This window comes from Streptomyces panacea (genome assembly GCF_040560175.1).
In the GTDB taxonomy this organism is placed as follows: Bacteria; Actinomycetota; Actinomycetes; order Streptomycetales; family Streptomycetaceae; genus Streptomyces; species Streptomyces panacea.
Genome location: NZ_JARJHW010000033.1, coordinates 1 through 52226, shown reverse-complemented (window position 1 = coordinate 52226; position 52226 = coordinate 1). Strand labels below are relative to the sequence as shown.

The 52226-nt window shown below is 69.8% G+C and carries 47 protein-coding genes; 12 read left to right on the top strand and 35 right to left on the bottom strand.

Annotated features, from left to right (window positions below):
* Positions 1 to 1249, bottom strand: a 1249-nt coding sequence (locus P3L51_RS11315) for a geranylgeranyl reductase family protein (protein WP_354604994.1), incomplete at its 3' end; no start/stop codon positions are given.
* A 145-nt stretch (positions 1250 to 1394) separates the two neighbouring features.
* Here P3L51_RS11315 and P3L51_RS11310 point away from each other — a divergent pair.
* A complete protein-coding gene (locus tag P3L51_RS11310) occupies positions 1395 to 1910 on the top strand; it encodes a GNAT family N-acetyltransferase (protein ID WP_354605002.1) in 516 nt (171 codons plus the stop codon).
* 6 nt (positions 1911 to 1916) lie between these two features.
* Here the strand turns inward: P3L51_RS11310 and P3L51_RS11305 are convergent, their stop codons facing one another.
* The 5 genes from P3L51_RS11305 to P3L51_RS11285 all read right to left on the bottom strand — a co-directional run bounded on the left by P3L51_RS11305 (position 1917) and on the right by P3L51_RS11285 (position 7387).
* Positions 1917 to 2618 (bottom strand): demethylmenaquinone methyltransferase, encoded by a 702-nt coding sequence (locus P3L51_RS11305; protein WP_354604993.1) that lies wholly within the window; start codon positions 2616 to 2618, stop codon positions 1917 to 1919.
* A 127-nt stretch (positions 2619 to 2745) separates the two neighbouring features.
* The gene (locus P3L51_RS11300) at positions 2746 to 3423 is read right to left on the bottom strand and encodes an amidohydrolase family protein (RefSeq protein ID WP_354605001.1); all 678 of its coding nucleotides are present in this window, start codon (positions 3421 to 3423) and stop codon (positions 2746 to 2748) included.
* Positions 3424 to 3433: 10 nt separating this feature from the next.
* Positions 3434 to 4633, bottom strand: a complete 1200-nt coding sequence (gene mqnC / locus P3L51_RS11295; protein ID WP_354604992.1) for a cyclic dehypoxanthinyl futalosine synthase — start codon at positions 4631 to 4633, stop codon at positions 3434 to 3436.
* 106 nt (positions 4634 to 4739) lie between these two features.
* Positions 4740 to 6452: a serine/threonine-protein kinase gene (locus tag P3L51_RS11290; RefSeq protein ID WP_354604991.1), complete on the bottom strand. Its 1713-nt coding sequence runs from the start codon at positions 6450 to 6452 to the stop codon at positions 4740 to 4742.
* A 41-nt stretch (positions 6453 to 6493) separates the two neighbouring features.
* Complete coding sequence (locus tag P3L51_RS11285) at positions 6494 to 7387, bottom strand: menaquinone biosynthetic enzyme MqnA/MqnD family protein (protein ID WP_435594427.1); 894 nt, start codon at positions 7385 to 7387, stop codon at positions 6494 to 6496.
* Positions 7388 to 7706: 319 nt separating this feature from the next.
* Here P3L51_RS11285 and P3L51_RS11280 point away from each other — a divergent pair, with 319 nt between their 5' ends.
* Positions 7707 to 7910 (top strand): cold-shock protein, encoded by a 204-nt coding sequence (locus tag P3L51_RS11280; protein ID WP_003967102.1) that lies wholly within the window; start codon positions 7707 to 7709, stop codon positions 7908 to 7910.
* 405 nt (positions 7911 to 8315) lie between these two features.
* Here the strand turns inward: P3L51_RS11280 and P3L51_RS11275 are convergent, their stop codons facing one another.
* Positions 8316 to 10292 carry an AMP-dependent synthetase/ligase gene (locus tag P3L51_RS11275; protein ID WP_435594429.1) on the bottom strand — a complete coding sequence of 659 codons (1977 nt, stop codon included), beginning with the start codon at positions 10290 to 10292 and terminating at the stop codon, positions 8316 to 8318.
* Positions 10293 to 10464: 172 nt separating this feature from the next.
* Positions 10465 to 11112 carry a TetR/AcrR family transcriptional regulator gene (locus tag P3L51_RS11270; RefSeq protein ID WP_354604998.1) on the bottom strand — a complete coding sequence of 216 codons (648 nt, stop codon included), beginning with the start codon at positions 11110 to 11112 and terminating at the stop codon, positions 10465 to 10467.
* Between the two features lie 196 nt (positions 11113 to 11308).
* Here P3L51_RS11270 and P3L51_RS11265 point away from each other — a divergent pair, with 196 nt between their 5' ends.
* Positions 11309 to 11479: a hypothetical protein gene (locus P3L51_RS11265; protein WP_354604990.1), complete on the top strand. Its 171-nt coding sequence runs from the start codon at positions 11309 to 11311 to the stop codon at positions 11477 to 11479.
* A 19-nt stretch (positions 11480 to 11498) separates the two neighbouring features.
* On the opposite strand, the gene P3L51_RS11260 is transcribed toward P3L51_RS11265, so the two are convergent.
* From P3L51_RS11260 to P3L51_RS11235, 6 genes are all read right to left on the bottom strand, one after another.
* On the bottom strand, positions 11499 to 12872 hold the full coding sequence (locus tag P3L51_RS11260; protein WP_354604989.1) for a dicarboxylate/amino acid:cation symporter: 1374 nt from the start codon (positions 12870 to 12872) through the stop codon (positions 11499 to 11501).
* Between the two features lie 410 nt (positions 12873 to 13282).
* Complete coding sequence (locus P3L51_RS11255) at positions 13283 to 13579, bottom strand: DUF4229 domain-containing protein (protein ID WP_354604988.1); 297 nt, start codon at positions 13577 to 13579, stop codon at positions 13283 to 13285.
* Positions 13580 to 13707: 128 nt separating this feature from the next.
* A complete protein-coding gene (locus P3L51_RS11250) occupies positions 13708 to 14253 on the bottom strand; it encodes a GNAT family N-acetyltransferase (protein WP_354604987.1) in 546 nt (181 codons plus the stop codon).
* A gap of 105 nt (positions 14254 to 14358) precedes the next feature.
* On the bottom strand, positions 14359 to 15522 hold the full coding sequence (gene mqnE / locus P3L51_RS11245; protein WP_354604997.1) for an aminofutalosine synthase MqnE: 1164 nt from the start codon (positions 15520 to 15522) through the stop codon (positions 14359 to 14361).
* 85 nt (positions 15523 to 15607) lie between these two features.
* Complete coding sequence (locus P3L51_RS11240) at positions 15608 to 16063, bottom strand: Lrp/AsnC family transcriptional regulator (protein WP_023539462.1); 456 nt, start codon at positions 16061 to 16063, stop codon at positions 15608 to 15610.
* A gap of 92 nt (positions 16064 to 16155) precedes the next feature.
* Entirely contained in the window at positions 16156 to 16878 is a 723-nt protein-coding gene (locus tag P3L51_RS11235; protein WP_435594426.1) for a UbiX family flavin prenyltransferase, read from the bottom strand.
* 93 nt (positions 16879 to 16971) lie between these two features.
* Here P3L51_RS11235 and P3L51_RS11230 point away from each other — a divergent pair, with 93 nt between their 5' ends.
* Entirely contained in the window at positions 16972 to 17577 is a 606-nt protein-coding gene (locus tag P3L51_RS11230) for a rhomboid family intramembrane serine protease (RefSeq protein WP_354604986.1), read from the top strand.
* 24 nt (positions 17578 to 17601) lie between these two features.
* Here P3L51_RS11230 and mqnP read toward each other — a convergent pair whose 3' ends face one another.
* Together mqnP and P3L51_RS11220 are read right to left on the bottom strand one after the other, a co-directional pair.
* Positions 17602 to 18441, bottom strand: a complete 840-nt coding sequence (gene mqnP, locus P3L51_RS11225; RefSeq protein ID WP_435594428.1) for a menaquinone biosynthesis prenyltransferase MqnP — start codon at positions 18439 to 18441, stop codon at positions 17602 to 17604.
* Positions 18442 to 18563: 122 nt separating this feature from the next.
* Positions 18564 to 20021 carry a menaquinone biosynthesis decarboxylase gene (locus tag P3L51_RS11220; RefSeq protein ID WP_354604984.1) on the bottom strand — a complete coding sequence of 486 codons (1458 nt, stop codon included), beginning with the start codon at positions 20019 to 20021 and terminating at the stop codon, positions 18564 to 18566.
* A gap of 87 nt (positions 20022 to 20108) precedes the next feature.
* Here P3L51_RS11220 and P3L51_RS11215 point away from each other — a divergent pair, with 87 nt between their 5' ends.
* Complete coding sequence (locus P3L51_RS11215) at positions 20109 to 20558, top strand: PLD nuclease N-terminal domain-containing protein (RefSeq protein WP_354604983.1); 450 nt, start codon at positions 20109 to 20111, stop codon at positions 20556 to 20558.
* 81 nt (positions 20559 to 20639) lie between these two features.
* Here the strand turns inward: P3L51_RS11215 and ccsB are convergent, their stop codons facing one another.
* The 7 genes from ccsB to hemL form a co-directional block, all read right to left on the bottom strand.
* The gene (ccsB, locus tag P3L51_RS11210) at positions 20640 to 21731 is read right to left on the bottom strand and encodes a c-type cytochrome biogenesis protein CcsB (protein ID WP_354604982.1); all 1092 of its coding nucleotides are present in this window, start codon (positions 21729 to 21731) and stop codon (positions 20640 to 20642) included.
* Entirely contained in the window at positions 21728 to 23530 is a 1803-nt protein-coding gene (gene resB / locus P3L51_RS11205; protein WP_354604981.1) for a cytochrome c biogenesis protein ResB, read from the bottom strand. The genes ccsB and resB overlap by 4 nt, the downstream gene beginning before the upstream one ends.
* 4 nt (positions 23531 to 23534) lie before the next feature.
* The gene (locus P3L51_RS11200) at positions 23535 to 24272 is read right to left on the bottom strand and encodes a cytochrome c biogenesis CcdA family protein (RefSeq protein WP_354604980.1); all 738 of its coding nucleotides are present in this window, start codon (positions 24270 to 24272) and stop codon (positions 23535 to 23537) included.
* Between the two features lie 31 nt (positions 24273 to 24303).
* Entirely contained in the window at positions 24304 to 24933 is a 630-nt protein-coding gene (locus tag P3L51_RS11195) for a TlpA family protein disulfide reductase (RefSeq protein ID WP_435594425.1), read from the bottom strand.
* A gap of 108 nt (positions 24934 to 25041) precedes the next feature.
* Complete coding sequence (locus tag P3L51_RS11190) at positions 25042 to 26295, bottom strand: polysaccharide deacetylase family protein (protein WP_354604995.1); 1254 nt, start codon at positions 26293 to 26295, stop codon at positions 25042 to 25044.
* A gap of 159 nt (positions 26296 to 26454) precedes the next feature.
* Positions 26455 to 27132, bottom strand: coding sequence for a histidine phosphatase family protein (locus P3L51_RS11185; RefSeq protein WP_354604978.1), 678 nt, complete (start codon positions 27130 to 27132; stop codon positions 26455 to 26457).
* Positions 27129 to 28451, bottom strand: a complete 1323-nt coding sequence (hemL, locus tag P3L51_RS11180; protein WP_354604977.1) for a glutamate-1-semialdehyde 2,1-aminomutase — start codon at positions 28449 to 28451, stop codon at positions 27129 to 27131. Before hemL ends, P3L51_RS11185 begins: the two co-directional genes overlap by 4 nt.
* A 271-nt stretch (positions 28452 to 28722) precedes the next feature.
* Here hemL and P3L51_RS11175 point away from each other — a divergent pair, with 271 nt between their 5' ends.
* On the top strand, positions 28723 to 29313 hold the full coding sequence (locus P3L51_RS11175) for a hypothetical protein (RefSeq protein ID WP_354604976.1): 591 nt from the start codon (positions 28723 to 28725) through the stop codon (positions 29311 to 29313).
* Between the two features lie 213 nt (positions 29314 to 29526).
* Here the strand turns inward: P3L51_RS11175 and P3L51_RS11170 are convergent, their stop codons facing one another.
* Positions 29527 to 29898, bottom strand: coding sequence for a hypothetical protein (locus tag P3L51_RS11170; protein ID WP_354604975.1), 372 nt, complete (start codon positions 29896 to 29898; stop codon positions 29527 to 29529).
* A 322-nt stretch (positions 29899 to 30220) separates the two neighbouring features.
* Here P3L51_RS11170 and P3L51_RS11165 point away from each other — a divergent pair, with 322 nt between their 5' ends.
* Positions 30221 to 33814: a Z1 domain-containing protein gene (locus tag P3L51_RS11165; protein WP_354604974.1), complete on the top strand. Its 3594-nt coding sequence runs from the start codon at positions 30221 to 30223 to the stop codon at positions 33812 to 33814.
* A gap of 104 nt (positions 33815 to 33918) precedes the next feature.
* Here P3L51_RS11165 and P3L51_RS11160 read toward each other — a convergent pair whose 3' ends face one another.
* Positions 33919 to 34110: a hypothetical protein gene (locus P3L51_RS11160; protein ID WP_354604973.1), complete on the bottom strand. Its 192-nt coding sequence runs from the start codon at positions 34108 to 34110 to the stop codon at positions 33919 to 33921.
* Here P3L51_RS11160 and P3L51_RS11155 point away from each other — a divergent pair.
* Positions 34100 to 34465, top strand: coding sequence for a sensor histidine kinase (locus tag P3L51_RS11155; protein ID WP_354604972.1), 366 nt, complete (start codon positions 34100 to 34102; stop codon positions 34463 to 34465). The two genes, P3L51_RS11160 and P3L51_RS11155, sit on opposite strands and share 11 nt — an antisense overlap.
* A 100-nt stretch (positions 34466 to 34565) precedes the next feature.
* Here the strand turns inward: P3L51_RS11155 and P3L51_RS11150 are convergent, their stop codons facing one another.
* The 6 genes from P3L51_RS11150 to P3L51_RS11125 form a co-directional block, all read right to left on the bottom strand.
* Entirely contained in the window at positions 34566 to 35240 is a 675-nt protein-coding gene (locus P3L51_RS11150; RefSeq protein WP_354604971.1) for a potassium-transporting ATPase subunit C, read from the bottom strand.
* Between the two features lie 5 nt (positions 35241 to 35245).
* On the bottom strand, positions 35246 to 37516 hold the full coding sequence (gene kdpB / locus P3L51_RS11145) for a potassium-transporting ATPase subunit KdpB (RefSeq protein WP_354604970.1): 2271 nt from the start codon (positions 37514 to 37516) through the stop codon (positions 35246 to 35248).
* Complete coding sequence (gene kdpA / locus P3L51_RS11140; protein ID WP_354604969.1) at positions 37513 to 39177, bottom strand: potassium-transporting ATPase subunit KdpA; 1665 nt, start codon at positions 39175 to 39177, stop codon at positions 37513 to 37515. The genes kdpB and kdpA overlap by 4 nt, the downstream gene beginning before the upstream one ends.
* Positions 39178 to 39183: 6 nt before the next feature.
* Positions 39184 to 39273, bottom strand: coding sequence for a K(+)-transporting ATPase subunit F (kdpF, locus tag P3L51_RS11135; RefSeq protein WP_354604968.1), 90 nt, complete (start codon positions 39271 to 39273; stop codon positions 39184 to 39186).
* 284 nt (positions 39274 to 39557) lie between these two features.
* A complete protein-coding gene (locus tag P3L51_RS11130; protein WP_354604967.1) occupies positions 39558 to 40385 on the bottom strand; it encodes a CbtA family protein in 828 nt (275 codons plus the stop codon).
* A 36-nt stretch (positions 40386 to 40421) separates the two neighbouring features.
* A complete protein-coding gene (locus tag P3L51_RS11125; RefSeq protein ID WP_078075664.1) occupies positions 40422 to 40658 on the bottom strand; it encodes a CbtB domain-containing protein in 237 nt (78 codons plus the stop codon).
* 306 nt (positions 40659 to 40964) lie between these two features.
* Here P3L51_RS11125 and P3L51_RS11120 point away from each other — a divergent pair, with 306 nt between their 5' ends.
* Positions 40965 to 41570: a histidine phosphatase family protein gene (locus P3L51_RS11120; RefSeq protein ID WP_354604966.1), complete on the top strand. Its 606-nt coding sequence runs from the start codon at positions 40965 to 40967 to the stop codon at positions 41568 to 41570.
* Positions 41571 to 41585: 15 nt separating this feature from the next.
* On the opposite strand, the gene P3L51_RS11115 is transcribed toward P3L51_RS11120, so the two are convergent.
* From P3L51_RS11115 to P3L51_RS11100, 4 genes are all read right to left on the bottom strand, one after another.
* Positions 41586 to 42605, bottom strand: a complete 1020-nt coding sequence (locus P3L51_RS11115) for a hemolysin family protein (RefSeq protein ID WP_354604965.1) — start codon at positions 42603 to 42605, stop codon at positions 41586 to 41588.
* Positions 42602 to 44059: a hemolysin family protein gene (locus P3L51_RS11110; RefSeq protein WP_354604964.1), complete on the bottom strand. Its 1458-nt coding sequence runs from the start codon at positions 44057 to 44059 to the stop codon at positions 42602 to 42604. The genes P3L51_RS11115 and P3L51_RS11110 overlap by 4 nt, the downstream gene beginning before the upstream one ends.
* 196 nt (positions 44060 to 44255) lie before the next feature.
* Positions 44256 to 44651 carry a DnaJ family domain-containing protein gene (locus P3L51_RS11105; protein ID WP_354604963.1) on the bottom strand — a complete coding sequence of 132 codons (396 nt, stop codon included), beginning with the start codon at positions 44649 to 44651 and terminating at the stop codon, positions 44256 to 44258.
* A 98-nt stretch (positions 44652 to 44749) separates the two neighbouring features.
* Entirely contained in the window at positions 44750 to 45841 is a 1092-nt protein-coding gene (locus P3L51_RS11100) for a PucR family transcriptional regulator (protein WP_354604962.1), read from the bottom strand.
* A 273-nt stretch (positions 45842 to 46114) separates the two neighbouring features.
* On the opposite strand from P3L51_RS11100, the gene P3L51_RS11095 reads away from it, so the two are divergent.
* The 3 genes from P3L51_RS11095 to P3L51_RS11085 form a co-directional block, all read left to right on the top strand.
* On the top strand, positions 46115 to 46759 hold the full coding sequence (locus P3L51_RS11095) for a hypothetical protein (protein WP_354604961.1): 645 nt from the start codon (positions 46115 to 46117) through the stop codon (positions 46757 to 46759).
* Positions 46760 to 46900: 141 nt separating this feature from the next.
* Complete coding sequence (locus tag P3L51_RS11090) at positions 46901 to 48913, top strand: SPFH domain-containing protein (RefSeq protein WP_354604960.1); 2013 nt, start codon at positions 46901 to 46903, stop codon at positions 48911 to 48913.
* A 95-nt stretch (positions 48914 to 49008) separates the two neighbouring features.
* A partial coding sequence (locus P3L51_RS11085) for a DNA repair ATPase (protein ID WP_354604959.1) occupies positions 49009 to 52226 on the top strand: 3218 nt, incomplete at its 3' end.

Genomic DNA, 52226 nt, shown 5'->3' with positions numbered 1-52226 from the left:
TGATGCGGTCCATCGCGTCGCCGCCCGACGGGTCGGTCAGATTCGCCAGCATCTTCAGCGTGAACTTCATCAGCAGCGGGTGCGTGAGCCCCCGCTGGGTCGCGATCTTCATGACCTTCGGGTTGCCGATCAGCTTCACGAAGGCGCGGCCCATCGTGTAGTAGCCGCCGTAGGTGTCCTTCAGGACCCGCGGATAGCGCTGGAGGGCCATCTCGCGCTGTCCGGGAGTCTGCCGGGACAGCGCCTGCACGATGACGTCCGCCGCGATCTGGCCGGACTCCATGGCGTACGCGATGCCCTCGCCGTTGAACGGGTTCACCAGCCCGCCCGCGTCACCGACCAGCAGCAGGCCCTTGGTGTAGTGCGGCTGCCGGTTGAAGGCCATCGGCAGCGCGGCGCCGCGGATCGGCATCGTCATGTTGTCGGGCGTGTAGCCCCAGTCCTCCGGCATCGACGCGCACCACGCCTTGAGGACCTCGCGCCAGTCCAGCTCCTTGAAGGCGGACGACGAATTGAGGATGCCCAGGCCGACGTTGGAGGTGCCGTCGCCCATGCCGAAGATCCAGCCGTAGCCGGGCAGCAGCCGGTCCTGCGGACCGCGCCGGTCCCACAGCTCCAGCCACGACTCCAGATAGTCGTCGTCGTGCCGGGGCGAGGTGAAGTACGTACGGACGGCGACGCCCATCGGCCGGTCCTCGCGCCGGTGCAGCCCCATCGCGAGCGACAGCCGCGTGGAGTTGCCGTCGGCGGCGACGACGAGCGGGGCGTGGAAGGTGACGGGCGTCTTCTCCTCGCCCATCTTGGCGTTGACGCCGGTGATACGGCCGGTGCGCGGGTCGATGATCGGCGCGCCGACGTTGCAGCGCTCGTGCAGCCGCGCCCCGGCCTTCTGCGCCTGCCGGGCCAGTTGCTCGTCGAAGTCGTCGCGCTTGCGGACGAGTCCGTAGTCCGGGTAGCTGGCGAGATCCGGCCAGTCGAGCTGGAGCCGTACGCCACCGCCGATGATCCGCAGGCCCTTGTTACGGAGCCAGCCGGCCTCTTCGGAGATGTCGATGCCCATGCTCACCAACTGCTTGGTGGCACGCGGGGTGAGACCGTCGCCGCACACCTTCTCGCGCGGGAACGCGGTCTTCTCCAGCAGCAGGACATCCAGGCCCGACTTGGCGAGGTGGTACGCCGTGGTGGAGCCGGCCGGGCCCGCCCCGACGACGATCACATCTGCGGTGTGTTCGGAGAGGGGCTCGGTCACAGCGGGATCTCCCGAAGACTCGTGGGACTCGGCTGGCGGGCCCCATCATGGCGTACCGACGGCTGTGGACATGTTCGGCACTGGACAGGTGCAGTCTATGGGTGCCTGTTGATCGACAAGTTGAAGGGCTGCCCCCGTGAACGACATCACCCGACCGGTCCCCGTCGTGCGGCTCCGCGTCCCCACCGAGGAGGACTCGCGCGAGTGGCACCGGGTCTTCGACGATCCCGATGTCATGGAGTTCCACGGCGGCCCGGCGCCGCTCACCGAGTACGAGGAGTTCGCCGCCCGTCAGCGCGCGCACGCCGCCGAACGCGGCTTCTGCCTCTGGACGATGCTCGACGACAACGACGAGGTCATCGGCTTCACCGGGGCGCAGCCGTGGCCGCACACCTCGTTCGGCCCGGTCGGCGAGATCGAGATCGGCTGGCGCCTCGGCCGCGTGTACTGGGGCAAGGGGTATGTGACGGCCGCCGCGCACGCGACGCTGGAACGGGTGCGGGCGGCGGGCGTCCCCACCGTCGTGGCGATGGTCGACGCCCGCAACGACCGCTCGGTCGCGGTCGCCCGGCGTCTGGGCATGGAGCTGGAGGAGACGTTCGTGACGCCGGTGGGGAAGCGGAAGGCGTACCGCTTCCGGCTCCGGCTCGACCGGCCCTGACCCCGCTCAGACCTCGGCCGGCTTGACCCCGCGGTGCAGTGCCACGACCCCGCCGGTCAGATTCCGCCACGCGACCTTCGACCAGCCGGCCTTCTGGAGCAGACCGGCGAGGCCCGGCTGGTCGGGCCAGGCGCGGATGGACTCGGCGAGGTACACGTACGCGTCCGGGTTCGAGGACACCGAGCGCGCCACCGGGGGCAGCGCGCGCATCAGGTACTCCGTGTAGACGGTCCTGAAGGGCTCCCACGTCGGCTGGGAGAACTCGCAGATCACGACCTGTCCGCCGGGCTTGGTCACCCGGTACAGCTCGCGGAGCGCGCTGTCCGTGTCCTGGACGTTGCGCAGACCGAAGGAGATGGTGACGGAGTCGAAGACGTCGTCCCGGAACGGGAGCTTCGTCGCGTCACCGGCGGTCAGCGGCAGCCAGGGGTGGCGCTTCTTGCCCTCGCGGAGCATGCCGAGCGAGAAGTCGCACGGCACGACGTAGGCGCCGGTGGCGGCGAAGGGCATCGAGGAGGTGGCGGTGCCCGCGGCGAGGTCGAGGATCTTCTGCGCGGGGCGGGCGTTCACCGCCCTGGCGACCTCCTTGCGCCAGAGCCGTGCCTGGCCGAGGGAGAGCACGTCGTTGGTGAGGTCGTAGTTCGCCGCCACGTCGTCGAACATCGAGGCGACTTCGTGCGGCTGCTTGTCCAGGGAGGCCCGGGTCACTGGCGTTCCGCCTGACTTGTCTCGGTTGTCTCTGCGCCGTTCACCGCGGCAGACCGCGGTACACCGGCCATTCTCGCAGGCGGGCCACGGCGCCGCGCGGCTGCCTCACGCGGGTCGGCGCGCGGGCTCAGGCACGCCGGTGGACGAGCCGCCCGTCGAGGACCGTGGCCACGCAACTGGCCGCGCCCGCACGCGCGAGCGCGCCGTACGGATCGCCGTACGGATCGCCGTACGGATCCGCGCCGGCCGGCACGTCGAAGACGGCGAAGTCGGCGGGACGGCCCTCGAAGCCCAGCGGCGGCAGCGCGAACGCCTCCTCGACCGGCCGGTCCGCGAACACGTCCAGCGTCGGCGGCCCCGGCGGTTCGCCGGCCCGCCGCTCGATCCCCAGCCCCGAGCGCGCGACGGCGTCCGCCACCGTGGCCCGCCGCAACGTGCCCGCGACCGCGACCGTCCCGTGCGCCAGCATCCGCCGTACCCCGCGCCGCGCGCTCGCGCCCCAGCGGGACTCGGTCATCTCCAGCGCGGCGAGCGCGGCGCCGGTGAGCGGTTCGGTGCCCAGTTCGTCGGCCTCGCGCGGGTCGGGGTGGTAGGCCCGCTCCAGCAGTTCGGGACCGTACGGATTGCACAGCCCCGGTGTGAGGATGCCCGGCCACCGTCTGACCCGGGCGGCGGGATGGACGGCTGCCAGCTCCTCGTACGGGCCGACGGCCTCGATCGCGTCGCCCGCGACCAGGACGGCGCCGCCGGGCACGGGCGCGCGCCCGGCGCCGGGCAGCAGCAGGTCCGCCCGGTGAATCGTCAGTGCCACCCGGTCAGTTGGCGTCGAGCAGCTTGAGTTCCGGGTGCGCCGTACCGCCCTCGATGGCGGTGGAGGAGATGTGCGAGACGACGCGCTCGTCGACCGGGTCGTCCGCCGGGTCGTCGTGCACGACGATGTGCTCGTACGTCGTGGTGCGCTGCGCAGGCACCCGCCCCGACTTGCGGATCAGGTCGATGATCTCCAGCCGGTTCGAGCGGTGCTTGGCGCCGGCCGACGAGACGACGTTCTCCTCCAGCATGATCGAGCCGAGGTCGTCCGCGCCGTAGTGCAGGGAGAGTTGGCCGACCTCCTTGCCCGTGGTCAGCCAGGAGCCCTGGATATGGGCGACGTTGTCGAGGAAGAGCCGGGCGATGGCGATCAGCCGCAGATACTCGAAGAGCGTGGCCTGCGTCTGGCCCTTCAGCTTGTTGTTCTCCGGCTGGTAGGTGTACGGGATGAACGCCCGGAAGCCGCCCGTCCGGTCCTGTACGTCGCGGATCATCCGCAGGTGCTCGATGCGCTCCGCGTTCGTCTCGCCGGTACCCATGAGCATCGTGGACGTCGACTCGACACCGAGGCCGTGCGCGGTCTCCATGATCTCCAGCCACCGCTCGCCGGACTCCTTGAGCGGTGCGATCGCCTTACGCGGGCGGGCCGGCAGCAGTTCGGCGCCGGCGCCCGCGAACGAGTCGAGGCCCGCCGCGTGGATCCGGCGGATCGCCTCCTCCACGGAGACGTCCGAGATCCGGGCCATGTGCTCGACCTCGGACGCGCCGAGGGAGTGGATGACCAGCTGCGGGAACGCGGCCTTGATGGCACCGAAGTGCTTCTCGTAGTACTCCACGCCGAAGTCGGGGTGGTGGCCGCCCTGGAACATGATCTGGGTGCCGCCGAGTTCGACGGTCTCCGCGCAGCGGCGCAGGATGTCGTCGAGGTCGCGGGTCCAGCCCTTGTCGGTGTCCTTGGGGGCCGCGTAGAAGGCGCAGAACTTGCACGCCGTCACGCAGACGTTCGTGTAGTTGATGTTCCGCTCGATGATGTACGTCGCGATGTGCTCCGTGCCGGCGTACCGGCGGCGGCGCGCGCGGTCGGCGGCGGAGCCGAGCGCGTGGAGGGGGGCCGATCGGTAGAGGTCGAGCGCCTCTTCGGGGGTGATCCGGCCACCCTCGGCAGCGCGGTCGAGGACAGACTGCTGGTCGGCCTTCTCGGTCACCGGGGCGTCACCTTTCGGCGGTGTATCAGTGGATCTACGGACCGATCCAGCGTACGCCAGGGGGCAGGACCGACCGGCTGCCGGGCTCGCGGGGGCCTGGTGGCCGCTACCGCTTCCTCAGCGTCCCCGTCGGGTTGCCCGCCGCCTCCTCGCGTGAGGCGAAGCTCAGATCACCGTTGTCGGTGAGGGTGAACGTCAGCGCGGCGGCCGCCGTGGTCGTGCACATCCCCGCCTTGCCGGGCCGGTCGGGATCGGTCGACTCCTCGATCCGGATCTCCTTCGCGGTGGCCGACACGAGCGTGCCCACGCCGTAGCAGTTGGCCTCCACGCCCAGGAGCGAGAGGAAGCTGGTCGAGCGGAGCACCTTCTCGCCCTTCTCGCCTTCGGTGATCTCGACCGTGTAGTCGCCGTGCGGCAGCCCGTTCCGGTCGGTCGTCGGGCCCTTCCAGGTGCCGACGAACTCCTTGGGCACGGCCGGAAGTGCGCCGGCCGCGCCGTCGTGCGTGGCCGACGCACTCGGCCTGTCCGCCGCCGAATCACCGCGGTCGGAGGAGGCGTCGTTGGAGAACTGGTCGAGGAGCAGCGTCCCGCCGAGCGTGATGGCGGCCAGCGCTCCCGCCACGGCGAGGACGACGGTGCAGCTGATCTTGCGCCGGCGGGGCCCGGCCCGGCCGGCGGTGACCGAGAGGGACATGCGGGGGTCATGGGTGTCGTGGATGTCGTGGATGTTCCGGGCGTCCTGGATGTCCTGGGGGTGTCCGTCGGCCGTACGGGGCCGCGCGAGCGCGTCCGGCTGCGTCGGGGGCCCGAACTCGCCGAGCGGGGGCGCCGGCCCGAACGACCCGGCCGTCGGCGGCGGCGTGTCCGGCTGCGGCGGTGTGGGCCAGTGCACCGGCCGGCCGGGGGCGCTCCGTACGGGCCGCGCCGTCTCCAGGTCCAGGAGTTGTACGGCGGCCCGGCTGACCTCCCGTACCAGCGGGTCAGGCAGCCAGCCCGCGTCGACCAGCGGGGCCGCGCCGCCGGGCGCGAGCCGCGCGGCGACCTGCGCGGGCGCGGGCCGCGCGGCCGGGTCCTTGGCGAGACAGTGGGCGACCAGGTCCTTCAAGTCGCCGTCCAGCGCGCCCAGTTCGGGCTCCTCGTGGACGACCTTGTAGAGCAGCGCGGCGGACGAGTCGCCGGGGAACGGGCTGACTCCGGCGGTGGCGTACGCGAGCACCGCGCCCAGCGAGAAGACGTCGGCGGCGCCCGTGACGCCCTTGCCGAGTATCTGCTCGGGCGACATGTAGCCGGGTGAGCCGACGGAGACGCCGGTGGAGGTGAGCGAGGCGGTGCCGTCGGTGGCGCGCGCGATCCCGAAGTCGATGAGCCGGGGCCCGTCGAGGGCCAGCAGGACGTTCGACGGCTTGACGTCGCGGTGGACGAGGCCCAGTTCATGGACCGCGCCCAGCGCCTCGGCGAGCCCGGCTCCCAGCGCCCGTACCGTCCGCTCGGGCAGTGGGCCGTACGTGGCGACCGCCTGGGTCAGCGAGGGGCCCGCCACATAGCCGGTGGCGACCCAGGGCGTGGCCGCCTCCGGGTCGGCGTCGAGCACGGGCGCCGTCCAGGCGCCGCCCACCCGGCGGGCCGCCGCCACCTCGCGGCGGAAGCGGGCCCGGAATTCCTCGTCCTGCGCGAGGTGCGGATGGATGACCTTGACGGCGACCGTACGGCCGCCCTCCGACCTGGCCAGATAGACCCGGCCCATGCCGCCGGCGCCGAGTCTGCCCAGCAGCCGGTACGCGCCGATGGTGCGAGGCCCGTCCGCGTCGAGCGGCTGCATACCCGTCCCCTCCCCGTTCCGCGTGTGTCGCCCCTACCTTCTCAGGACGGGAGCAACTCGACGTGGGGGTCGGCGGGATAGCCGGTCGTGGGTCCGGTGCGCCGGGCGAACTCCCGTACGCCCGCGAGCTGGTCGGGCCCGAATCGGAAGTCGAGCGTCGTGAAGTAGCGCTCCAGCAGCTCCGCGTCGAAGGTCTCCCAGCGCGCCGCCTGCTCGGCGACCTTCGTGACCTCCTCCAGCGACACGTCGCGGGAGGCGAGGAACGCCTGGTGCACCATGCGCACGGTCTCCGGCTCGCGCGCCAGGTAGTCCTTGCGCGCCGCCCACACCGCGAAGACGAACGGGAGCCCCGTCCACTCCTTCCACATCTGCCCGAGGTCGTGGACCTGGAGGCCGAGGCGCGGCGCGTCGTGCAGCGAGGCGCGCAGGGCGGCGTCGCCGATCAGTACGGCCGCGTCCGCCTCCTGCATCATCAGGCCGAGGTCGGGCGGGCACGTGTAGTAGTCGGGCGTGACCTCGTACTTCTCGGCGAGCAGGAGCTGCGCGAGCCGTACGGCGGTCCGCGAGGTCGAGCCGAGGGCCACCCGCGCCCCGTCGAGTTCGTCGAGCGGCACCTGAGAAACGATCAGACAGGACATGACGGGCCCGTCGCAGCCGACCGCGAGATCGGGGAATGCGACGAGGTTCTCGGCATTGCGGAGGAATTCGACCACGGTGACGGGACCGATATCGAGATCTCCGCGCACGAGGCGCTCGCTGAGCTTCTCCGGGGTGTCCTTCGTCAGCTCAAGATCGAAGAGGGCTCCTGTTCTGCCGAGGCCCCAGTAAAGGGGGAGGCAGTTCAGGAACTGGATGTGACCGACGCGCGGCCGGACGCGGGGGTGATCGCTTCCGCCGGTCGCGGTGTCTGCTGTGCTTTCAGGGGAGCTGTCCACACCGCGAGGCTAGACCCGTGGGGCGGGTGAGGCCGTCATGGGGGCCGGACGGGGGGCCTCTGGCGGGTCTCCGTCGCACGTCAGGGACCCCGCCACGTCAGCCGGCCGGAGGCCTCTTCAAACGTCCGGGTGAGGTGATCTTTGGGTGATCTTTCCCTCTACCGCTGCCCGTGAGACGCGTGCTAGGCTCGCCGCAAGTTGCAGTTTGGTTTCCCTTGCAGTACAGAGCCTGCGGAGCATGTGACCCGCAGGCTTTTGTAGTTTTCAGACTTGTTTGCAGGTTCTGGAGCAGGGCAACCCTTTGGCCCAAGGAGGGCTTATGGCTACCGGAACCGTCAAGTGGTTCAACGCTGAAAAGGGCTTCGGCTTCATCGCCCAGGACGGCGGCGGCCCGGATGTCTTCGTCCATTACTCCGCGATCAACGCGTCCGGGTTCCGCTCCCTCGAGGAGAACCAGGTCGTGAACTTCGACGTCACCCAGGGCCCGAAGGGCCCGCAGGCGGAGAACGTAACCCCGGCCTAGTTGCCCGGGTCGGAAGATCGCGCACGGAAATAAGCAGTATCAAGGAGCCCTGCTCCCCGCATGTCCGGTGCGGGAAGCAGGGCTCCTGCCTTGCCCGGCGCGTGAGAGCTGACGGTGCCGGCGGAACGGGCCAGGGCGGTCGGGGCCAAAGTCGCGCTGGTCAGGGCGAGTTGGGCGAGACCTTCGCGATCCGAACGACAGGCCCTGGGTCGTGTCTTCGAAGTAGCGCCGTCCGCCCGCAGGGCGGGGCCCGCGGCGGCTGGTGCGGTGCATCGCAAGGCGGAGGATCGGTCTCGTACCGGGCGTACTCGGCCGACTCCGACAACGCGGCCAGGTGCCGCCCGCCGCGGCAGCGGCTGATGTCACTGCGGCGTCGCGGGCCAGGCAAGACTTTGAAGACACGGCCTAGCCGTACAACTCCTCGATCTCCGCCGCGAAGTCCTCCACGACCGCCGTCCGCCGCACCTTGAGCGACGCCGTCAGCTGCCCGCTCGCCTCCGTGAAGGAGACGGGCAGCACACGGAAGCGGCGGATCGACTCGGCCCTGGAGACCAGCCGGTTGGCCTCGTCGACCGCCCGTTGCAGCGCGGCGAGCAGGTCCTCGTCCGCGACCAGCTCGTCCCGTGTCAGATGCTCCTTCTTCCTCATCTGGCCCCAGTGCGCGAGCCCGTCCGGCTCCAGGGTGATCAGGGCCGTGACGTACGGGCGGTTGTCGCCGAGCACCAGGCACTGGCCGATCAGCGGGTGGGCGCGCAGCCAGTCCTCCAGTGGGGCCGGGGCGACGTTCTTGCCGGCCGAGGTGATGATGACGTCCTTCTTGCGGCCGGTGATGGTGAGATACCCGTCGCCGTCCAGCGCGCCCAGGTCCCCGGTCGCGAACCAGCCCTCGTCCAGGGCCGGTACGGGCTCGCCGCGCTCCATGTCCCAGTAGCCGGCGAAGACCTGCCCGCCGCGCAGCAGCACCTCGCCGTCGTCGGCGATCCGTACCGAGGTGCCGGGCAGCGGCCAGCCGACCGTGCCCAGGCGGGGTTTGAGCGGGGGTGTCACCGTGGCGGCGGCCGTGGTCTCCGTCAGGCCGTACCCCTCGAAGATCGTGATCCCCGCGCCCGCGTAGAAGGCGGCGAGGGGGCGCCCCAGCGGGGAGCCGCCGCAGATGGCCTGTACGACCTTGCCACCGAGTGCGGCGCGTATTCGCCGGTAGACCAGCGGGTCGTAGAGCGCGCGGGCGGCCTTCAGCGGCAGCCCGGGGCCGGGGCCCGTACCGGCGGTGGCGGCCTCGACGGCCAGCCCGTACCGCCGGGCGATCTTCGCGGCGCGGTCGAAGGAAGCGGCGCGGCCCATCTTCTCGGCGGTGGCGCGGCCGGTGTTGAAGACCTTCTCCAGGACGTACGGGACCGCCAGCAGGAATGTCGGCCGGAAACCCGCGAGATCGGCGATGAGGTCGTCGGTGCGCAGCGACGGCGCGTGCCCGAGCCGTACCCGCGCGCGCAGACAGCCCACCGCGACCATGCGTCCGAAGACATGGGAGAGCGGCAGGAAGAGCAGCGTGGAGGCGGGCTCCTTGCTGACCGATTTGAAGACGGGGTGGAGCAGTTCGATGCAGTTGTCCACCTCCGCGAAGAAGTTGGCGTGCGTGAGGACGCAGCCCTTCGGGCTTCCCGTGGTGCCGGAGGTGTAGACGAGGGTGGCGAGGGACGCGGGCGAGAGCGCGGCGCGCCGCGCGTCCAAGTCCGCGTCGGGGATGTCCGCGCCCGCCGCGCGCAGCGCGTCGACGGCGCCGGTGTCGAACGTCCAGAGGTGGGCGAGGTCCGGCAGTTGCCTGCGCTCGTGGCTGATCAGCCGGGCCTGTTCCTTGCTCTCGACCGCGCAGGCGACGGCGCCGGAGTCCTGGAGGATCCAGCGGGTCTGGAAGGCGGAGGAGGTGGGGTAGACGGGGACGGTGACCAGGCCGGCGGCCCAGGCGGCGAAGTCCAGGAGCGTCCACTCGTAGGTCGTACGGGCCATGATCGCGAGCCGGTCACCGGGTCGCAGCCCTTCGGCGATCAGCCCCTTGGCGACGGCCCGGACCTCGTCGGCGAAGGCGGCGGCGGTGACGTCCCGCCAGCGCCCGTCCGCCTGCTTACGGCTGAGGACGGCCTCGTCCGGGGCGTCCCGCGCGTTGTCGAAGGGAATGTCGGCGAGGGACCCGTCCGGGGCGGGCGGCACGAGGGGCGGCACGGAGACCTGCCGTACGACTCCGTCCATCCACAGCTTCTCGGGCTCGACCTGTGCGAGGTCCGGCGGCGCGGACACCACCGGCGGCGCGGGCACGACCGGCGGCGCGGGCACGACCGGTGGACCCGGTGCGGATGGCGGCGCGGGTGCGGATGGCGGCGCGGGCACCTGCCGCGGCTGGGACCCCACGCCATCGTCGGGGACGTCTGCGGACACGCGCTGTTCCCTCATCTCTGCGCGGAGCGTGGGGCTCCGGTCCGGGCAGAGTTAATCCGGAGCGGGTCGCGAAATCAAGGCGGCGACGCCGTCACCACGTCCCCCGCCCCACCGCTGCCGCCAACTACCGCCGCGTGGCTGACGAGTTGCCCGTCGGCCACCGCTCGCCGTCCATGAGGCTTCCGAGCCCCGTCCAGGCGAAGTTCATCAGCGTCGACGCGGCCTCCTTCGCCGAGACGTCCGGGGTCTCGTTCGCCCAGTCGGCCAGCGCCTCGGCGGCGCCGACGAGTGCCTGGGCGACCCCGACGACGTCCCGGTCCCCCAGGTCCGCCAGATCGGGCGTGGCGGGCTTCGCGCGGGCCGCGTCCCGGAGCAGGGCCGTCACGAAGGAGATCAACTCCCCCCGCATGGTGATCACTTCGGCGGCGAAGGTCTCCCCGTGCGTTCGGGCCTGCCGGTGCAGCACCGACCAGGCGTCGGGGTGCTCCGCGGTGTGCGCGAAGAACGCGGTCAGCCCGGCCCACAGTTGCTCGTCCGGCGCGAGCCCCGGCTCCACGACACCGGCGCGTACGGCCGCGAGGAGCGCTTCGGCCTCGCGGCGGATGCACGCGGTGAACAGGTCCTCCTTGGAGTTGAGATACAGATACACCAACGGCTTGGAGACCCCGGCCAGTTCGGCGATCTCGTCCATCGAGGCCGCGCGGTAGCCCCGCCGCCCGAAGGTCGCCACCGCGGCGTCCATCATCTGCCGCTCACGTACCTCGCGCGGCATCCGTTTGATCTTCCCCGCGCCTGCGGAACCCACCTGGTCTTCCTCCCACCCCACCTGCCCCCGAACCCGCGTAAGCCTACGGTCAGAGCCCGCGCTCGATCGAGTCGAGCAGGCGCTTCCCAGCCTTCCCGGCCTTCCCGGCCTCCACGGGAAGCAGGCCGCGCGGCGGCCCGTCGAGCAGCGGCACGGACAGCCCGTGGACGGCCGGCCGGACGACGTACTCGGCACCGGGACGCCGTTCGGGCGGCAGGTCGCCCGACTCGACCGGCCCGTCGGGAGCGGCACCCCGCCGCCGGTGGTCGCGGCACTGCGCACACGACGCGGCGGCGCCCCCGGCCGAAAGGCCGGGGACGCCGCCGGGACGTGACTCGTGATCCGTTACCGCGTCACGCGGCGACCGGGACAGCGGTCTCGCGGTCGCTGGGCTCGGGCTCCGGCTCGTCGATCGGGGACGCCGACGCGGAGTTGTACTTGTCGAGGTCCAGGATCTTCTCCCGTGACGCGACGATGACCGGGACCAGGGCCTGGCCCGCGACGTTCGTCGCCGTACGGATCATGTCCAGGATCGGGTCGATCGCGATCAGCAGACCCACGCCCTCGAGGGGCAGACCCAGCGTGGAGAGGGTCAGGGTCAGCATGACCGTCGCACCGGTGAGACCGGCCGTGGCCGCCGAACCGACGACCGAGACGAAGGCGATCAACAGGTAGTCCTGGATGCCGAGTTGAACGTCGAAGATCTCCGCGATGAAGATCGCCGCCAGCGCCGGGTAGATAGCGGCGCAGCCGTCCATCTTGGTGGTGGCGCCGAACGGGACGGCGAAGCTCGTGTACTCCTTCGGCACGCCCAGGCGCTCGGTCACCCGCTGGGTGACGGGCATCGTGCCGACCGAGGAGCGGGAGACGAAGGCCAGCTGGATCGCGGGCCAGGCGCCCTTGAAGAACTGGATCGGGCTGACCTTGGCGACCGTCACCAGCAGCAGCGGGTAGACGCCGAAGAGGACCAGGGCGCAGCCGATGTAGACGTCGGCGGTGAAGGTCGCGTAGTCGCCGATCAGGTCCCAGCCGTAGTCCGCGATGGCGTAGCCGATGAGGCCGACGGTGCCGATCGGGGCGAGACGGATGACCCACCACAGGGCCTTCTGGAGCAGTTCGAGCACGGACTCGCTGAGCGCCAGGATCGGCGCGGCACGGTCACCGAGCTTGAGCGCGGCGACGCCCGCGATGGCGGCCAGGAAGACGATCTGCAGGACGTTCAGCTCGGTGAACGGGGTGATCACGTCCGTCGGCACGATGCCGGTCAGGAAGTCGATCCAGGAACCCGAACCCTCGGGCTTCTCCCCGTCCTTCGGGGTGAGGCCGGTGCCGGAGCCCGGGTTGGTGATCAGACCGATCACGATGCCGATGACGACGGCGATCAGCGACGTGATCAGGAACCAGAGCAGGGTGCGCGAGGCCAGCCTGGCGGCGTTGTTGACCTTGCGGAGGTTGGTGATCGACACCAGGATCGCGAAGAAGACCAGCGGGGCGACGGCCAGCTTCAGCAGCTGGACGAAGATGCTGCCGATCTTGTCGAGCGTGGTGTAGAGCCAGTCGATGTCCTGGCTGCGGGCGAGCCAGCCGAGCAGGACGCCGAGTACGAGACCGGCGACGATCTGGGCCCAGAACGGGACCTTGGGTATGGAGAGACCTGGGCCTGAACCGGCCGGCTTGTCGGCCTGGTCGGCCTTGCCGGTGGTGGCGGGCTCGGAATTCGCGGACACGGACACACTCCAGTTGGGCATACGGAGATACGGGGACGAGGGGGGTGGAACTGGGGGGTGCGGCGCCCGTGCGTCAGAAGTGGCGCCGCCGCATGAAGCGGGCTCGGATCAGCGAGAGCCGCAACAGACCGCGGACATGCAGCGGCAGAGATCGACATGCAGGCGCGCCACGAGCGCGAGGCTCACGGCGTGATGGCGCACTGCTGTCTTCATGCCCGATACATTAACACCGGGACTTTGGGGAACTCAAAGGTCTGCTTTGAGGTATCGAGGGGCGGGCGAACCGCCAACTGCCCCTGGCAGCACCGGCGCCCCAGCGCGTGAGCGGCTGGGGCGTGACGGACAGGCATGCGTGCGGTCGTACGGGTGTGACGAAACTTACGCGGTGCTTATACGGGACAGGACCCGTCCTACTGGGTCGCACCGTCCTCCTGCGTACGGTTCGCCTCCAGCTTGGCCTTCGCGGAGTCGACCCTGCCGACGAGCTGGGCGGACATCTCGTCGCGCTGCTTGCGCAGCAGGATGAAGCTGAGCGGCGCGGAGACGACGAGCGCGAGCAGCAGCACCCAGATGAAGTTGGAGTCGCCCAGGCCCTTGGGCAGCGCGCCGAACTGGACCAGGGCGGCGACGACGACGAAGCTGCCGACGAAGATGCCCAGGCGCATCGCGGTGTAGCGAATCGTGGCGCTCGTTCTGGCGGCGGTCACAGCGGCCCTCTCTCCTCGTGGCGATGTACGCGTCCGGCCGGATGACGACGCGGGCGTCGGACGTACGGGTCCGGCGTACACGACCAGTGAAGCACGCCGTCCGCCGTCCCATATAAGGGGGTTACCGCTCAAGGGATCCGGTGCAGCGGCAGCAGCATCGTGATGTCGTCGCGGTCGTCGCCGGGCGCCACCCGTATCGCGTCCGGCACCCGGCCGACCTCCTTGTAGCCGCACGACGCGTAGAAGTGGTCCACCCCCGTGCCGCCCCGGCAGGTGAGCCGTATCGCCTCGATGCCGTCCAGGCCGCGGGCGGCGTCGGCCGCCGCGTACATCAGCTCCCGGCCGTACCCCTTGCCCTGGTGCCGCGGGTGGACCATCACCGTGTACAGCCAGAGCCAGTGCCGCATCAGCCGGTGGGTGTTGAACGTGAGGAAGGCCGTGGCGGCCACCGCACCCTCCTCGTCGTGTCCGACGAGCAGCCGGGTCCGCCCCTCGGTCATCGACGCGAGGTGTCTGACCAGTTCGGCGCGGACGTCGTCCGGATCCACCGGAGGTACGAAGCCGACGGCGCCGCCCGCGTCGGAGACGTCCGTCCAGAGCGTGACGATCCCGTCGCGCAGGGCCGGGCCGACGGGCGGGTCCAGGGTGAACACAAGCGGCGACGTAAGTGGCATTCGTCAACACTAACTATTACCCGCCCAGGTACTCAACCCCGTTCCAGAACGCGAGAAGCCCCAGCTCAGCGAGCTGGGGCCGCTCAACGGGAACGTACTGGGAGATCAGAGCCGCATCGGCTGCGGCGTCTCACGCCGGTCCGCGTCGGGGCCCGGGTACTCCCGGATGATCTCGTAGCGCGTGTTCCGCTCGACGGGCCGGAAACCGGCGTCGCGGATCAGGTCGAGCAGATCCTCACGGCCGAGCTTGTTCGGCGTGCCGTAGTTGTCCGCGTCATGCGTGATCTTGTACTCGACGACCGAGCCGTCCATGTCGTCCGCGCCGTGCTGGAGCGCCAGTTGGGCGGTCTGCACACCGTGCATCACCCAGAAGACCTTCACGTGCGGGACGTTGTCGAACAGCAGCCGGGAGACGGCGAAGGTCTTCAGCGCCTCGGCGCCGGTGGCCATCGTCGTACGCGCCTGGAGGCGGTTACGGACCTTGCCGTCCTGCATGTCCACGAAGTCGTGCTGATAGCGCAGCGGGATGAAGACCTGGAACCCGCCGGTCTCGTCCTGGAGTTCACGCAGCCGCAGCACATGGTCGACCCGGTGCCTGGGCTCCTCGATATGGCCGTACAGCATCGTGCACGGGGTCTTGAGACCCTTCTCGTGCGCGAGGCGGTGGATGCGCGACCAGTCCTCCCAGTGCGTGCGGTGGTCGACGATGTGCTGCCTGACCTCCCAGTCGAAGATCTCGGCGCCACCGCCCGTCAGCGATTCGAGCCCGGCGTCGATCAGCTCGTCGAGGATCTCACTGGCCGTCAGCCCGGAGATCGTCTCGAAGTGGTGGATCTCGGTGGCCGTGAACGCCTTGAGCGAGACCTCCGGCAGCGCCTCCTTGAGCGCCTTCAGCGAGCGCGGGTAGTAGCGCCAAGGGAGCGTCGGGTGGAGCCCGTTGACGATGTGCAGCTCGGTGAGGCTCTCGCCGCGCATCGCCGTGGCGAGCCGGACGGCCTCCTCGATGCGCATCGTGTACGCGTCCTTCTCGCCCGGCTTGCGCTGGAACGAGCAGTAGGCGCACGACGCGGTGCAGACGTTCGTCATGTTGAGGTGCCGGTTGACGTTGAAGTGGACGACGTCACCGTTCTTACGCGTCCGCACCTCGTGCGCGAGCCCGCCCAGCCAGGCCAGGTCGTCCGACTCGTAGAGGGCGATGCCGTCCTCACGGGTCAGCCGCTCGCCGGCCCTGACCTTCTCCTCCAGCTCGCGCTTGAGCCCCACATCCATGACAGATGCAGTCATGCGGCGCCTCCCACTGTGTGTGCCATTTGTCCGCCGAACGCCCGGTTATCAGGCTCCACCAACCGTACGCCTACGTTTCGTCGGGAAGTTCGCCGACCCGGTTCTCCCACTTCGTGGAGAGCACGATGGTCGTACGGGTCCGGGAGACGCCCTTCGTACTGCCGAGGCGGCGGATCGTCTTCTCCAGACCGTCGACATCACCGGCGCGGACCTTGAGCATGTACGAGTCGTCGCCGGCGATGAACCAGCAGTCCTCGATCTCGCTCAGACCGCGCAATCGGTGCGCGACGTCCTCGTGGTCGGCGGCGTCGGAGAGCGAGATGCCGATCAGCGCGGTGACACCGAGGCCGAGCGAGGCCGAGTCGACGGTGGCGCGGTAGCCGATGATGACGCCTGCCGCCTCCAGCCGGTTGATGCGGTCGGTGACGCTGGGCCCGGAGAGCCCGACGAGCCGGCCGAGTTCGGCGTACGAAGCTCTGCCGTTCTCTCTGAGGGCCTGGATGAGCTGCCTATCCACGGCGTCCATATGCCTGAAGCCTTCCATTGTTCAGCAATCTCGCAAGTTGATGTATGCAATCTAAGGCAGTGCGGCCATGCGGCGGTGCATATGCGGACTCGCTAGGAGGCGCCCGGCCCCGTACGGGAGCCCCCCAGCTCCCCCTCCCAGCGGCGGTACAACCGGTGCGGCACCCCGGCCGCGTCCAGCACCCGGCCGGCGACGAAGTCCACCAGGTCCTGGATGTGCGTCGCCCCCGCGTAGAAGCCCGGGGACGCGGGCAGCACGACGGCGCCCGCCTCGTCCAGCGTCACCAGATGCTTGAGGGTCCCACCGCCCAACGGGGTCTCCCGGACGGCGACCACCAGCGTGCGGCGCTCCTTGAGCGTGACGCTCGCCGCGCGTTGCAGCAGGTCCTTCGACAGCCCGAGCGCGACACCCGCCACACACGCCGTGGAGGCGGGGACGATCAGCATCCCCTTGACCGGGTACGACCCCGAGGACGGCCCGGCCGCCAGATCACCGGCGGCCCAGTGCCGTACGTCCGACACGTCGGGGGCGAAGGTGTCCGGCTTTCCGTCGGCGCCCCTGGCCAGCCACGCGCGCAGATCCTCTCGCCAGTGCGCGTCCCGGAAGGAGATCCCCGTCTCGTCGAGCAGCGTGAGGCGGGACGCGCGGCTGACGATCAGATCGACGCTCTCGCCGGCGTCGAGCAGCCCGCGCAGCACGGCCGCCGCGTACGGGGTCCCCGACGCGCCGGAGATTCCGACGACCCACGGCCGCCTGGGCCCGGCCGTGGGCCGCTCGACATGCCGCTGGTCCTCGTGGTCCGATCCGGGTTTCACGCGTCCGACCCTATCCGGCGCCCGGAAGCAGGAACCGGGGACGGTGCCTCGCGCGTTCCAGGGGTGGGAGCGCGACGACCCTTGGGGGGCGACATGCCGGATTCATCCATCGACAGGAACGCTGTGGGCCGTATCAAGGCGGCGGCGGCGCTGATGCTGGGCTGGCTGGCGCTGCTCTGGGTCCTGGAGGCCGTGGACTCCTCGACGGGCGCGCTCGACACGTACGGACTGAGCCCGCGTGACCTGGGCGAGCTGCGCGATGTCATCCCGATGGCCTTCCTGCACCACGGTTTCGACCATCTCGCGGCCAACTCCGTGCCGTTGCTCGTGCTCGGCTTCCTCGCGGCGCTCAGCGGCATAGGCCGCTTCCTGCGCGTGGTCCTCACGATCATGGTGGTCGGCGGCCTGGGCGTCTGGCTCACGGCGGCGGACAACTCCGTCACGGCGGGGGCGTCCGGTGTGGTCTTCGGGCTGCTCGGCTATCTGCTGGTGCGCGGCTTCGTCAATCGCAGCATGGTGGACATCGTGGTGGGCGTGCTGGTCCTGGTGATGTACGGATCGGCGCTGTGGGGCGTCCTGCCGACGAATCCGACGGTGAGCTGGCAGGGCCATCTCTTCGGGCTGATAGGCGGCGTGGTGGCGGCGTTCATGTTCCGCCGCCCCCAGCGCCAGGTCCCGGCGGGCGCGCTCAGGTACTGACCGCGCCCGCCCACCTCCCGCACGTCAGGGGGTCAGTCCCCGTACGAGCAGGTCGAGCAGCGCGCAGATGAACAGCGCCATCCCGATGAAGCCGTTGACGGTGAAGAAGGCGCGGTTGAGACGGGACAGATCGTTCGGCTTCACGACCTGGTGCTCGTAGAGGAACGCGGCGGCGACAATCAGCAGACCCACCCAGAAGAACAGTCCGGCGTCGGTGACCAGCGCGTACCAGACCAGCAGGGCCGTGGTCACGGCGTGCGCGACGCGCGCGCCGTACAGCGCGGCCGGGATGCCGAAGCGCGCCGGTACGGACTTCACGCCGTGCGCGCGGTCCGCCTCGACGTCCTGGCTGCCGAAGATCAGGTCGAAGCCGCCGATCCAGATGCCGACCGCCAGACCGAGGATGACGGCGTCCCACGACCACTCGCCGGTGACGGCGATCCAGGCACCGACCGGGCCCATGGCCTGGGCGAGGCCGAGGATGGCGTGCGGGAAGTTCGTGAAGCGCTTCCCGTACGGATAGACGACCATCGGGACCACGGCGACGGGAGCGAGCACCAGACAGAGCGGGTTCAGCAGGGCGGCGGCGCCCAGGAACACCACGAGGGCGACGAGCGCGCCCGTCCACGCGGAGCGCACCGACACCGCGCCGGTCACCAACTCGCGGTTCGCCGTACGGGGGTTACGGGCGTCGATCTCCCGGTCGATGATCCGGTTGCAGGCCATCGCGAAGGTCCGCAGGCCCACCATGGCGATCGTGACCAGCAGCAGCCGGCCCCAGTGGATGTTCTTGTCGAGCTGGAACATGGCCGTCAGCGCGGCGATGTACGCGAACGGCAGCGCGAAGACCGAGTGCTCGATCATCACGAGCCGCAGGAACGCCCGCGTCCTGCTGCCCGACGGCGCGGGCCCCGACCCCTGGGGCCGCTGCCGCCGTCCTTGCCGTCCCTGTCCGACGAGTCCGTCGGCTCCCTCCGCGGCACTGGTCACAGGCCGTACTCCCTCCAGCGCTTCGTCACCCGGTCCGCGGTCTCCGGGTCGGACTCGACCATCTCCGGCCAGCCACCGTCCCGCGTGTACCCCTCCTCGGGGAGTTTGCGCGTCGCGTCGATACCGGCCTTGCCACCCCAGAACTGCTGGTACGAGGAGTGGTCGAGGTGGTCGACCGGTCCCTCCACGACCGTCAGGTCCCGCGCGTAGTCGGTGTTGCCCAGCGCCCGCCAGGACACCTCGTGCAGATTGTGGACGTCGCAGTCGGCGTCCACGACGACGATCAGCTTGGTGAGCGACATCATGTGGGCGCCCCAGATGGCGTGCATCACCTTCTGCGCGTGCTTCGGGTACTTCTTGTCGATCGAGACGATCGCGCAGTTGTGGAAGCCGCCCGACTCCGGCAGGTGGTAGTCCACGATGTCGGGCACGATGATCTTGAGCAGCGGCAGGAAGAACCGTTCCGTCGCACGCCCCAGCGGCCCGTCCTCCGTCGGCGGACGGCCGACCACGATCGACTGGAGCAGCGGACGCTTGCGCATCGTCACGCAGTCGATGGTCAGCGCGGGGAACGGCTCCTGCGGCGTGTAGAAGCCGGTGTGGTCGCCGAACGGCCCCTCCGGCAGCATCTCGCCCGGCTCCAGCCAGCCCTCGATGACGACCTCGGCGTTGGCCGGCACCTGGAGCGGCACCGTACGGCAGTCGACCATCTCGATCCGCTTGCCCTGCACGAAGCCGGCGAAGAGGTACTCGTCGATGTCGCCGGGCAGTGGGGCGGTGGAGGCGTACGTCACTGCGGGCGGACAGCCGAAGGCGATCGCGACGGGCAGCCGTTCACCGCGCTTGGCGGCGACCTGGTAGTGGTTGGCGCTGTCCTTGTGGATCTGCCAGTGCATGCCGATGGTGCGCCTGTCGTGGCGCTGGAGCCGGTAGAGCCCGAGGTTACGGACGCCAGTCTCGGGGTGCTTGGTGTGTGTCAGACCGAGGTTGAAGAAGGATCCGCCGTCCTCGGGCCAGGTGAAGAGCGCGGGCAGCTTGTCCAGATCCACGTCGTCACCGGTGAGGACGACCTCCTGCACGGGCGCGCTGCCGGGCTTCACCTTCTTCGGCGGCACGTGCGTCATCGTGCCGAGCTTCCCGAAGGCCTCGCGCACCCCCACGAAGCCCTGCGGCAGTTCGGGTTTGAGCAGCCCGCCGATCTTGTCGCTGATGTCCGTGTACGAGGTGAGGCCGAGCGCCTTGAGGAGCCGGCGGTCCGTCCCGTACACGTTCATCGCCAGGGGCATGTCGGACCCCTTGACGTTCTCGAAGAGAAGCGCGGGGCCGCCGGCCTTGTTCACCCGGTCGACGATCTCACCGACTTCCAGATACGGATCGACCTCGGCCTTGATGCGCTTGAGGTCGCCGTCGCGCTCCAGCGCCCGGAGCAGAGAGCGAAGATCGTCGTAAGCCATGCGATCCAGTATCTGCTACTCGCTACCCTGGACCTGTAACCGGGGCCACCGCCCCGTACTCGATCTCCACGCACAGGGGGACCGCCCATGCTTCGGGTGCTGATGATTCTGGTGCCGCTGGCTCTCAGCATCTATGCCTTCATCGACTGCATCACCACCGACGAGAAGGACATCCGCCATATCCCCAAGCCCATCTGGGCCATCCTGGTGCTGCTCTTCCCGCTGGTCGGCTCGATCGCGTGGCTGATCGCGGGCAAGAAGCCCACGGCCGGCATCGGCTCGGCGGGTGGCCGCCGGGGCGGCTGGGTCGCGCCGGACGACAACCCCGACTTCCTCAAGTCCCTTGAGAAGGACGGCAAGAAGGACGGCGGGAAGGACGGGGCGAAGGACGGCGGGAAGAAGGAAGAGACGCCGGCCGCGGACGCCGACGCGCTGGCCGAACTGGAGCGGCGCGAGGCCGATCTGCGTCGCCGGGAGGCCGAGATCGAGCGCCGCGAGAAGGGCGGCAGCGCCGACGACGTCCCGCCGACGGCCTGAGCCCGTACGACGGCACAGCGGCGCGCCCCCGGCCCGATGGGCCGGGGGCGCGCCGCTGTTCGTGGATCGTCCCGCTGTGCGTCACACGCCCGCGTACGAGTGCTTTCCGGTGACGAAGATGTTGACGCCGTAGTAGTTGAACAGCCAGCAGCCGAACGCGACCAGCGCCAGCGTCGCCGCCTTGCGGCCCTTCCAGCCCGCCGTGGCGCGCGCGTGCAGATAAGTGGCGTAGGCGACCCAGGTGATGAAGGACCAGACCTCCTTGGGATCCCAGCCCCAGTAGCGGCCCCAGGCGTCGCCGGCCCAGATCGCGCCCGCGATGATCGTGAAGGTCCAGAGCGGGAAGACGGCGGCGTTCACGCGGTACGAGAACTTGTCGAGCGTCGCGGCGGCGGGCAGCCGCTCCATGACGGAGGACCACGCGCGGCCGACGGTGACGCCGCGGGCGACCTTGGACTCGTACACGTCACGCAGCAGGTAGAAGAGCGTGCCCACGGCGCCGAGGTAGAAGACCGCGCCGCAGAAGATCGCGGTGGAGACGTGGATCCAGAGCCAGTACGAGTGCAGGGCAGGGACCAGCTGGTCGCTGTCGGTGTAGAGCACGGTCGTCGCGACGCCCAGGTTGAGCAGGACCGTGGTGACCAGGGGCAGTCCGATCCAGCGGACGTTCTTCTTCGTGAGGAGGAAGGCGAGATACGTGCCGACCGCCACCGTGGAGAAGGTGGTGGAGAACTCGTACATGTTGCCCCACGGCGCGCGCTGCACCGCCATCGCGCGGCTGATGACGCCCGCCGCCTCGATCAGGAAGCCGAGCGCCGTCAGGGCGACGGCGATACGTCCGTACAGGTCGCCCTTGAGTGTGCCGCCCGCCGCGCCGGGGCCGTCGGGCACGTCGCGGCGTCCGGCAGCCGAGCGCGTGATGACCTTGGGCCGCTCCAGGACGGCGGTGCCGCCGCCGTTCTCCTTCTCCGCCGTGCGCACCTCGACCGTGGCGGAGCCCGCCGCACCGGCGCCGGTCAGCGCGGCGGCGGTACGGCCGACCTTGCTGCGGCTGCCCAGGACCCACTCGACGATATGGGCGAAGAAGGCCAGGGTGTAGACGGCCATGGACGAATAGACCAGCACGTTGGCGGTGTGCGCCAGGTTCTCGTTGGTGGTGGCGGCGAGGATCACTTCTCAGCCCCTTCGACAGGCTCTCCGGTAGGTGTGACGGGGGTTTCTTGCGCTTCTTCGGGCGCCGGGGCCGCGGGTGCGGTCGGCGCCTGCGCGTTGAGCGTCAGTGCCAGGTCGCCCAGCTCCTCGGGGAGCTTCGCCGACTCGCTGCGGCCGAGGCCGGCCATCTCCACGACGGTGACGCCGTCGGCGCCGCGTACCGCGCGGACCCAGATCCGGCGCCGCTGGATGAAGAGCGAGCCGACGAGCCCGAGGACGGCCCCGATCGCTCCGGTGAGGGCGAGCCCGTTGCCGGGCTGCTGCGAGACCTGGAAGGTCGCCCACTCCTTGATGTCCTTCTCGAAGGTCACCGAGCCCGCGCCGTTCGGCAGTTTCATCGTCTCGCCGGGCAGCAGCCGCTGGGCGAGCTTGTTGCCGTCGGCGTCCTTGAACTGCTTCATCTTGCTGGTGTCGAGCTGGTACACGTTCTGCGGCAGACCGGAGTCGACGCCGAGGCTGCCCTGGTAGCCGGTGAGCGCGAGCACGGGAAAGTCCAGTTCGGGGAACTGGGAGAACATGTTGCCGTTGCCCTTGCCCGCGAACGTCGGGACGAAGAAGGCGTTGAAGCCGAGCTGCTGCTTCTTGCCCTTGCTGTCGCGGTAGCCGTCCATCACCTTGATCGCGCCGGTCGAGGTGATGTTGTTGTCGATCGGCAGCAGCGGTGTCGCGCCCTTGAAGACGACCTTGCCCTTGCCGTCGCGGACGGTGAGGACGGGTGCGTACCCGTGGCCGATCAGATAGACCTTCGAACCCTTGACCTCCAGGGGTTCGTTGACCTCGATGACCGCCTTGCGCTCCTTGCCGCCCGCGTCCGTCGTGTAGCTGACGTGGGCCTCGAACTCGCGGGCCGTGCCGACCTGCGGTCCCTTGCGCTCGAAGGTTCCGACGAACTTGTCGAGGTCGAAGCTGAACGGTTCCAGGTCGTCGGTGTCGTACATCGAGCCCGACTTGAAGTCGTCGTACTGCGTGAGGGTGTTGGAGAAGCCGTCGCCCTCCATGATCAGCTTGCCGCCCTCGGACTTGAACAACTGCCCGGTGGCGAAGGCCACCAGCATCACGATCAGCGCGATGTGGAAGAGCAGATTGCCGGTCTCGCGGAGGTAGCCCTTCTCGGCGGCGACCGCGTCCCCGGCGGTGTGCGCGCGGAAGCGCCGCCGCTTGAGCATGGCGAGCGCGGCCTCGCGGGCCTCCTCGGGCTCCGCGGTCGTACGCCAGGTCGTGTACGCGGGAAGCCTGTCGAGCCGCTTGGGGGCGCCCGGCGGCCGGCCGCGCAGCTGCCCGACGAACTGCCAGGTGCGCGGGACGATGCAGCCGATGAGCGAGATGAAGAGCAGGAGGTAGATCGCCGAGAACCACACCGAGCTGTAGACGTCGAACAGCTGGAGCTGGTCGTAGATCGGGGTGACCGTCTCGTGCTTCTCCTGGAACGTCTGGACCTTGAGCTCGTCGACGCTGTTCTGCGGGATGAGCGAGCCGGGGATCGCGGCGAGCGACAGCATGAACAGCAGGATCAGCGCGACACGCATCGAGGTGAGCTGGCGCCAGAACCAGCGGATCCAGCCGAACGGACCGAGGCTGGGGCCGCCGATGGCGGACTCCTCGCGGGGGGCCGTGGAGAGCTGCGATCCGGCGGCGCCGAGTTCGCGGGACTCGCGCGCCTCGGGTGACTCGGGCGTCTCGGGCGCGGTCTCGGCCGCCTCCGCCTCCGCCGTCGTCTTGTCGGAGTCGGAGCCCGCGGTCGTCGTCTCTGTCTTGCTCATGGAACTAGATCCCCACCGTGAAGCCGTTGGTCCACGTCTGCATGTCTTGCATGATGCTGTCCCATACGCCAGTCACCAGCAGCAGCCCGGTCGCGATCATCATCACGCCGCCGATCCGCATCACCCACACGTAGTGGCGCTTGACCCAGCCGAACAGCCCCAGTGCCTTGCGGAACGCCACGGCGGCGAGCACGAAGGGCACGCCGAGTCCGACGCAGTACGCGACGGTCAGTATGGCCCCCCGCCCCGCGGTCGCCTGGTCGAAGGCCAGCATGTTCACGGAGGTGAGCGTCGGGCCGATGCACGGTGTCCAGCCGACCCCGAACATCGCACCCAGCAGCGGAGCGCCGACGAGGCCCGACACCGGCTTCTTGTGGACGCGGAATTCGCGCTGCGTGAGCCAGGGCAGCAGCCCCATGAAGAACACGCCCATCGCGATCATGAGTACTCCGAGGATCCGGGAGATGACCGCCCGGTTGTCCTGGAGGGTGTTGCCGAAGTAGCCGAAGAGCGCGCCGCCGGAGACGAAGACCGCGGTGAAGCCGGTGATGAACAGCACCGCGCCGGCGAGCATCCGCCCCCGCCGGGCGTCGCCCAGATCGGTGCCGCTGATGCCGGTGACGTACGAGAGGTAGCCGGGTACGAGGGGCAGCACGCACGGTGAGAAGAACGAGACGAGACCACCCAGCACCGCGATCGGCAGCGCGACCAACAGCGCCCCGTCGAGGACGGTCTCGTTCATGCCGGGAACTGCGGCGAGAACCTCCACGGGATCACTTCTCCGCGATCAGCGGGTCGATCATCTCGCGCAGCTTCTTGTCGTCGAGCGCCTTGAGCGAGCGGGCCGCGATCTTCCCGTCCCGGTCGAGCACGATCGTGGAGGGGATGGCCTGCGGATTGAGGGTGCCCTTCGGGAAGCCGTTGACGATGAGCTTGCCCGCGGGGTCGTAGATGCTCGGGTACGTGACGCCGAAGTTCTTCTCGAAGGCGATGGCCGAACCCTTGTTGGCGTCGCGGGCGTTCAGCCCGACGAAGGCGACGTCCTGCCCCTTGTCCTCGGTCTCCTTGGCGACCTTCGCGAAGTACGGCGCCTCGGCGCGGCAGGGTCCGCACCACGAGCCCCAGACGTTCAGCACGACGACCTTGCCCTTGAGGCCGGCCACGTCGAGCTGCTTGCCGTCCAGCGTCTCACCGGCGATCTCGTTGACCGCCTTGCGCTCGCCCTTGGCGACGGTCTGCACCCCGCCGGTGTTCGTCACGAAGTTGGTGTCACCGCCGCCGCCGGACGTGGCACCGCCGCCGCACGCCGCGAGGGTGAGCATGGCCGCCGACGCGACAACGGCCGGAAGTACGGCGCGTGGGCGTCGGTTCGAGCGGCTTGGGAGGGCTCGGCCAAAGTTCATGTGAAAAGTTTCGCATGGGCCATTCAGGGATCTTCTTCGCCCCCCTCGCTCCCGGAGAACGCACTGTCGGCGGCCTGGTCAGGGCCGCCGCCACAGGCGTTACGAGGCTTACGCGGCCTTGAAGAAGGTGTTCCAGCCGCCGGCCGGGGACTGGCCGACCTCCAGCGTACGGAGTTCGGCGAGCACCGCCGGGTCCTGGACATCGAGCCAGTCCGTGAACTGCCGGAAGGAGACGAGCCGTACGTCCTTCTTCTCCGCCATCCCCTTCAGCGCTTCTTCGACCGCATCCATATATATGCCGCCGTTCCACTCCTCGAAATGATTCCCTATGAAGAAGGGGGCGCGATTCGACTCGTAAGCGCGGCGGAATCCGGAGAGATACGCTTCGGTGGCCTGTTCGCGCCAGCCCGGATAATTCGAGGGAACGCCCTTCGTCGAATTCTTCGACTGATTGGCGAGCATGTTGTAGTCCATCGACAGCACCTCGAAGGAATGCCCGGGGAACGGCACGGCCTGCAACGGCAGATCCCACATGTCCTGTCGCTTGCCCGGCCACATCTGCCGGCCGCCGGGCGAGCTGGCGTCGTAGCGCCAGCCCAGCTTGCCCGCCATGGGCAGCAGGTTGTCCTGGCCGAGCAGGCAGGGCGTACGGCCGCCGACCAGTTCCTTGCGGTAGTCGAACGGCAGCGGATCGAGGTCCTTCCAGCCGCTGTTCGTCTTCCACTCGGTGACGAAGCCGATGGCCTGTTCGGTCTCGTCGCGCCACTGCTTCGGCGACCAGTTGCCGACGGAGCCGGAGCCGGCGCAGAAGTGCCCGTTGAAGTGGGTGCCTATCTCGTGCCCGTCGAGCCAGGCCCGGCGTATGCACGTGAGCGTGTCCTTGATGTGCGCGTCGGTGAGATAGCCGATGTCGGAGGCGCCGACGGCGTTGCCCGGCGGACGGTAGAGCGTCTTCTTCGACTCCGGCAGCAGATAGACACCGGAGAGGAAGAACGTCATCGCCGCGCCGTGGTCCCTGGCGAGGTCGAGGAAGCGCGGGAAGAGGCCGTTGCCCACCTCGCCCGCGCCGTCCCACGAGAAGATCACGAACTGCGGCGGGGTCTCGCCCGGTTCGAGCGGCACGGGCTTGGGCGGCTGGTGCGGCTGCTTTCCGGTGTCGGCCGTCGAACCGTCACCGATCAGCCGCACATTCTTCCCACTCGCCTTGCCGCTCGGCTCGACCCCGCCCTCGCCCGCGGTCCCGCCGCTGTCCCCACCGGAATTGCCGGACGCACCCGTGTGGGTACCGCAGCCCGCGATTCCGATTGCGGCCGCCGCCCCGATTCCGGCCCCGAGCAAGCCCCTTCGGCTCATGTCGCGCATATCGGTTCCCATCCGCGCTCGTTCATGTAACGTCCGCCGGTCATGCGGACGACAACACGTTAGATGGCACAGGGAACTCACAGGTTCCAGCAATTGGTAAAGCATCGGCCTGTAACAGCGGATGTGACATTTCCCGCCGAACCGTGGGCGATTGGCCGACTACGCTCCGAAGGCTTTCGACGCGCCCTTCACCGGTTTGGCACCGGCGAGAAGATGCGGGGGTACGAGATCACGCGCCGGTTCCGTATAGGCGACGGAGATCAGCCTCTCCCCCTCGTACGTGAATGTCGTCAGGGACGCGAGCGTGCACTGTCTGCGGCGCGGGTCGTGCCAGAGCCTGCGGCGCTCGAAGTGGCTGCGCACGATCCAGATCGGCAGCTGGTGGCTGACGCACACGGCCTCGTGCCCGAGGGCCGCGTCGCGCGCGTCGGCCAGGGCGGCCTTCATGCGGGCGACCTGCTCGACGTACGACTCGCCCCAGGAGGGCCGGAACGGGTTGGTGAGATAACGCCAGTTGGCGGGCGAGCGCAGCGCGCCGTCGCCGACCCCGAAGGTCTTGCCCTCGAAGACGTTGGCGGCCTCGATGAGGCGGTCGTCGGTGTGCAGGGTCAGGCCGTGGGACTTGGCGACGGGGGTCGCCGTCTCCTGGGCGCGCTCCAGCGGGGAGGCGACGACGTAGGTGATGTCGCGGCTCGCGAGGTGCTCGGCGACGCGGTCGGCCATCCGCCTCCCGAGTTCGGAGAGGTGGTAGCCGTCGCGGCGCCCGTAGAGGACCCCGTCGGGGTTGTGCACCTCTCCGTGCCGTACGACGTGAACGACGGTGGTCTCGGCGCTCATGCGCGCACACCCTCCTCGGTCGCTTCCGCGGCCGCGCGGGCGGCGGCCGGCAGGGCGGCGGCGACGCGCTCGACCGCGCGCTCGTCGTGGGCGGTGGAGACGAACCAGGACTCGAAGGCGGACGGCGGCAGATAGACGCCGTCGGCGAGCATCGAGTGGAAGAAGCCGGTGTAGCGGAACGCTTCCTGCCGCTTGGCTCCGTCGTAGTCGTGGACCTCGTCGGCGGTGAAGAAGACGGAGAACATGTTGCCCGCCGTCTGCACCCGGTGCGCCACGCCCTCCTTACCGAGGGCGTCGGTGACCAGCCCGCGGATCTCTGCGGAGACGGCGTCGACCTTCGCGTACGCCGCGTCGTCGAGCAGCCGCAGCTGCGCGAGCCCGGCGGCGGTGGCGACGGGGTTCCCGGAGAGCGTGCCCGCCTGGTAGACGGGCCCGGCGGGCGCGAGGTGCGCCATGACGTCGGCGCGACCGCCGAAGGCCGCCGCGGGGAATCCGCCGCCCATGACCTTGCCGAAGGTCATCAGGTCGGGCGCGACGCCGTCGATGCCGTACCAGCCGGCCTTCGACGTACGGAATCCGGTCATCACCTCGTCGGAGATGTACAGCGCGCCGTTCGCGGCGCAGAGCTCCTTGAGCCCGGCGTTGAACCCGTCACGCGGCGGTACGACGCCCATGTTCCCGGGCGAGGCCTCGGTGATCACACAGGCGATCTCGCCGGGGTGCGCGGCGAATGCCTCGCGTACGGCCGCCAGGTCGTTGTACGGCAGTACGACGGTGTCCCCGGCCTGCGCGCCGGTCACCCCGGGCGTGTCGGGCAGCCCGAACGTCGCGACACCGGAGCCGGCGGCGGCGAGCAGCGCGTCGACGTGCCCGTGGTAGCAGCCGGCGAACTTGACGATCTTCGCGCGCCCGGTGAACCCGCGGGCGAGCCGGATCGCCGACATGGTCGCCTCGGTGCCGGACGACACGAGCCGTACCTGCTCGACGGGCGCGACCCGGCCGACGATCTCCTCCGCGAGGGCGACCTCGCCCTCACCGGGCGTCCCGAAGGACGTACCCCGGGCGACGGCGGCCTGGACTGCTTCGATGACCTCGGGCCGCGCGTGCCCGAGGATCATCGGCCCCCAGGAACAGACGAGGTCGACATAGTCGCGCCCGTCGGCGTCGGTGAGGTACGGACCGTCACCGGACACCATGAACCGGGGCGTACCGCCCACGGCGCGGAAGGCACGGACGGGAGAATTCACGCCGCCGGGCGTCACGATCGACGCACGGTCGAAAAGCGCCTGCGAAACGGGGGCTTCGTATGAATACGACACTTTGGTCCTGATCTGCGTTCGGGGTCGGGTGGCCGGGGACGAAGGATCTCGGCCACCGATGAGCGGGGCGCGCGGTCTCCTCGTATTACATAAGGGCGTCAACGCCCCCGCGTCTGCGAAACTGGGGCGTCATAGGGGAAGCTCACGCAATCCATGGTGTCAGAGGCTTGGAAGTATCTGCGGACAGGTGTTTCACCGGTCGTCCGTGGGGGAGGTCACTGTCACGATGATCGGGTTGCGCGGCCGGGGCTGCGAGTGGTCGGGTGGAGATATGCATCGCGGTGGCGGACTGGGCGAGGGGACCGATGACCTCGGGCCCGACCCTGCCCGGCGGGGGAAACACCGGCGCCGCGAGCGAGAGGCCCGCGCGCAGCCTCCCTCCGGCCGGAACGACAGCCGGCCTCCGGGAGGCGGGAGCGGCCGGGTGGGCGTGACGTACAAGTACTTCGGCGCCCCGGACGGCGCGACGGCGGCCCGCGTCCCCATTTCGATGCGCCCGGAGGAACTGGGCGGCGACGAACTGGGCATGGGCGGCATGTTCACCAAGATCAAGCCCGAGACGATAGCCGCGATGGTCCTCACGGGCATCCAGGGCATGCCCCTGAACAAGGTCCCCCCACTCGAACTGGTCGTACTGCACCCGGACTACGCGGTGGTCAAACTCCCGATGACGGTGGTGGACCCCCTCCGCGACATCGGCGAGGAATCGGTGGGAGCGGCGGCCTTCATCTGGTCGACGGTCCCGGACCGGGGCGGACCGCGGGACGCGTTCTACGTCTACCAACTGCTGCACGAATGGCAGGACTTCAGCCACCGGCTGCATGAGGCGGGGCATCAGCCGTACTGCCTGGTGTGGCCGTAGAGCCGAGTTCCGGGGTACGGGCGCCCGCTCAAGTGGGCGCCCGGGGCACGGAAATGAAGGAGAGTCAGCTCCTCGGGGCGCGCTCTCCCTCTCGGCCCTTCAGTGCCGCGACCCACCGAGCCCGCCGAACTGCCGTTGAGCCACGACCGCGTTGAAGTGCGCCCGAGCTCCCGGAATATCCATGACCACCGGGACCGATGATGCGCACCCCCACTACACAACCCCCGTCCCGCCCGCACCCAACTCGAACTCCTCGTCGGCAGGGGGCTGCGAGAAGTCGTCCTCGGAATCGCCCGCCGCCTTGTCGAACGTGGCATCGGCGTGTGCGGATGCCGCATCCTCGGCTTCGCCGTCGAGACCCACGAGGACATCTGGGCGACCGTGCGCCACATCCGCGACCTCTGGGGCATCGCCGACGCCAACCCTCGCAGCACGCGGACCAGCGTGTTCGAGTTCCGCTTCGAGGTACGACTCGTCGAACGTGCGAGAGGAGAGGGGGTCAGCAGCCGACCCTCCGACGACGCCGATCGGTACGAAGGGAATCGTCTTGCGCTTTACCGGTTCATCACCCACCAGATGAGCCACGCCATGACAGTCGAACCAAGTGCCGAAGCCGCGCCACGGAGCATGTGCCTGATGAGACCCGACCAGGCGCGACGGGCGAGCCGGCGCGGCCGTCGGATGGGGGCCGTCCACTTCGAGGTCGTCGTCGGGTGCTTCTTGATCGCGATGGACTTGCGCATCTTCGTCGTCCTGGTGATGAGTTCGGGCAGTTCCAGTGACGACGTTCCGGTACCCGAAGGGTGTTGCGCACGGGGCAACATGTTGCCGACTCGGCCGAAACAGCCGCGGTGTTGCCGGAATCCGCGCAACACCCTCAAGTGTCAGAGGCAGCAGGTAGGAATGGATGGTGCTGTCAGACAACCGGGCGGACGGCACACTCGACGAGTCTCGTGCCGATCTGTCCGCCGCCGAAGCGGGCCTCGTGGGGGCCATGCGCGCGGCGTTCGACACGCGGCGCCTCTCGCTCCGGGCCAGCGCCCCCAGGCTGTGGGTGGACTACACGACGCTCAGCAAGTACCTCAGGTGCAAGAGCTTTCCGCCTACGCAGTTCGTCAAAGCCCTCATCGATTTCGCCGGAGACCGCCTCTCCCCGGAGCAGGCCGAACAACTGTGGCACCTTCATGCCGCCGCCGCGCAGGGGCGTAAGGATCCGCAGCACCAGATGCGGACGCTGAGCGCCCGGATCCGTCACACAGCCGAACAGGCCAGGGACGCAGATCGCAGAACAGCGGAGGCAGAGGATGGCCTGTCCGCGGCCCGCGCGGAGATCCGTCGGCTGCGCACACAACTGCACATCATCACAGGGTCGTTGGACGACTGCGGCGACACCGTCCTGACCGAGCTGGACCGCTACGCGGAACAGCACGCGTCCGGCGCCCCCGCCATACCGGTTCGAGTGAGCCCTCCTGTTCTCGCCTCCTGGCGCACCCTCTTGATGGCTGCGGACTCCGCACCCACCATGGCGCATACAGATTCCCCGCCGGATACCCGGGATCGCCGGGTCGCGACCTATCAATTGCTGGCACTCGACCAGCGCCGCTGCGATGTGCTGGACGCCCTCGTCCCCATGGGCGATCCGAATATCGGGCCGCCAAGTGAGGCAGCGGTCGAACTGCACGACCTGGCTTTCGGCGCCATGGTCGGTCTCGGTCCTCGGTCTTTTGCCGGAGCACTCGAGTACGTGTCCGCCGACCTGTCAGGCCGGACTGACACCTCACAGCACGTGCTGCGCGGCCAGTTGGCCGACGACGAGGCGGGCCCGTTGGTCGACTCCTGGCGACGAAACATCAATCGGTGGGACCACGAGACGGGCCCGCGGTGGACGGACAGCCCGCCCCGCAGCTTCGAGCGACGGATCGCCATGTACGAAGCGCTCGCCCTGGAGCCCGATACCCGGCGGATCCTGACCGAGTTGATCCCGATCTCCTTCGTCGAAGGCCCCGTCGTCATCGGCGAACCGCGTCCGCCGTGGGCCACTCCGGCGCACCTCGCCAACGATTGGTACTGGCCTGCGTACAAACGGGGTCTGAGAGACCTCAAAGGCTGGTCTGCCGAGGCCGTGACCGGCATCGACGAGGCTGCCGATCGAGTGGTAGAACGGCTCGCCGACCCCTCGGACGCGGCCGCCTACCAGACCAAGGGCTTGGTGATGGGGTATGTCCAGTCCGGGAAGACCGCCAGCTTCACCGGAGTGATCGCCAAGGCAATGGACCGCGGGTACCGGCTGGTGATCGTGCTCAGCGGCACACTCAACCTGCTGCGCGCCCAGACCCAACGGCGTCTCGACATGGAACTGGTGGGCAAGGAGAACATCCTGCGCGGGGCGCCCGACGAGCACTCCGAGTATGCCGACGACCCTGCGTGGCAGGCGGGCGGGTTTCTCTCACACAGAGAGCTCCCCTCACGACTCGGCGCGTTCGACGTCATCCGCCTCACCACCCGGAACGACGACTACCGGGCGCTGCGTCAGGGCATCACCGCGCTCGAATTCGAGAAGACCGATCCCACCCTGCCGTTGCACCACCCTCACAACCTGCACCGCAGTGCGGCGCGACTCATGGTGGTGAAGAAGAACAAAGGGGTTCTGACACGGGTCGTCAGCGACCTCCGGCGGCTGGGGCGACAGCTCGAAGAGATTCCCGTCCTCATTGTTGACGACGAGTCGGACCACGGATCGGTGAACACCGCGCACTCCGGGAGCGGACGGGAGGGAGCCAACCGCACCGCGATCAACGGCCTCATCTCCGATCTGCTGAGGCTGCTCCCGCGCGCCCAGTACGTCGCCTACACCGCCACTCCGTTCGCGAACGTCCTGATCAACCCGACCGATCAGGACGATCTGTTTCCGAAGGACTTCGTCATCGCGCTGCCTCGCCCGTCCGGCTACATGGGGGCGCGCGAGTTCCACGACTTCGACTCCCCGGTTCCAGTCCACAAGCGGACGGTCGCCGACTCGCGGGAATTCGCACACGTCCGGCCCATAGAGGAGACCGGGGAAGGTGAGGACATGTACCTGCGCCAGGCACTGGACGCTTTCCTCCTGTCGGCGGCGGTCAAGCTCTACCGTGAGGCGCGCGACCCGAGCGGGATCGACTACCGTCACCACACGATGCTCGTCCACGAGTCCGTGCGGAGGGTCGACCATCGTGAGAGCGCCCACCGGATCAACCGCCTCTGGCGCGTGAATCAGCAGGAGGCGGACCACGGGCTCGGACGGCTGCGCGCTCTGTTCGAGACCGACTTCGCTCGCGTATCGGCCCACCACCACGACGGATTCGTGAGGCCTGCGGACTTCAGTGACCTGGTGCCCTACCTCCGCGCGGCGCGCAGCCGCATCCAAGCGGGCGGGGGTCCGGTCGTCGTGGTCAACGGTGACCGGGACATCGAGAGCGGGACCGTGGACTTCGACCGCGGTCCGGTGTGGAAGATCCTTGTGGGAGGTGCGAAGCTCTCCCGCGGCTTCACAGTCGAAGGACTGACCGTCACCTACTACCGGCGCGACACCGGCCAGGCCGACTCACTGATGCAGATGGGGCGTTGGTTCGGCTTCCGCCATGGCTACCGGGACCTGGTGCGGCTGTACATCGGGCGTGGAACGGGAGGCGACAGAAGCGTCGACCCATACGAGGCATTCGAGGCCGCCTGCCGCGACGAAGAGGCCTTCCGCGCGCAGCTCGCCGACTACGCGATGCCGGTGGACGGCGGCCCAGCGATCACGCCGTCGCAGATCAGGCCGCTGGTGGCCCAGTACCTCCCAGAACTGAAGCCCACGAGCGCGAGCAAGATGGTGCATGCCCGGCTCGTGGAGATCCGCTCACCCGGCAGGTGGATCGAGCCGACCGCACTTCCTGTCGGTGGCGCCACCATGAGCGCGAATGCGGAACGGTGGCGGCCGGTGCTGTCAGCACTCGGCGGACCGGTGAAGCAGCTCTCGGTGCGCGCCCAGGACGGAACGAGGGCCACCTCGTTCTCGGCACTCACCGCAGTTGTCACGCACGCACAGCTGCTCGGCGTACTGGACGGTCTGGAGTGGGACCGACCCAAGGCTTTCGCACCGCACCTGGCGTATCTGCGGAGTCTCGGCACTGGCCCGGCGCCGCTGGGCGGATGGCTGATCGTGGCACCCCAGCTCGCCTCGGAGAACGCGCTGAAGGCAGCCCTCCCTGGGACACCTGAGATGTCACTGTTCCGGCGTACTCGTCGGCGCCCGGGTGCCTTCGGCGCGATCAGCGATCCCGGCCACCGCCGAGTGGCGCGGGAGTTGCTGAATGACGGCGAGCGCGGGCTGGCGTTGCTCTATCCCGTCATCGAACCGGAGGCGCTCCATCAGCCGGTGGACACTTCCCGCGTCTCCATCGGCTTCGCACTGTTGACTCCCGACAGGATGGACAACGACGGGTCCGGGCCGGCCATCCGGTTCCGGGCCGGCGACGTATGAGGTGAAGCGAGGCGGTACTCCCACCCGTGGCCCAGGGAAGGGCTGCTCGGATACCTGGCGGGATCCGGTGTGCCGGCGGAGCACGGCTGGTGACGGCCTGGGAGTCAGGGCTTGCTCATGGGGGTGGCCTTGCCCTTGCGCAGGGTGAGTGTGCGGTCCGAGCCGGCCGCCAGGGTTTGGCTGTGGGTGACCACGATGACGCATTTGTTCTGTTCGTGCGCCAGTTGGCGGAAGATGGCACGGCAGTTGGTCGGCGAAGTGCGGCCCCGGGCGAAGGAGAGGGACGTGGCCGTCACCCTGACCGCCGACCGGCCACTGCATGTGGCGGGCGACCCGGTGCTGCTGCGGCACCTGTTGACGAATCTGCTGCACAACGCGGTTCAGTACAACCGGCCCGGCGGGACCGTATCGCTGCGCCTCGACGGCCGCACGCTGACGGTGGCGAACACCGGCGAGCCCGTGCGCCCCGACCAGGTCGCCGGCCTCTTCGAACCCTTCCGCCGCCTCGGCCAGGACCGGACCGGCACCACCGGTCACGGACTCGGCCTCTCCATCGCCAGGTCGATCACCACGGCACACGGCGCACGCATCACCACCCACCCGGGCGACGACGGAGGGCTCACCGTCTCCGTCACCTTCAACGACAGCTGACGGGCTGATGGAGCGGAGATCGGCGCCGCAGCGGCATGCGGTACGCGGCACGTGGTGCCCGCCCGGTCGGAGGCGGACACCACGCGGACCCCACGACCCGTCACTCCCCCTTCGGCGACTCAAGCGCCTTGAGGGCGATGTTCAACTCCAGCACATTCACGCGTGGTTCACCGATGAAGCCCAGGATGCGGCCGTCCTTGTGGTCGTCCACCAGCTTCCGCACCCGCGCCACGTCCAGGCCGTTCAGCTTCGCGACCCGCTGTACCTGGATGTCGGCGTACTGCGGGGAGATCGCCGGGTCGAGGCCGGAGCCGGACGAGGTGACCGCGTCGGGAGGCACGTCCGAGGGCCTGACCTCGTACCCGTCGACGGAGTTGTCCTTGACGACGGCCGCCTTCGCGTCCTTCACCCACTGGATCAACTCCTCGTTGTCACCCGCCCTGTTGGTCGCTCCGGAGAGGATCAGCCTGTACTGGGTGTTGACGCTGTTGGTGCCGAGACCGTTGGAGGGGCGGGGCTGGAACCACTTGAGGTCCGGTTCCGGGGTCTCCTGGCCCTTCTTGAGGGGCAGGTCGTAGCGCTGGCCGATGAGTTCGGAGCCGACGACCTTGCCGTCCGAGGTGATTTCGGAGCCGTTGGCCTTGTTGTCGAAGAGGGCCTGTCCGACGCCCATGACGGCGAGGGGGTAGATCACGCCGCACACGATGCTCAGGACGAGCAGGGCGCGGAGCCCGGCGCCGAGGAGGCGGGCGGTGCTGCCGATGGTGGTGTTCATGGACATCAACCGATTCCGGGGATGAGTGAGATGAGAAGGTCGATGATCTTGATGCCGACGAAGGGGGCGATGAGGCCGCCGACGCCGTAGATCCCGAGGTTGCGGCGGAGCATCCGGTCCGCGCTCATGGGGCGGTAGCGCACGCCCCGCAGGGCCAGGGGCACCAGGGCGACGATGATCAGCGCGTTGAAGATGACGGCGGAGAGGATCGCCGACTCGGGTGAGGACAGGCTCATGATGTTGAGCTTGTCGAGGCCCGGATAGACGACGGCGAACATCGCCGGGATGATCGCGAAGTATTTCGCCACGTCGTTGGCGATCGAGAACGTCGTCAACGCGCCCCGGGTGATGAGGAGTTGCTTGCCGATCTCGACGATCTCGATGAGCTTCGTCGGGTTGGAGTCCAGGTCGACCATGTTCCCGGCCTCTTTGGCGGCCGAGGTGCCGGTGTTCATGGCGACGCCGACATCGGCCTGGGCGAGCGCGGGCGCGTCGTTCGTACCGTCACCGGTCATCGCGACGAGCTTGCCGCCCGCCTGCTCACGCCTGATGAGGGCCATCTTGTCCTCGGGCGTGGCCTCGGCGAGGAAGTCGTCCACCCCGGCCTCTTCCGCGATGGCCCGCGCCGTCAGCGGGTTGTCACCGGTGATCATCACGGTCTTGATCCCCATCCGGCGCAGCTCCTCGAACCGCTCGCGCATCCCCTCCTTCACCACATCCTTGAGATGGATGACACCCAGGATCCGCGCCCCTCGCTCGTCCTCCACGGCGACGAGCAGCGGCGTACCGCCGTTCTCGGAGATGCGGTCGGTCAGGACGCGCGCGTCCGGCGCGACGCGTCCGCCGTGCCGCTCGACCCAGGCGACGACCGAACCGGCCGCGCCCTTGCGGATCTTGCGTACGGCTCCGGCCTGCCGGCCCGGCTCCTCCGCCGTGAGGTCGACACCAGACATCCGGGTCTGCGCCGTGAACGGCACCCAGTCCGCCTGCCCCAACTCCCCCTGCCTGCGCTCCCGCAGGCCGTACTTCTCCTTCGCCAGCACCACGATGGACCGGCCCTCGGGCGTCTCGTCGGCGAGTGACGAGAGCTGTGCGGCGTCCGCGAGTTCGACGGCGGTGACCCCCTCCACCGGGAGGAAGGCCGCCGCCTGGCGGTTGCCGAGGGTGATGGTGCCGGTCTTGTCGAGCAGCAGGGTCGAGACGTCGCCCGCCGCTTCGACGGCGCGGCCGGACATGGCCAGGACGTTGCGCTGGACGAGGCGGTCCATGCCGGCGATGCCGATGGCGGAGAGGAGCGCGCCGATGGTGGTGGGGATGAGGCAGACGAGGAGTGCGGTGAGCACGATCATCGACTGCTGGGCGCCCGCGTAGATCGCGAACGGCTGGAGGGTGACGACGGCCAGCAGGAAGACGACGGTGAGGGACGCGAGAAGGATGTTCAGCGCGATCTCGTTGGGTGTCTTCTGCCGGGCCGCGCCTTCGACCAGCGCGATCATCCGGTCGATGAACGTCTCACCGGGCTTGGTCGTGATCTTGACGACGATTCGGTCGGAGAGGACCTTCGTCCCGCCGGTGACCGCGCTGCGGTCACCGCCCGACTCCCGGATGACGGGGGCCGACTCACCGGTGATCGCGGACTCGTCGACGGAGGCGACGCCTTCCACGACATCGCCGTCACCGGGGATGATGTCGCCCGCCTCGCAGACCACCAGGTCTCCGATACGCAGGTCGGTGCCCGGTACCCGCTCCTCGTTCGGGCCGGTCAGCAGCCGTGCGACGGAGTCCGTCTTGGCCTTGCGGAGGGTGTCGGCCTGCGCCTTGCCGCGGCCCTCGGCGACAGCCTCGGCGAGGTTGGCGAAGATCGTGGTCAGCCACAGCCAGGCGGTGATCGCCCAGCCGAACCAGTCGCCCGGTTTCGTGATCGCGAGCACGGTGGTGAGCACCGAGCCGATCTCGACCACGAACATCACCGGGGACTTGACCATCACCCGCGGATCAAGCTTCCTGATCGCGTCGGGGAAGGATCTGAGCAACTGCTTGGGGTCGAACAGACCGCCGCCGATACGCCCGTCGTCGCCGGGCCGGTGCGAGGTCGGCACGTCCGAGTGCGGCGCCCGCGAGGGACCGAGACCCGAGCCGGAGCCGGAGCTGGGGTCGGAGCCCGAGCCGGAGCCGGAGCTGGGGTCGGAGCCCGAGCCCGAGCCGGAGCTGGGGTCGGAGCCCGAGCCCGAGCCGGGGTCGGGGTCGGGCGTGGGGGTCGAGGTGGCAGTGCTCATGACGCGAGTCCTTCGGCGAGCGGTCCCAGCGCGAGCGCGGGGAAGTAGGTCAGACCGGCGACGATCATGATCGTGCCGACCAGGAGCCCGCTGAACAGGGGCTTGTCGGTACGCAGGGTGCCCGCGGTCATCGGCACCGGTTTCTGCTCGGCCAGCGAGCCGGCCAGCGCCAGGACGAACACCATCGGCAGGAAACGCCCCAGCAGCATCGCGATACCGATGGAGGTGTTGAACCACTGCGTGTCCGCGTTGAGCCCCGCGAACGCCGAACCGTTGTTGTTGGCACCCGACGTATACGCGTACAGAATCTCGGAGAATCCGTGCGCGCCGCTGTTCGTCATCGAATTCGCGGGCGTGTTCATCGCCATCGCCACACCGGTGAAACACAGCACCAGGGCCGGGGTGATGAGGATGTAGCACGCGGCGAATTTGATCTGCCGGGTGCCGATCTTCTTACCCAGGTATTCCGGTGTACGGCCGACCATGAGACCCGCGAGGAACACCGCGATGACTGCCATGATGAGGATTCCGTACAGACCGGATCCCACACCGCCGGGCGCGATCTCGCCCAACTGCATTCCCAGCATGGCGATTCCGCCGCCGAAACCGGTGTACGAGGAGAGGAACGAATTCACCGCACCCGTCGAGGTGAGGGTCGTCGCCACCGAGAAGATCGACGAGGCGCCGACTCCGAACCGTGTCTCCTTGCCCTCCAGAGCACCGCCCGCGATGTCGAACGCCGGGCCTCCGTGGTGGAATTCGGTCCACATCATCAGCGCGGTGAAGACGACCCAGATCGTCACCACCGTGGCGAGGATCGCGTACCCCTGCTTCACACTGCCGACCATCCGCCCGAACGTCCGCGTCAGCGACAGCGGAATGAGCAGGATCAGGAAGATCTCAAGAAGGTTCGACAGCCCGTTGGGGTTCTCGAAGGGGTGCGCGGAGTTGGCGTTGAAGTAGCCGCCGCCGTTGGTGCCCAGTTCCTTGATGGCCTCCTGCGAGGCCACGGCGCCGCCGTTCCACTGCTGGGAGCCGCCCATGAACTGGCCGACGGAGTGGATCCCGGCGAAGTTCTGGATCGCCCCGCAGGCGACCAGCAGAATCGCTCCGACCAGCGCGATCGGCAGCAGGATACGCACGGTGCCGCGCACCATGTCGGCCCAGAAGTTGCCCAGTTCACCGGTACGGGAGCGGGCGAAGCCCCGTACGAGCGCGACGGCGACGGCCATGCCCACGGCGGCCGAGAGGAAGTTCTGCACCGCCAGGCCGCCGGTCTGCACGACATGGCCCATGGCCTGTTCGCCGTAGTACGACTGCCAGTTGGTGTTCGACACGAATGAGGCGGCGGTGTTGAACGCCTGGTCCGGATCGATCGACGAGAAGCCGAGTGAGCCGGGCAGGCCGCCCTGGATCCGCTGCATCAGATACAGAAAGAGGACACTCACCAACGAGAAGCCGAGAACTCCCCGCAGATAGGCGGGCCAGCGCATCTCGGTGGATGGATCGGCGCCCACGGCACGGTAGATCCACTTCTCCACACGCAAATGCTTCGGAGAGGAATAGACACCGGCCATGTAGTCGCCGAGGGGTCGGTATGCCAGGGCCAGCGCCACCATGAGCGCGAGCAACTGGAGCACACCGGCGAGGACGGGGCTCATCAGGGCTCAGAACCTCTCCGGGAAGAGAAGTGCGAGGACCAGATAGCCCAGCAGGGAGACGGCGATGACGAGACCGACGATGTTCTCCACGGTCATAGCTTCGCCACCCCCTTGGCAACGAAAGCCACCAGCGCGAACAGCACGATCGTGGTGACGACGAAGGCCACATCGGCCATCGTGAGCTCCTGAAAGAGGTCGGAAATTCTTGGACCTCTAGAGGAAAGCCTCTTTTTTCGGGGACACGAGCGCCGTTGACGGGTCCCATACGGCGCGAGGGGCGCGTTTTACGGATCTCATACACGGATGGCCCATACATGACTTGCGCCCGGCAGGATTCCTGCCGGGCACAAGCTGTGTACGGGGGGCGGTCGCTCCCGGCGTCAGCCGGTGCGGGCCGCCGACACGGCCGTTACGGCCTCCGGAGCACCCGGGGCCCCCGAGGCTTCCCGGTCCTCCCCGGGACGCAGTACGCGCTCCGCCAGCGCGCCGAAGATCAGCCCGAAGGCCGTCCACAGCAGCGCCTGGACCCCCAGCGAGGCCAGCCGGAACTCCCAGAGCAGCGCGGCCGGGAAGGTCTCCTTCACCGCGTCGGTATTGGGGGGCAGCAGCAGACACGCCACGGCCATGACCACCACATAGCCGCCGGCGGCGGCGACGGTCGCGTTCCAGTTGCCCAGCGTCGGCGCGAGCCGCCGCCCGGCGATGACGGCGATGACCGCGACCAGCACGCTGAGCGCGATCATCAGGAAGAACAGCGTCGTGCGCTTCCCGATGGTGTCGGGATTGCCCACGGCCGGCGGGGTCGCGGGGTATTTCAGGAACGGCACCAGATAGACGGTGGTGAAGGCGGCGCCCGCGACCAGCGCGGCCGTCGCCCGGGGCCGGATACGGCCGACCCGGCCCAGACAGACGGCGAAGGCCAGCGAGGCGATGCCGCCCAGGGCCACTCCGTACACAAGCACGCCGGTGGCGAGGCCGAAGGTCGACTGGACCGGCCGCGTGACCAGTTCCTCCTCCTCTTCCCCGGCGGGGGCGGCTGCCGCGTCGCCGTGCTCATGGGCCGGGGCGGACGCGGCCTCTTCCAACGCGATGGAGGAGTCGATGGACGGCTCCCCCACCACGTAAGCGAACGCGAAGGCGAGCAGTCCGGCGACGACGCCCGCGATCATGCCGCGGACCAGAAGGTTTCTGACGGTGGACGATTGCATGGTGATGTACTCCGAGGGTGGCCCGCGTCCGTCAGATCAGTGGCAGGGGAAGCCGAGCAGATGACGGCCGTCGTGCACCCACTCGTGCACACCCGCCCCGGAGAACACCGACGTGGCGCCCTGTTCGGCACCGACGAAGTACAGCAGCACCAGCATCAGCGTGCCCACGAAGACCGCCCAGGGCAGAACCGCCCGCAGGGGCAAGGGAGTCAGGGGGGATATCGCTGATCCGATGGGCGAAGAAACGGCCGGGGGCACGATGGACTCAGCCATGGCACAACCTCCTTGGGAACTCGCGTCCCGTTCGGTGGAGCTCGCACGACGACCATCGGGTCTGACTCACCGAGCCGCCTCGCCGCGCGTACGCGGTGGCTGCCCGGCATACAGTGGCGCGACCGTGCCGGAATCTCACCGGACTTCCGTCTCGCCGTCGTGATATCGACGTGAACGTACCGCGATCGGACAGGTGGGCCAAGAGGGCGACTCCTCCCGCGTCTCCACCCGGCCCCGGTGCCCGACCGGCGTGCGGCGGGCGCGCGGTGGGGGGTGTCCCGCGAACGCACCACCCTGGAGAGCACTATGACCACCCGCGTGACGTTGATCTCACCGGCGCTCAGCACCGCGCTGCGCGAGGCGCGCTTCGCCGACGGACCGCTGGACGCGACCGGGCTGCGCCAGGCCGAGGCCGTACGGGGCGCGCACGCCCTCGCCGAGCAACGCGCCACCGCGGACCGGGTGTTCGCGTCACCCTCGGTGCGCTGCCACCAGACGGCGGAAGCCCTCGGCCTGGTCGCGGAGCCCCTGCCGGAGCTGCGGACGTGCGGGATGGGCCGCTGGCGGGGGATGCGGCTGGACGAGGTCGGCGCCGCGGAGCCGCAGGCGGTCGCCGCGTGGCTGGCCGACCCGACGGCGGCGCCGCACGGCGGGGAGTCGCTGAAGGCGCTGCACATCCGCCTGGGCCACTGGCTCGACGGGCTGGGCGCGGACGCGCGCCCGGACTCGGCGCGCATACTCGCGGTCGCCGAGCCCGATGTCGTACGCGCGCTGACGGTGCAGGCGATCGGCGCGCCGACGCAGGTGTTCTGGCGTATCGACGTACAGCCGCTGACGGTCACGGAGCTGAGCGGGCGGAACGGCCGCTGGAATCTGCGCAGCGGCCGTCCCTTGCTAGGCGGTTCGCGCTGAGGCGAACCGCGCGGGTTACGCCGGCGTGGCCGGTCCCACCAGTTCGCCGAGCACGTCCTCCATCGTCACGAAGCCGAGCACCGTGCCCGCCTCTCCCGTCACCGCGGCCAGGTGGCTGTCGGCCGCCCGCAGCGCGGTGAGCGTGTCGTCCAGCGGGGTGTCGATCCGGACGCGTGTCACCGCGTGGAGCGTGGAGCGCGGGAACGGCTTGGTGCGGTCGGCGACGCCGAGGGTGTCCTTGATGTGCAGGTAGCCCAGGACGGCGCCGGCGGGCCCGGTGACCGGGATCCGCGAGAAGCCGGCCGACGACGCGATCCGCTCCAGCTGTTCGGGTGTCACCCGGTGGTCGACGGTGACCATCCGGCGCAGCGGTACGAGGAGCTCGCCGACCGGGCGGGTGCCCAGCTCCAGCGCGTCCCGCAGCCGTTCGCCGTCGGCCGGTGAGAGCAGCCCGGCCTGGCTGGAGACGGCGACCATCCGGGCGAGTTCGTCGTCGTTGAAGACGGCGGCGACCTCGTCCTTGGGCTCGACCTTGATCAGCCGGAGCAGGACGTTGGCGAACGCGTTGATGCCGAAGATCAGCGGACGCAGCGCGCGGGTCAGTGCGACCAGCGGCGGGCCGAGCACGAGCGCCGTCTTGGTGGGCGCGGCGAGCGCGATGTTCTTCGGGATCATCTCGCCGAACAGCATGTGCAGATACGTGGCCAGGGTCAGCGCGATCACGAACGCGATCGGGTGCACCAGGGCCTCGGGGATCCGCGCCGCCTCGAAGCCGGGCTCCAGCAGGTGCGCGATGGCCGGTTCGGCGACGGCGCCGAGGACCAGGGACGAGACGGTGATGCCGAGCTGGGCGGTGGCCATCATGGCCGAGAGGTTTTCCAGCCCGTACAGCACGGTGGGTGCCCGCTTGTCGCCCTTGCGGGCGTGCGGCTCGATCTGGCTGCGGCGGACGGCGATGAGGGCGAATTCGGCGCCGACGAAGAAGGCGTTGGTCAGCAGCGTCAGGGCGCCGATGGTCAGTTGCAGGGCGGTCATCGGGCTTCTCCGGCGTACTGGCGCGAGGGGTCGTCGGTGTCGGTGGTGACGGCGGTGGCCGTGTCGGGCGCCGTGGCCGTGTCGGGCGCGGTGCCGCCGCCGGGTACGGAGGGTGCCGCGTACGGCTCCGTGTCGGTCCCGGCGGCGAAGGCCCGCGCCGGCTCGGTGATGCGCACGCGCTCGGCGACGTGGTGCTCGATGTCCAGGACATCCAGTCGCCAGCCGTCCAGTTCGACCGTGTCGCCCTCGACGGGGATTCGCGCGAGGCGGGCCGCGACGAGTCCGGCGACGGTCTCGTACGGCCCCTCCGGGGCGACCAGCCCGATCCGCGCCAGCTCGTCGATCCGTACGCTGCCGTCCGCCTCCCAGGTCGCGCGCCCGTCCGCGTTCGGCGGCGCGGGCAGCAGGTCGGGGGTCTCGACGGGGTCGTGCTCGTCGCGTACCTCGCCGACGACCTCCTCGACGATGTCCTCCATGGTGGCCACGCCGGCCGTGCCGCCGTACTCGTCGATGACCACGGCCATCGTGCGCGCGGCGCGCAGCCGGTCCAGCAGCAGGTCGGCGGTCAGGGTGTCGGGCACCAGCAGCGGCTCGCTGGCCAGCTCGGTGACGGACACGCGGTCGCGCCGCTCCGGTTCCAGGGCGAGGACGTCACGGATGTGGACCGTGCCGATCACCTCGTCCAGGCTGTCGCGGTAGACGGGGAAGCGGGAGAGGCCGGTGGCGTAGGTCAGATTGGCGGCGTCGGCCGCCGTCGCCCCGGCCTCCAGCGCCTGGACGTCGACGCGGGGCGTCATCACGTTCTCGGCCGTCAGCTCACCGAGTCGCAGGGTCCGTACGAACAGCTCGGCCGAGTCCTGCTCCAGCGCGCCCTCGGCGGCGGAGTGCCGGGCGAGCGAGATCAGCTCGTCAGGCGTACGGGCGGAGACCAGCTCGTCGGTGGGCTCCAGGCCCATGCGCCGGACGAAACGATTCGCCGTGCTGTTGAGATGCCGGATGAGCGGGCCGAAGGCGGCGGTGAAGCCGCGCTGCGGGCCCGCGACGACCTTGGCGACCGCCAGGGGTCGCGAGATGGCCCAGTTCTTGGGGACCAGCTCGCCGATGACCATCAGCACGATCGTGGAGATCACGACGCCGAGGACGGTGGCCACGACCGACGCGGCGGAGCCGAGCCCGACGGCCTCCAGCGGTCCGCGCAGCAGCACGGCCATGGACGGCTCGGCGAGCATGCCGATGACGAGGGAGGTGACGGTGATGCCCAGCTGCGCGCCGGACAGCTGGAAGGTGAGGCGCCGGACAGCCTTCAGCGCGCTTTCGGCGCCGCGCTCACCGGCCGCGGCGGCGCGCTCCAGGCTGTCGCGCTCGACGGTCGTCAGGGAGAACTCGGCGGCCACGAAGACGGCGCAGGCGAGTGTGAGCCCGAGGGCGATCAGCAGGAAGAAGATCTCGGTCACCGTGCCACCCCCGCTCCGCCGGTCAGGTAAAGCGGAGGGGAAATGGCACGGCTGGTACTAGGAGGCTCCATCGTGGAACTGCTGCTTCCTTCTTTGTCGGTCGGGTGTCCCCGCCGTGATCGGCAGAGGGGACGAAACATCATGGTAAAGGAATGGCAAACAGAATGGGAGTACCCGAAGGGGTGACGGAGAGTGACTAATGTCGCTCTCGCCACTCGGCGGCGATCTCCTCGACGTCGAACGGCTTCTTGTTGAGCGGCGGCCCGGCCGGCGGCCTGGCGACGGCGGCGCGGATCTTCTCGTTGACGGCGGCGATGATCCGCCGCGCCTGCGCTTCCGACACCGCCTCGCGGGCGGCGGCCACCGCGTCCTCGACCTCCTTACGAAGGCTCAGCGTCGGCGGCAGGTAGGAGATTCCCTCCCGCTCCATCTTTCCCTTGATCCACCACAGTTCGTCGTACGGAGCGGCCTCGGACGCCAGCGGCTTTCCCGCCCCCGGCAGATTGTCGAAGGCGCCGCGCTCCGCGGCCTCCCGGACCTGCCTGTCGACCCATGTCTCGAAGTTGACGCCGGGTGGCTTGCGCTCGGTCATCCCGCGACCTCCTGTCTCGTCCGTGGCTACGGGGCGATGGCGGCGTGGCGACACCGGCCTCCTCCATAGTGCCTGGGGGACGGCGCGACCAGGAGTGGTCAGATCTCCTTCGCCGGCCAGTCCAGCAGCCGCGCGCCGATCACGGCCGTCTGGAGCGTGTAGCGCTGGAACGGCTCCGCCGGGTCCGACCCGCTGAGCTTGTGTATGCGCTCCAGCCGGTACGTCAGCGCGCGCACGCTCAGATTCAGCCGCCGCGCCGCCTCCGCCGACACACACCCCGCGTCGAAGTACGCCGTCAATGTGTCGAGCAGCGGCCGGGCGCCGCCGCGCGCCTCCTTGAGAGGGCCGAGCGCGCTGCGTACGAGATCGGCCATCGCCTCCCGGTCCCGGCTGAGCACCGGATAGACCAGCAGGTCGGCCGCCCGCAGCACCGGCTCCTCCAGCTCCATCCGCTCGGCGAGGTCCTGGGCGTTGAGCGCCTCCTCGTACGACTGCACTACGCCGCCCGCCCCCGGGTGCGCGCGCCCGATGGTGACCCGTCCGCCGCCCGTCGCCGCGTGCGCCTGCTTCGCGAAGTACGTGAGGACGTCGCCCTCGTCGGCGGGCGCGACACAGATGAGCCGCCCGTCCTTGGTGGTCAGCAGGATGCGGCGGTCACCGAAGCGGGAGACGAGGGCCAGTTCGACGCTCCGGGTGACGGGGTCGGTCTCGGCGTACGCGGCCTCCCCGACGGCCACGGCCACCGCGTGCGCGTGGGAGAGCTGGAGCCCGAAGCGCCCGGCCCGCTCGGCGAGCCTGCCGAGGTCGCTGCGCCCGTGCAGCAGGTCGTCGATGAACTCACGCCGGGACGCCTCCTCGCGGCGTACCGCGAGCCGCTGGGCCCGCTCGTACCCCTCGGCGAACGCGTCGACCGCCTGCTCGACGGCGGCCAGGACGCTGTCGGCGGACGCCGTGTCGGCAGAGGAGACGGGCCAGGCGGCGCGCGTGGCGGTCAGATACCTGCTGACGAGTGCCCGCAGGCCGTGCCCGGCCTCGGCGGCCTGCTCGCCCAGCGCGCGGCGCGAGTCCAGCTCGTCGCGGGTGAGGCGGCGTCCGGTCACCGAGACGTCCGACAGGATCCGGTCGTAGCCGGTCAAGTACTCCTGGAACACCTCGTGGTCCGTGGTCCGGCCTGTCGTGTGGTCCGCCATCGCAGCCCCCCGGCTTCCTGATCCGTCCTGACGCGTTCTTAACGCGGGCGCCGCCCAGCCTGTCAGACACCGATCCCGCGCCGACACCCGGCATTAAGGACCCGTAAAGATTGCCGGGATCCGGCAATGCGGGCGCGGCCCGTCGGCTGACAGGATCGGACCACGGAAAACGGGGGACGGATTCCGGTGCCGGAGTGCGCGCACTCGCACTCCGGCATCCGGAGCCGGTCCGGTCGGTACGGCGGCGGAGCGCCGGGCGAGGGAGGAACGGGAATGCGTGAATTCATCGACGCGGCACTCGGATTCCCCACTTTCCTGTTCACCGCCGCGCTGATCGTGGTCGTCGGCTTCTGGCTGCTGGTGCTGGTCGGCGCCGCCGAGACCGAGAGCTTCGACTCGGACGTCGACCTCGACGCCGCCGGGATCGGCGGAGTGCCGGTCACCGTGGCCTTCTCACTGCTGACAGCCGTCGCGTGGTTCAGCAGCCTGGCCGCTTCCGTGACTCTGCGCCGCTTCGGCGCCTTCGACGCCTCCGGTCTCGTACGCGCCGCGTCGGCTCTCGCCGTGCTGGCCGGCGCGACACTGCTCGCCTGGTGGGCCACCCGGCTGCTCGTACGGCCGCTGCACACGCTCTTCCCCGACGAACCCGGGCCGTCCCGGCTCGACTTCGTGGGACTGACCTGCACCATCCGGACAGGACGGGTGGATGCCTGGTTCGGCCAGGCCGAGGTCGCCGCGCGGGACGGCTCCACCGCCGTCGTACAGGTCAGGCAGCATCGCGCGGACACCGCGAAGGCCGACGCGCCGACGCTGAGCAACGGCAGCACGGGGCTGCTGTACGCCTACGACGACGCCGGTGAGTTCTTCTGGGTCGCGCCGTACGACACGGCGCTCGACCCGCGCGCCTCGGCCGCCTGACCGCCGCCGACCGGTCCCTGCCGCCTGACCGCCGCCGCCTGAATCCCCTCGCCTGATCTCCTCGCCTGATCCCTTCATCTCACCCGACCCCTCGTCGGCCGGGCCCTCATGCCTCCTCATGCCTCCACGCAAGGATTTCTCATGGATGCCATCACCTTGGGCGTCGGCGTGCTCGTCGCCGTCTTCCTGCTCATCGCGGTAGCCCTGCTCCTGGTCGTCAGCCGGCTCTTCCGCAAGGTCGAGCAGGGCAAGGCCCTGATCGTCTCGAAGATGCGGAAGGTCGACGTCACCTTCACCGGCCAGGTCGTCCTTCCCGTGCTCCACAAGGCCGAGACGATGGACATCTCCGTCAAGGCCATCGACATCACCCGCACCGGCCGGGACGGACTGATCTGCCGGGACAACATCCGCGCCGACATCCGGATCTCGTTCTTCGTCCGGGTCAACAAGACGACCGAGGACGTCATCAAGGTCGCACAGGCCATCGGCACGGCGCGGGCCAGTGACAAGGAGACGTTGCAGGAGCTGTTCAACGCCAAGTTCTCCGAGGCGCTGAAGACGGTCGGCAAGCAGCTCGACTTCACCGATCTCTACACCAAGCGCGACGAGTTCAGGGACCGGATCATCCAGGTCATCGGCACCGACCTCAACGGCTACAGCCTGGAGGACGCGGCGATCGACTATCTGGAGCAGACGCCGCTCGCGCAGCTCGACACGAACAACATCCTGGACGCGCAGGGCATCCGGAAGATCACCGAGCTGACGGCGATCGAGCATGTCCGCACCAACGAGTTCCTCCGTACCGAGGAGAAGGAGACCACCCGGCAGAACGTCGACGCCCGCGAGGCCATCCTGGAGCTGGAGCGCCGGCAGGCCGACGCCGAGATCAAGCAGAAGCGCGAGATCGACACCGTACGGGCACGCGAGGAGGCCGAGACGGCGCGCGTGCGCGAGGAGGAGCGGCTGCGGGCGCAGAGCGCCTTCCTCCATACCGAGGAGCAGTTGGGTGTCCAGCGCGAGAACCAGGCGCGCGAGGTCGCCGTCGCCGAGAAGAACCGCGAGCGGGTCATCGCCATCGAGACCGAGCGCATCGAGAAGGACCGCCTCCTTGAGGTCATCGCCCGCGAGCGGGAGACCGAACTGACCCGTATCTCGGCCGAGAAGGAGGTCGAGACGGAGCGCAGGGAGATCGCCGAGGTGATCCGCGAGCGGATCGCCGTGGACCGTACGGTCGCCGAGCAGGAGGAGTCCATCAAGCGGCTGCGCGCCGTGGAGTCCGCCGAGCGCGACCGCCAGTCGATCATCATCGCGGCCGAGGCCGAGGCGCAGGAGCGACTGGTCAAGGACATCAAGGCGGCCGAGGCTGCCGAGCAGGCGGCGGTCCACCGGGCCGCCGAGCAGATCACGCTCGCCGAGGCGCGGGTGAAGTCGGCGGACCTCGACGCGACGGCCAAGACACGGCTGGCGGAGGGCATCCAGGCCGAGACGGCGGCCGTCGGCCTGGCGGCGGTGCAGGTACGGGAGAAGGAGGCCGACGCGGTCGAGAAGGCCGGCCGCGCGGAGGCCGGGGCCACGGAGGCGCGCCTGCGCGCCGAGGCGGCCGGGCTGACCGAGAAGGCGGCGGCGATGGCCGCGCTGGACGAGGCGTCGCGGGGCCACGAGGAGTACCGGCTGCGCCTGGAGGCCGACAAGGAAGTGCGGCTCGCGGGCCTGGAAACGCAGCGGCAGGTCGCCGAGGCGCAGGCCGCCGTGCTGGCGACGGGCCTGGAGAGCGCGGACATCAACATCGTCGGCGGGGACACCGTCTTCTTCGACCGGCTCGTGTCGTCGATCTCGCTCGGCAAGGGCCTGGACGGCTTCATGCGGCACTCGGACACCGCGCAGGCGCTGGCGGGGCCGTGGCTGGACGGGTCGGCGAGCTTCACGGACGACCTGGCGAGGATGCTCGGGTCCGTCTCGACGGCCGACGTGCGGAATCTGACGGTGTCGGCGCTGCTGACGAAGCTGATGGCGTCGGGCGGCGGTACGGGGCCGCGGAGCGGGCAGCTGGGCGAACTGCTCGACAAGGCCAAGCAGTTGGGGCTCGCGGACATGCCGATCGCCGAGCTGGGCCCGGAGCTGGGCCCGGAGCTGAACGGCGCGCTCAAGGCCTGACGGCCGCCAGGACATCAGGACCGGCCGGAGCTGCCGCCACGGGGGTGTGGCAGCTCCGGCCCTGCTTCGCCGACCCCGCAGGGAGTGACCACAACATGACGACGACGGCCAACGAAGCGGACGCGGGCGGCAGTACGGGTACGGACACCGGCACCGGCACGGACGCGGGCACGCGTATCGACGCCGGCGCCTACGAGGTGCTGCGTGACCGGCTCGCCGCCCAGGGCGGTGAACTCGCCCTCCGTACGGAAGCGCTCAACGCCCGCCGCACCGAGACCTTCGGCTCCGCCGAGCTGCGCCTCACCGGCACCGGACAGGTCCGGACGCCGTACGCGAGCGTGCCGCGCGACCTCGTCGCCGTCGGGGACGCCCTCCTCTTCGGCCATGCCGTCGACACCGCCACCGCCGCGGGCCACGGCCCTGAGATCGCGGTCTCCGACGTCTTCGCCCTCCACGACCGGGCTCTCGGCCCGCTTCCCGAGGACGCGGTCCCCGGACTGCTGGACGACCCCGCCTTCGTAAGAGAGCTGGGCGCGCTGTTCCGCTACTACCGGGGCGCGCGGCTGCTCCGACTGCGCCACCTCGGCGGCAAGCTGCTGGCCGTGTTCCGTACGGGCGAGAAGGCCGACGACATCCGCGTACTGCGCTGGGCGCTGCGCACCGACGGCACGGCGGAGTTCCTGGACGCGCGCGGTGACCGGGACCATGTCTTCCCGCCGTCGCACGACGTGGAGTGGACGGCGGCCACCCGCGACGACCACGTCCCGGGCCGCCATCCGCACATCCGCGTCGGAGGCGAGGTGTACGTCTCCACGGTCGGCGGCGCCCTCACCCTCAAGACCGCCGACGACACCGAGACCGCCGAGGGGATCTACTCCGAGCCCGTCACCGAACCACTCCAGTCCCTCGCGGACGCCGACGTCGCCCACGCGCGCGTGGGCGCGCTGATCCTGCTGCGTGTACGCCCTTACAAGGAGGACGTCTGGCGCCATCTCGTCCTCAACACCCTCTCCGGGACGGTCGTCCGACTCGACGGCATCGGCCGGTCCTGCCGCCGGCTCCCCGAGGACCAGGGCGTCGTCTTCCCGGGCGGCTACTACCTGGCGGCCACGGACACGGCCAAGACGTTCGACACGGACGCGGGAAGCGGGTCCGTGGAGGACCTGGAGTTCGAGCGGGCGGTGCACTCCCCCAACGGGGAGGACGTGCTGTACGTCTTCCAGGACCGCGCCGAGGGCCGCACCCTCCTCCTGCCGTACAACGTCATCCGCAAGGAAGCCGCCGCGCCACTGACCGGCGGCGGCTACGCCGTCTTCGACGACGGCACCCTCATCACCCTGCGCGCGGCCCAGGAGCCCGCGCGGGTGCATCCGCTCCAGCTCTGGCACTCGCCGTACGTCTCCGACACCTACGCCGCGACCCGCCCCACCGGCACCGGCCCCCTCGCGCGCGTCGGCAACGCCGACCTCGTGCGCGGTATCGCGGACTGCCTGTCGATCGCCCGCGCGGTCGCCGGGACGACGGCGCCCGCCGCGACCCCGACGACGGCCGCGTACGCCGCGCTCGTCACCGCGTGTGCCCGCGCCGCCGACCGCCACCACTGGCTGGCCGACCCCGAACTCGGCTCCCCGCACGGCCTGTTGGCCGAGATCAGGGCCACCGCCGAGCAGGTGCTCGGCGAGTTCCGGACGGTGCGGACCCTGACCCGGCGGGCGGCGGACGCGCTCACCGAGTCCACCGCGCAGGTCGCCGCGCTCGTACGCCGTATCCGTGGCGAGGCACCCCGCGGCGCGGCCGACTGGGTGGACCGGCTCACCGAACTCCGGCGCGCGCAGGGCCACTTGGTGACGCTGAAGGAGATGCGCTACGCCGACACCGAGCGGATCGACAGCCTCGTCGCGGCGACCGGGGGCGACATCGACGCGGCGGCGCGCCGTGCCGTCGCCTTCCTCGGCCGCGAGGACGCGTTCGCGGACCACCACGCCGAGGTCGAGCGGCTGACGGCCGACGCGGCGGCCATCACGACGGTCGCCGAGGCCACGCCGGTCGCCACGCGTCTCAAGGAGCACGCCGCCGGGCTGCGGACCGTCACCGAGGTCGTCACGGGGCTCGACATCGGCGACACCGTCGTCCGTACGTCCGTCCTGGAGCGCGTCGCGAACGTCCTCGGCGGCGTCAACCGCGCCCGCGCCACGCTCGAAGCGCGCCGCTCCGAACTGCTCGACCACGAGGGCCGCGCCGAGTTCGCCGCCGAATTCGCCCTGCTGGGCCAGGCGGTGACCGGCGCGCTCGCCGCCGCCGACACCCCCGAGACCTGCGACGAACAGCTCGCCGGGCTGCTGCTCCAGCTCGAAGACCTGGAGTCGCGCTTCGTCGAGTACGAGGGCTTCCTTGCCGAACTCGACGCCCGGCGCACCGAGGTCTACGAGGCGTTCGCCGCCCGCAGACAGTCCCTCCAGGACACCCGCGCCCGGCGCGCCGAGCGGCTGGCCGACTCGGCCCTCCGCGTGCTCGGCTCGATCTCCCGCCGGCTCTCCTCGCTCGCCGACACCGACGCCGTCAACACCTACTTCGCCTCCGACCCGATGGTCGCCAAGGTCCGCCGCACGGCCGACGAGCTCCGTGAGCTGGGCGACCGGGTACGGGCCGAGGAGCTGGACGGGCGGCTCCTGTCCGCCCGCCAGGAGGCGGCACGGGCCCTGCGCGACCGCACCGACCTGTACGCGGACGGCGGCGCCACGATCCGGCTCGGGCGCCACACCTTCGCGGTGAACACCCGGGCGCCGGAGCTGACCCTCGTCCCGCACGGCGACCGCACGGCGCTCGCGCTCACCGGCACCGACTACCGCAGTCCCGTCACGGACCCGGCGTTCGAGGCGACCCGCCCGTACTGGGACCAACCGCTGCCCTCCGAGTCCCCCGACGTCTACCGCGCGGAGCACCTGGCGGCCCGTCTGCTGGCCGAACACGGCGCGGCCGGGCTCCGGGCCGTGGCCGACCTCCCCGCGCTGGTCACGGCGGCGGCGGAGGCCGCGTACGACGAGGGCCATCAGCGCGGTGTCCACGACCACGACGCGACGGTCCTCCTCACGGCGCTGCTGCGCCTGCACGACGAGGCGGGTCTGCTGCGCCACCCGCCGGCGGCCCGCGCGGCGGCGCAGCTGTTCTGGGCGTACGGCGTGACGGCGCGGGCGCGGGCGCGGGAGGACTGGACCCGCCGGGCGGTGTCGCTGGCGCGGGTGCGCGAGACGTTCGGGCCGGCTGTCGGGATCGACGCCTTCCGTAAGGAGGTGGCTTCGGCGGTGCGGGAGTT

Bases quoted from the DNA above. Each gene is read 5' to 3' on its own strand.
- P3L51_RS11290 (WP_354604991.1), bottom strand. From the start codon at position 6,452: ATGCAGCCGCTCGACGCGGACGGGCCTCGCACCATCGGCGCGTACCGG.
- P3L51_RS11280 (WP_003967102.1), top strand. From the start codon at position 7,707: ATGGCTACCGGAACCGTCAAGTGGTTCAACGCTGAAAAGGGCTTCGGC.
- P3L51_RS11270 (WP_354604998.1), bottom strand. From the start codon at position 11,112: ATGCCGCGCGAGGTACGTGAGCGGCAGATGATGGACGCCGCGGTGGCG.
- P3L51_RS11250 (WP_354604987.1), bottom strand. From the start codon at position 14,253: ATGCCACTTACGTCGCCGCTTGTGTTCACCCTGGACCCGCCCGTCGGC.
- mqnE (WP_354604997.1), bottom strand. From the start codon at position 15,522: ATGGATGTGGGGCTCAAGCGCGAGCTGGAGGAGAAGGTCAGGGCCGGC.
- P3L51_RS11240 (WP_023539462.1), bottom strand. From the start codon at position 16,063: ATGGACGCCGTGGATAGGCAGCTCATCCAGGCCCTCAGAGAGAACGGC.
- P3L51_RS11230 (WP_354604986.1), top strand. From the start codon at position 16,972: ATGCCGGATTCATCCATCGACAGGAACGCTGTGGGCCGTATCAAGGCG.
- mqnP (WP_435594428.1), bottom strand. From the start codon at position 18,441: ATGATCGAGCACTCGGTCTTCGCGCTGCCGTTCGCGTACATCGCCGCG.
- P3L51_RS11220 (WP_354604984.1), bottom strand. From the start codon at position 20,021: ATGGCTTACGACGATCTTCGCTCTCTGCTCCGGGCGCTGGAGCGCGAC.
- P3L51_RS11215 (WP_354604983.1), top strand. From the start codon at position 20,109: ATGCTTCGGGTGCTGATGATTCTGGTGCCGCTGGCTCTCAGCATCTAT.
- resB (WP_354604981.1), bottom strand. From the start codon at position 23,530: ATGAGCAAGACAGAGACGACGACCGCGGGCTCCGACTCCGACAAGACG.
- P3L51_RS11200 (WP_354604980.1), bottom strand. From the start codon at position 24,272: ATGAACGAGACCGTCCTCGACGGGGCGCTGTTGGTCGCGCTGCCGATC.
- P3L51_RS11195 (WP_435594425.1), bottom strand. From the start codon at position 24,933: ATGAACTTTGGCCGAGCCCTCCCAAGCCGCTCGAACCGACGCCCACGC.
- P3L51_RS11190 (WP_354604995.1), bottom strand. From the start codon at position 26,295: ATGCGCGACATGAGCCGAAGGGGCTTGCTCGGGGCCGGAATCGGGGCG.
- P3L51_RS11185 (WP_354604978.1), bottom strand. From the start codon at position 27,132: ATGAGCGCCGAGACCACCGTCGTTCACGTCGTACGGCACGGAGAGGTG.
- P3L51_RS11175 (WP_354604976.1), top strand. From the start codon at position 28,723: ATGCATCGCGGTGGCGGACTGGGCGAGGGGACCGATGACCTCGGGCCC.
- P3L51_RS11165 (WP_354604974.1), top strand. From the start codon at position 30,221: ATGGTGCTGTCAGACAACCGGGCGGACGGCACACTCGACGAGTCTCGT.
- P3L51_RS11150 (WP_354604971.1), bottom strand. From the start codon at position 35,240: ATGAACACCACCATCGGCAGCACCGCCCGCCTCCTCGGCGCCGGGCTC.
- kdpB (WP_354604970.1), bottom strand. From the start codon at position 37,516: ATGAGCACTGCCACCTCGACCCCCACGCCCGACCCCGACCCCGGCTCG.
- kdpA (WP_354604969.1), bottom strand. From the start codon at position 39,177: ATGAGCCCCGTCCTCGCCGGTGTGCTCCAGTTGCTCGCGCTCATGGTG.
- kdpF (WP_354604968.1), bottom strand. From the start codon at position 39,273: ATGACCGTGGAGAACATCGTCGGTCTCGTCATCGCCGTCTCCCTGCTG.
- P3L51_RS11130 (WP_354604967.1), bottom strand. From the start codon at position 40,385: ATGCAATCGTCCACCGTCAGAAACCTTCTGGTCCGCGGCATGATCGCG.
- P3L51_RS11125 (WP_078075664.1), bottom strand. From the start codon at position 40,658: ATGGCTGAGTCCATCGTGCCCCCGGCCGTTTCTTCGCCCATCGGATCA.
- P3L51_RS11120 (WP_354604966.1), top strand. From the start codon at position 40,965: ATGACCACCCGCGTGACGTTGATCTCACCGGCGCTCAGCACCGCGCTG.
- P3L51_RS11115 (WP_354604965.1), bottom strand. From the start codon at position 42,605: ATGACCGCCCTGCAACTGACCATCGGCGCCCTGACGCTGCTGACCAAC.
- P3L51_RS11105 (WP_354604963.1), bottom strand. From the start codon at position 44,651: ATGACCGAGCGCAAGCCACCCGGCGTCAACTTCGAGACATGGGTCGAC.
- P3L51_RS11100 (WP_354604962.1), bottom strand. From the start codon at position 45,841: ATGGCGGACCACACGACAGGCCGGACCACGGACCACGAGGTGTTCCAG.
- P3L51_RS11095 (WP_354604961.1), top strand. From the start codon at position 46,115: ATGCGTGAATTCATCGACGCGGCACTCGGATTCCCCACTTTCCTGTTC.
- P3L51_RS11090 (WP_354604960.1), top strand. From the start codon at position 46,901: ATGGATGCCATCACCTTGGGCGTCGGCGTGCTCGTCGCCGTCTTCCTG.